The sequence below is a fragment of the Empedobacter sp. UBA1574 genome, from assembly GCF_002322895.1.
Taxonomy (GTDB): domain Bacteria; phylum Bacteroidota; class Bacteroidia; order Flavobacteriales; family Weeksellaceae; genus Empedobacter; species Empedobacter falsenii_B.
On sequence record NZ_DCOI01000035.1, the window covers coordinates 1 to 57,671 of the forward strand.

Here is a 57,671-nt window from a genome sequence, read left to right on the forward strand (position 1 = left end):
GAGGATATGACGTACCCACAGTAGCAGACGAAAAAGGAAATGGTGTTCTTCCTTACCCAACCGCTATAAAAAAAGCTGATGACGCCTGATTAAGTTAAGTGTTTAACATTTAATCAGGTAGTTTATGCAGACAAAACAAAAAAAATCATTCAGCAAAAAAATCAATTTACAACTTTGGTCGTTGTTTAGACGTTATCCAACTATTCCTTACATCCTCAAATGGACATTCATTTGCTTATTTATCGGACTTTGTGTTGGTAGTGCTTCCGCAGGTTTTCTTCAATCATTGGATTGGGTTACGAATTATCGGGAAAATCATTTATGGTTAATTGCATTGTTGCCTATTGGTGGTTTTTTCATTGGCTTACTTTATTATTATTTGGGCAAAGACATTAAACCAGGAAACAATTTACTTCTTGATACCATTCACGACCCTAAACAAATTATTCCCTTCCGTATGGCTCCGTTTGTTTATATCGGAACCGTGGTAACACATTTATTCGGTGGTTCGGCAGGGCGTGAGGGAACAGCTCTACAAATGGCGGGTGCAATTGCCGACCAATTCAGTAAACCTTTCCGACTTTCTGAAAGCGAGCGAAAAATTTTAATCATTTCAGCCATTTCCGCAGGTTTTGGGTCTGTATTTGGTACACCATTGGCAGGTGCAATTTTCGGTTTAGAAGTGTTTTTAATCGGACGATTAAAATACGATGCTATTTTTCCCGCATTTGCAGCCGCTATTTTCGCAGACTTAGTTACGAAACTTTGGCAAACACACCATACTCATTACTACATCAATTTTGTTCCCGACATCTCTTTTTTAAATATCATTTACGCAATCATTGCAGGAATTATTTTTGGATTATGCTCAGCAACATTTAGTAAAACAATACATAAGGCAAGTTCTATTTTCAAATCAAAAATTGAGTATCCACCTTTCCGACCTTTGATAGGCGGTGTTATTGTTGCTCTTGCAGTTTGGGCAATAGGCACAACAAAATACATTGGCTTAGGTATTCCTACAATTGTTCAGTCCTTTGAAGAACAATTACCTATGTATGATTTTGCCTTGAAAATGATTTTTACCATCATCACATTGGCAGCAAGTTTTAAAGGTGGAGAAGTTACTCCACTGTTTTTCATTGGGGCAACTTTAGGTAACGCATTAAGTTATTTCATTCCATTGCCAACAGCACTTTTAGCAGGAATGGGATTTGTTGCCGTTTTTGCAGGAGCAACGAATACGCCATTAGCTTGTAGCATTATGGCAATTGAACTTTTTGGTGCTGATTGCGGAGTGTATGTTGCAATTGCTTGTGTAGTTGCATATTTAGTTTCAGGACATAACAGCATTTACAACAAACAAATGGTTGGCGAACCAAAGCACAAAAGATTTTCGAACCACGAAGGAAAAAGATTAAATGAACTTTAAAATTGTGAATATGAATACAAACAATATAAACGTAATGAGAATTTATTTTGGCTACGGACAAACAGTCAAAGGACAATCTTTATGGCAACGACTTTGGAGCAACAATTTGGGACAATTACTTTTAAAGAAAGCGAAAGAAATGAATATTGAACAAGCCAATATTTTTATTGCAAAAGCTGGTTATTTAGACAACGATAAGATAAGTTTCAATATTTCAGAAATTCCATCTAAAAAAAATCCAGTTTGCCTTGAACTTGTGGACACTGCCGAAAAATTAAAAAATTTTATAGGGCAAAATAGAAAAGAGCTAAACGAAACAAATGTTATTCTACTAAATAATGAATGTTTTAAGATTGACCAATAAAAAAAGGACTTATAAAGCCTGTTGAACCCTTTGATAAACTCAGGATAGGCTGAAAAAAATTGTATCAAGAATAGAATTTTATCTTCAAAAACCTTTTTCTCGATACAAAATTCTTTCAGAATTCCACTCGAAATGACAGGTTTATTGATAAAATTAAAACGGGTTCATAAATTATAAAATAACATTATAACATGTAAACAAACATTATTTAATACCCATCGAGCATTATTCGACAAGATTAATTTTTAGCTTATTACTATTTCTATTTCTATTAAACATAAATTATTTAGATATTGAATAGTGGTTAAAGTTGTAATTTTGGCTAAAATTATGGTTTTAAAACCACCGAAAGTTTTGGCACAATTTCGGTCTAATCATAAACTGATCACAGAGCTGAGAGAATAAGGTTTCGATTCTTTTTCTATATTTTTTGAACGCATAAAATTGTGGTTTATACTCTTTTTGATTAGCTTTTTTAGGTGTTTCTTTACATTAACTTCTTTTTTGTCACTCCTCTACACAAACTTATATTGAATAATACTTAAACTACTCGATAATATCATGGAGAAAAAGTTACACTATTGAACAATTTTCTTATTTTTTTATAAAATTCTAAGCACGTGAACAACGAAGAAGAACAAACCAAAAATTTATAACTAACTTTGAGGTCTCAATTATGAGACCTTTTTATTTAAGAAAAATCAATGCAAAATATAAAATTAATCGTGACAGATATGGACGGAACTCTGTTACGTTCTAATCATTCGTTAAGTCCAGAATTCAATAAAATTTACGAAGAATTAAAAGAAAACAACATCACATTTGTACCTGCAAGTGGTCGTCAATATTATAGTATCATTTCTTATTTTGAAAATATAAAAGATGAATTGGCAATTATTGCTGAAAACGGAACCTATGTTACCTATAAAGGTGAAGAAATTTTTGTTGACGAATTGGATTGGTCTGTTGTAAAAGAAATCGTAGAAGAAGTGCGTAAAATAGAAGGCGCAAATATTGTTTTGGCTGGTAAAAATGCAGCTTATGTGGAATCGAAAGATGAAACTTTTTTAGAATATTTTAAAAATTATTATGACAAAAATATTTGGGTTGATGATTTAACTAAAATCGAAAATGAACAATTCATTAAAATTGCAGTAAATCACGCTGATGGAACAGAATTTAATGTATTTCCAAAATTAGTTGATTTTGAAAAATATGGATTAAAAGTTGTGGTTTCTGGAGAAGTATGGTTAGATGTAATGAACAAAAAATCGAACAAAGGAGTTGCATTACAAGCTTTGATGAATAAATTGGATATTTCTTCTGAAGAAATCATTGTTTTTGGGGATTTTATGAATGATTTGGAGATGTTACATTTGGCAAAATATAGTTTTGCAATGGAAAATGCGCATCCAAATGTAAAAGAAGTGGCAAATTTTAAAGCGCCTTCTAACGATGAAGATGGTGTAATTCAAGTTATTAAGCAATATTTACAACAATTAAAAACCGTAAACACTTAATAATCTGACAAATAACATCAATCATTTAACATTTCAAATCAGATTAAATTATTAATTTCGCACAAAACCTAAACAATCAATGTTAGCTATCAACAAACATCTAAAAAGCTTTCTTGCAATTGGAACTTTACTTTTTGTTTTTTCTTGTAAAAACGAAAATAATCCTATTCAAAATCAAACAACAACTTCTTCTGAACCAAAAGAAATTTTGCAGAATGATGTTGATTCTGTTTATACGGTAAAAGTTGACTCTTCAGTTTTGAAATTAGATACTATTGCAAAAGAAGAAAGGAAAAATCCTATTGATTCGACAAAACAATATGTTTACCTAACTTTTGACGATGGTCCATATAATGGAAGTAAAAATATCAATAAAATATTAACCGAAGAAAATGTAAAAGGAACGGTTTTCTTAGTTGGTTTTAATGCTTTTACGAAAGATTTGAAACAACATGTAGAAGATTATAAAGCCAATCCAAATGTAGAAATTGCTAACCATACTTTTTCGCATGCGCGTAACAAATACAAAGCTTTTTACAGTGTTCCAGAAAATGTTTATGAAGATATTCGCAAAAATGAGGTGGTATTAGACATACATTCTCGTTGGGTTCGTTTACCTGCACGTAATACATGGCGTTTGAACAAACGCAAAAAAGACGATCCAGTAAAAAATGCAATTCCAGCAGCTGATTTATTGGCTAAAAATCAATACTATATCTATGGTTGGGATTATGAATGGGAAAGAAGTGGAAAAAAATCTGTCAATCATCAGCTTTCTTCGCCTGAAAAAATTTACGAAGGAATTGTACATCGTTTGGATCAAAATAAAACATTCGAAAAAAATCATTTGGTAATTTTAATGCACGATGATATGTTTAATGAAGATTATAATGCAGAAAAATTAAGACAATTAATTGTTTTATTGAAACGTAATCCGAAAATTGTTATTAAAGGAATTTCTGGATATCCAACCAGGATTAGCTAAATAAAATATTAAGATAAAAAAAACCACTTCAGATGAAGTGGTTTTTTTTATTAAATAAACTCTATCGTTGTTTCTATTTCGTGACCTTTTTCTAACACTTTGTGTACAGGACAAGAATTTGCAACTTTCAATAATCTTGTTTGTTGTTTTTCATCGAAATCACCTTCTATAATAACATGACGCTGAAAAGTAATTGGCTCAGTTGTAATCATATCAAAATTGACATCTACCTCAACTTTTTTGTAAGCAAATTCTTTGTGATTCATATACATTTGCAATGTAATCGAAGTACAAGAAGCCAATGCAGCTCCCAATAATTCGCTTGGTTTTGCAGCTGTATCCAAACCTCCTTTATCTAAAGGTTCATCTACATTAAATTCGTGTTTCCCAGCTTTAATATTCGAAATATAATTTTTATCTGTCGAAGTTGATGTTACATTAATATCACTCATTATCAATTTATTTTTCGTTTTCTTTTATTTTAGATTTTTGTTGAGCTTGCGGAATCGGAACGTAATCGTCATCTCCAGGAACTTTAGGAAAACGATGATTAATCCAATTTTCCTTCGCCGTTTCAATCGTTTCTCTTGAAGAACTTACAAAATTCCAAAAGATAAAATGTTCTTCCGGTAATTCTTCTCCTCCAAAAATATAAACGGTAGAACCAGCCGTAATTTCGAACTCACACAAAGTAGCTTCTTTCGCAACTAATAATTGTTTTGTTCCGTATGTCTCTCCTCCATCTTTGATAGAACCTTCTAATACATACAAAGCAGATTCTCCATACAAATCTTTACCTAAAGAAACTTTGAAATCATTTTTCGCTTTAATCTCAATAAAATATAAAGGGGAATAAACAGGCACGCCAGAAGTATGTTCACCAAACTTACCAGCAATCAATCTATAATCAGCATTTTCGTCCGACCAATTTGGTAATTTATCTGCTTCAACATGAACAAAACTCGGCTCCATATTTTCTAATTCTTTTGGCAAAGCCACCCAAATTTGTAAACCATGTAATGTTTTTTCTGTTGTACGTAGATATTCCGGAGTTCGCTCAGAATGTACAACACCTTTACCAGCAGTCATCCAATTCACAGCTCCAGGCTGAATTTCTAATTCAGTTCCTAAACTATCGCGATGCATAATCGCTCCTTCAAATAAATAAGTCAAAGTTGATAAACCAATATGTGGGTGCGGTCCTACATCAAGATTTTGATAATCTTTCATTTTTGTTGGTCCCATATGATCGATAAATACAAATGGTCCGACATGTCTTTTTTGACGAAATGGTAATAATCTACCAACCAAAAAATTTCCTATATCAGCAGCTTTTTCTTCTAAAATTAATCCAACGTTAGACATAATTAGTTTAGTTTTTTAATTGATGTAAAATTAGTTTTAACTATTAATTTAAAACTTGATTTAAGTTAATAAATAAAAAAAGGCTAACCAAAAGGTTAGCCAATTATAACTTAATCTTAACGATTTCTAGTAATCGTAACTATTTTGTGTTTCTCCTCCAAAATTCCAAGCAATACCGAAACGTAATGTGTTTTCTAAAGCATTGTTTGTATCTGACATTGGAATTAAGTAAGAAGCATTAAAAGCAAACGCATTGTATTTTAGCCCTAAACCTAATGTCAAATGTTGACGATCACCTTTCATTGGACTTTCGTGAAAATAACCGGCACGGATAAACAAAGCATCATTATAAGAGTACTCTGCACCAACAGAATACATAATTTCTTTTAACTCCTCTTTTCCTCCCCCTGGAGCATCTCCAAATGAACTGAAAATTCCAGACATTACACCTTTATTAGGTATATAACGATTCGTTACATTCCCTTCTTCATCATATTCATATTGAGGTGTAGGAACTAACAATTTAGAAAATTCTGTTGTAATACCAACTTTATTGTAATCATCAAATTTGAAATCATATCCAACACCTAAACGTAATGTTGTTGGTAAATATGATGCATTATCTTCTGAGTTTGAATAATCTAATTTTGGACCAATATTAGAGATTTGGAAACCTCCACGTAATTTTCCTTCAAAATTATTTGTATTCATTGTTTCTGATTGATAATATCCAGCAATATCTACAGCAAAAGTGTTTGCTGGTTGAACTGTACCATCACTTACTCCATTGAATAAATCTGAACGAATGAAACGACCTGTCACCGCCATCGAGTAATTATCTGTTAAACGTAAACCATATGATAAATCGATTGAGAATTCATTTGGTTTGGCTACTCCGTCATTAATTATATCGCTTCCATCAATACCGCCTGCTCCAAGTCTATTTAACTGAATTTCGCCCATATTGAAATAATAGATACTTGCTCCTAATGTACTACGTTCATCTTGACCTAAAAACGTATAATAAGTAGCATTCAATAAAAATACATCATTCACCAAAGATCCCATATAAGGTGTATATGAAAAGGCTACACCTGAATAATCAGGAGCAAAAGAATACTTTGCCGCATTCCAAAATTGAGAATAATTATCCGCAGAAGTTGCAACTCCTTGATCTCCCAAACCACCTGCACGTGCATCTGGAGAAATTCTTAAAAATGGAGCTCCTGTCATTATCGGATTATTAACTTCATCTTTATTTTGAGCAAAAGTAAATCCTGATGCTAAAATCAATAAACTTGCTGTAATTTTTTTCATTCGTTATATTATTGATTATATTTTTTCTTTTTGTTTATTATTTTAATATGACAAGTTTTTCAACTGCGGTGGCTGATCCTTTACAAACCGTATCATCAACACCTTTCACATTGACCTTGTAAATATAAACACCTTTTCCTATTTTATCGCCAAAATCATCCAAACCATCCCATTCTATCGCATATTTACCTGTTCGATATCCTTCTCTAAAAGGTTCTGCTGAAACAGTTTTACGAATCGTTTTGACTAATTTTCCTGAAATTGTAAATATCTGAACCATTACATCTAACTCAGAATCACAATTATGTTCAAAATGGAAAAACGTATTCTTTGTAAATGGATTTGGCCAGTTTAACAATTTATCAATATGTAATTGTCCTGTTCCATTTTCCATTACTACAAAGTCTAACGTTACAGTATTCGAATTATTGTTGATATCCCAAAATTTTAAATTCACAGTATGTTGACCAAGTTCAAGATTTTTCAATTGATACATTACTTGTCCTTTCTGATAATCTTCAAAATTCTTATTGATACATGGGTTTGCATCACCTCCATCATAATATTCATTCAACACATAAGCATCTTGCACTTTTCCATCAAGCGTTGCAACAATATCGTGTCCAATACTCGATCCAGTTGCATTAATACCTGAATTATCAGTTAAACAACCAACCAAATAAGGCGAACGATCTGTAATTCCTCCATTCGCAAAATGAAGGTTATTCATATATAATTTTCCTTGCGGACGTTCATCATCATTCAATCCTTCTTCGTTAATTCCTTCAATCGTAATTGTTTTTAAAGTCGATGCGTCTTTACCATCTTTCTCATCCCAAGCATAAAATTTTATTTTACGATTTCCTAATTCATAATTAATATCTTTCGGAACATAAAATTGAATCGTAAATTCACCTTTTTCTACTTTTCCTATTCCTTTATAAATTGTTTTATTTTCTGTTTCGAAAGTTTTTCCAGCCCAATCAGACTCCGATAAAATGGTTTTCGTTTCAGGTTTTTCATACAAACTAATCGCAATTTTCCCATTGAAACTATTATCAATTGAAGTATTAGATAATTGATTTACTTTACCTGTAATCGTTATAAAATCTAATGCTTGCATTTTACCACCAGCAAGGGCATCTACATCTTTTTTATTTTTGATGCTTAATATTTCAATATCTTGTTGTGGACGATGAATTACTAACATCGGATCTCCAAGAATACTTACACTTTTGTTATTTTGATGTTTTGGAGAATAATTTAATTTTGCTTCATTAAGCGCTTTACCAATTGTTTGATTTTCTATTCCAACTTTCTTGAAAAACTGTTCGATCAAAAAATTATTCATCGAATCTCCGTAACCTGTTCCAATTGGACGATTGGTTGTTATCATAGACAAGGCTCCTCCATTTGCGTTTTTCAACATAGCTTCTCCGGCAGAATTATATTGCGGTAAATCCCAAATTGTAAAATCACAAGTCACAGTTGTTACGATAGGTAAACGTGAATAAGCTGCATTAAAATTGGATAAATTTGTTAATTCTTCTGCTGTAATAATTCGCTCTTGTGCCCAACTACGAGGACCTCCATGACCGTAATACATCAAGAAGTTTGAACCTAACTCGATTCCATTCAAAATTGCTTGATTTACGGTTGGATATCTAACTCCGGCAGAAGTACTTTCAGGTTGATGAGCTCCCGAATATATTTTATTAATCGTATAAATTTGATTCTCAGGTTTAGAAAATTCAGTATCAATTTTGGCATTTAAGCCTGGAGTATTTACATTATTATCATTATCAGTAACTGCAACAATTTTTGTTCGCCAATCGCCATAGGAAGTCCCTTTTCCTTGAACTTTATCGTAATATGAAACTATTTTATCAACCAAAATCTTTGCCTCAGTAGAATTAGAAGCAGAAATTCGTCCTACAGCTATTTCAAACCAATTGGCATCGTAACTATAAATTCCGTCTACGCTATTCGATAACATTTTTACATTATCATTTAACATTGCAAAATAATCATCCGTTGCAATCGCACCATCAATATCAAGAGAAGGTTCGTCTGTAAAAGTTGGAAGATAATTTGTAAAATCCTTTACTCTATTTTTTGGATCATAGGTTGTTGCTCCAAACAAAACACCATATTCTAAATTTGGACTTGATCTATCTTTTAAGAATTTAAAGAAATCACGAATCGCAATAGGATCTTGACTTCCAGAAGAAAAATCGTTGTAAACTTGTTCCGTTGTTACAACTGCAACATTTATCTTATCATGTTCTTTTCTAAAATTCGCCAAGCGAGTAGCTTGATCCAAATATTTTGGATGCGTGACAATTATATAATTAATATCGGTTAAACTACGAATATCTTGATTTGCTACTTTCCCTACATATTTTGCATCTGTAAAAGCATTTTCATCCTTGAATGCGACAAACTGATTCAGATGATTTGTGCTAAACTTATACAAATTACTTTGCGGAACAATTGAAGAAATTAAATGAATATCAGAAACATTCCAAACAGAAACATTTGCAGCATTATTCAATGAAAAAGCATTCACACTTCCATTATTAATATCTTCTAAAAACTGAAAAGTGAATTGCTCATTGCTATATGTTAAACCATCTTTGAAACGCAATTGTAAATAATCCAAATAAGCTAATCCAGAAGGATTGGTTCCGCTAGAAGAAACCGCAATATCGATAGAATTTGAACCTAATGAAACTGTTTTATCTTGAATATTTCTATCAAATAAAGAGTTTCCTAAAGAATGAGTAAAAGTTTGTCCATTTAAATTAACGCTATATGATGTATTGTTTGCATTTTTTCCAACCACCGCATAACGCAAATATGCTTCTCCACCATTTACAGCATTCGCTTTGAACGTTTTCTTGAAACCTCCATTTAAACCAATATTTTCTCCAACCCAAATTTGCCCAAGACCATTTAAGTTAATCGAATCTTTTTCATGAAATTGTAAATTATCAAAAGTAGAAAAAGTTTTTATAGGACTTGCTGTAAGCGCCTGTTCTCCTACTCTTTTGCCATCTTCTCCATTAAAACTGATAAAATAATAAGCAAAATCATCATACAAATTATAGCGAACTTTTGCATCTTTCAACGTTGTCGTATTATTTCTGTACCACTGATGCGGACCTTTCGCATAAAACAACGCGTAATCATTACTATCAAAACTTCCATCTTCACCTCCAACAAATTTTATTGGAATTTCATTCAAAGCTCCAGTTCTATCTTCCGTTAAATTCTCCATCAAACGCCCTTCTCCATTTCCATAGATTTTTAGCGATTTTGGGTTAAAATTGGTCGGAATTCCATTTTTAGTAAAGAAACTTTTATCTAATTTAAAAACTCCATCTTTCGAGACTTTTATTTTGTACCAATCTCCCGTTTTCAAAACACTTGTAGTCGAATTATCAATTAATTTTCGAGAAGATGTTTTTCGAGATTGAATTGATTTCGGTACAATTGAGAAAGATTCTATTTTTAAAATCTTATCATTTTGTTTGACAAATGGTACAACTTTAAAAATTAGTTTTTGCTGACCATTTTTATCAATAATATTATATGAAGAAAAATTAATTTTATCTGTAATCGAAGACGTATTCAAATCGGCCAATTCATCCTGTACTTCTCTAAATTGCACATTTGATAATTCAACTTCTTGATTTGTAGAATTTAACTCAACGACAAATTCTGGAAGAAAATATCCTCCAACAAAATAATTATCTTTATTCGAAAAAAACGGCACATTTACCTTATTTCCATTCGTTAAAGAAATTGTTTGATTATTCTCCCAATTTATTTTGTAATTTTGACTAAATAATTGAGGAAATTGAAGCAAAGTTGCAACTAAAATAAAATATTTCTTCATGTCTGAATAACGCTATTTTGACAAATATATTTTCAATCGTAAAATAAAAAAATAATTCTTACGTTTGATACAAGAAATAAAGCATTTTTTCGTTGTAAGATTAATGTCAAATGCTTTTATTTGCATTAAATTTAATTTTCGAAAACCAGAAATATTCTATGAAAATGAATAAAGGACGTATTTTTTCTCTTGCCCTTGCAGCTGTAACTATGAGTGTGTTCATGGGTTGTGCAAGCAGTTCAGGAAAGAAAAAAGGAGGTGGAACAAAAAATTTCACAAGCCGTACAGGATGGAAACCAAACGATAGTAAAGGTTGGTTTTTTTCAGGTAAAAAGAAAGAAAACATCAAAGCTTGGCCTGGAATGGTTTTCATCGAAGGTGGATCTTTTACGATGGGAATTACGAAAGACGACGTGTTACACGATTGGAATAATTCTCCTGTTCGTATGCAAGTAAAATCTTTCTTTATGGGTGAAACTGAGGTTACAAACTACGAATATAGAGAATATTTAACTTGGTTGAAAGTTGTTTTCCCACCAGAAGACACGCAATACAAGGATATTTATAATGGAGCATTACCAGATGAAACGGTTTTTAACAATCAATTATCTCGTGATGATTTCTCTACAGAAAATTATTTATTTTCTCCAGAATTCAGCTATTACCCAGTAGTTGGTATTTCTTGGTTACAAGCCGTTAACTATTGTGATTGGTTAACAGACCGTGCTCTTGAAAAATCTTTAATGAACAAAGGAATCTTATCAAAAGATTATTACAATAACGAGGAGTATAATTACGGAAATAAAACATTTAGTGCTGAACAATATAAGTTAGGCGATACAAATGTAAACGAAGCGATTGATTCGACTAAAATTATGAAAGCGAATCAAATTAAAACGCAAAATACACGTATCTTAAAAGCAAATCGTGCAACTGGTTCAGATGAAGTACAACCCTTCCGTTTACCTACAGAAGCTGAATGGGAATATGCAGCATTAGCTTTACCTGGAAATCGTGAATACAACGAATACAAAGGAAAAGATGTTGCTCAAAATAACTTGAGAGTTACAAAAGGAGCTCAAAGAGGACAATATTTAGACAACTTCAAACAAGGACGCGGAGATTACTCTGGTATTGGAGGATTTGGAAACGATGGTTCTGCAATTACAAGTGATGTGCGTAAATATCCATCAAATGATTTTGGTCTTTACGGAATGTTAGGAAACGTTGCTGAATGGGTTTCTGATGTTTATCGTCCAATTATTGATGAAGAAGCAAACGATTTCAACTACTACCGTGGAAATATTTTAAAAACAAAAATTGACAATGGCGCAGGTGGTTTTGAAAAATATGACGAAACAAATGTTGAATATGATACATTAGACAACGGACGTTTAGTTTATAGAGGATTACCAGGCGCTTACAAAAAACAAATAGAATACGATTTAACAAATTATCGTGATGGTGACCCTAATTCTTCTTTATCACCACGTACTGAGGAAGGTAAATCTGCTGATCAAGCAACAGAAGACATGTACAACGCTCCTCAACGTAAATTTAGAGTAGATGAAAAAGGTCGAGTAATCTTAGAAAAAGATTCTTCTAAACGTACTTCTGACATCTCTGATGAAACACGTGTTGTAAAAGGTGGTTCTTGGAAAGACCCTATTTACTGGATAGATCCAGGACAAAGACGTTACTTACACCAAGCAAGTGCAACAAACTGGATTGGTTTCCGTGTGGCACAAGAATACTCTGGTAGTTTCGAATCAAAACGTAAACGTAGAGGATAAAAATCTTTCTTAATAAAAAAAAACTCGGTACTATAGTATCGAGTTTTTATTTGTTAATTAAATTCTTTCTGTTCTCAAGATTGGATCAATGACCAATACACAAATTCTTTGTATTCAAAAATCTTTTCAAAACCAAGCTTTTTCAATAAATTAATCGATTTGACATTATCTGAAAAAGATTTGGCTGTTATTTCTTTTACTATTTCTTGAGAAAATGCCCATTTTATAAGACCTCTACACGCCTCTTCTGCAAATCCTTTTCTTCTTTCTTTACGGATGATTCCATAACCAATGTCTACACTTTGTTCCTCCGCATTATACCCTTTAAATCCTACATCACCTATTATTTCTTTCGTATCCTTTCTTATAATCATCCAGGATTCGAAGCCTGTCACGTAATTATGAATTAATAATTTCTGAATAATTTTAGGCACTGTATCCATCATATCTTTATCCGGCCAGTCTTTGCTTTTTACAAAACCTTTGTCATACAACATATTAAAATCATTATACAGCATATTTTCACAAATATCAATCGTAAAAGGAACAAGAATCAATCGTTCAGTTTCTAATTCGTTAATGGTAATTTCTTTTATTTTCATACTTTTATCAAAGTCCTAGAGATATTTTTTTAATATAATAAATAAAATAGAGAAACTTGTGCTACCAAGATTAATCTCATCTAATTTATTTGCAATTATCGTAAATTACTTCGTTAAATGTCAAAAATAGAATCATAAAATTTTATATTTGTACGAAATAAAAAGAATAATTTCTTTCTATTTTTTTTAAAACAGAATCTCATCTATTTTATTTAGATAACATGAATACAACAGAAATATTCGATCAATTTCTTAAATCGAAAATCGTTACGACTGATACACGCAACATCTCACAAAATTGTATCTTTTTTGCTTTAAAAGGAGCTAATTTTAATGGAAATACTTTCGCTCAAGAAGCGATCAATCAAGGAGCTGCAATGGCAATTGTTGACGAGAAAGAATTTGAAAATACATCTCAAAATATTTTTTTGGTTAATGATGCTTTAGAAACTTTACAAGATTTAGCGAGAACTTATCGTAATTATCTTAAAATACCATTTATTGGATTGACTGGTTCTAATGGGAAAACAACGACAAAAGAATTGATTTCAGCTGTTTTAAAAGAGAAATTCAAAACGCATTATACTTTCGGAAATCTGAATAATCACATTGGGGTTCCTTTAACTATACTATCTATTCCAGAAGATACAGAAATGGCTGTGATCGAAATGGGTGCGAATCATCAAAAAGAAATCGAGTTATTAGCTTCTATTTCTCAACCAGATTTTGGATATATCACTAATTTTGGTAAAGCTCATTTAGAAGGTTTCGGAGGAATTAAAGGTGTGATTAAAGGTAAATCTGAGTTATATGATTTTTTGAGAGCAAGTAACAGAACTGCTTTTGTTAATTTTAATGATCCAATTCAAGTTGAAAAAACTGAGGATATTAATCGAATTACATTTTCTGATCAACATAATGCTAATGTTCAAATCGAATTGATAGAAAATGAAACTGAATATTTGGCGGTTAAATACCAAGATTTAGAAATTCAATCACATTTAACAGGAAACTATAATTTTAGCAATATTTCGTGTGCAATTGCAATTGGACAACATTTCGGGATTGACGCTAAATCTATTCAAAATGGAATCGAAAATTATTTTCCATCAAATAATCGTTCACAAATTATCAATAAAGAAAATTACAAAATTGTGATGGATGCGTACAACGCAAACCCAAGTAGTATGGAAGCTTCGTTAAATAATTTTGCAAAATTTGAAGGTTCTAAAACAATTATTATTGGTGATATGTTTGAGCTTGGAGAAGAATCCAAAGCTGAGCATCAACGTATTTTAGATTTAGCTGAAAGTTTAGATTTTGATCAAATTTATATTCTAGGACATAATTTTGGTGAAACAATTACGAATAATCCGAAAGTACAAAAATTTGAAAACCGCGTTGCATTTGAAGAATGTTTAAAAGAAAATCCAATCAAAACTCGAAATATTTTGATAAAAGGTTCTCATGGCATGAGACTTGATTTGTTAGAAAATATTTAAAATCAACACCTTGATTATCTGATGAATAAATCAATATTTTTTTTTATTATAATTACTCTTTTCACTTCTCATTCTCTTCAGGCTCAATCTGTAATTGAATGGAAAAAAGATATGAAACTTAATTACGAAAACTTTAAAAAGAAACCTATTCAAACAAAGGTTCCTCAAGGATTTTTAGATTCAAAATTAGGTTGGCAAATTGCAGAATCTACTGGAGAACTTCCTGAACTTTGGGTTACCAATAAATTTGATGAAAGTAATTCGTGGCTATCTATGCAACATGCAGAAATTTTAAAAGAAATGCAGTTGCAATTTGACTTATCTGAATTATATGCACGAAAAATCAGAAAAGATTTTAAAGATTTACAAGCCAAAAAAGTCATGGATAAAGATTCTTATCGAGCAAAATTTTTGTCAGGTTCTAAGAATTTTCAGAAAAAATTGAAATCGATAGCTGGAGTTTCATTAAATCAACCAGATTTATATAAATTATTAAATAAACAAATTCAAGATTCATTGGTGATTTATCAAAATTACAGTAAGTAATTTAACAATTAGTAAACTTTAAATTTCATAAATTTATACAAAATAAAAGCTGTGAAAATCACAGCTTTTTTTAACTAAATTGTTTATGAAAAAAATCTTATACACTTTATCCATATTTACAGTAAGTATTTTAGCCTCAGCTCAAGCTCCAAGTAACTATTACGAAAATGCAACTGGTAGCAGCTTTACCTTAAAAACACAGCTATATGAAATAATAAAAAACCACACAGATTTAACGTATGGAGGATTATGGACGCTTTATAATAGAACAGATTCTGATAATGGTTTTTTAGATAAATATGATGAAAAAGATAATTCTATTTATGATATTTATTCAGAGATACCGAAAAAAATTGATCCTTATAATTTTATAAAATCTTCAGATCAATGTGGCAGTTCTGGTTATAAAAATGAAGGAGACTGCTACAACAGAGAGCATATTATTCCTCAAAGTGTTTTTAATAAAAACTCTCCTATGGTTGCAGATGCATTCCATATCTGGCCAACTGATGGTTATGTTAATAATAAAAGAGATAATTTTCCTTATGGAGTTGTTGAAAGTGCAACATACACTTCTTTAAATGGCTCTAAATTAGGAAGTAATAAAAACTCTGGATACTCTGCGGGATTTTCTGGAACAGTTTTCGAACCAATTGATGAGTTTAAAGGTGATATAGCTCGTGCTTATTTTTATTTTGCTACTCGTTATCAAGAAAATGGTATTCAGAGTTGGTCTTATGCTATGTTTAATAAAACAAAAGATAAAGTTTTTACAGATACTTTCTTGAAAATATTAATGACTTGGCATTTAAATGATCCTGTTTCTGATCGTGAAAAAGATATTAATAATTTAGTCTACAGATACCAAAAAAACAGAAACCCATTTATTGATCATCCTGAATATGCAGAAAAAATTTGGGGTTCGAATTTAGGAACTGGAGATTTCGAATATCAAAAGCGTGATGATGTTTCAATTTACAATGTAACAAATCGTTCGATTAAAGTTAAACTTGAAAATAATTCGAAATCAATTCAGAAAGTTTCTGTTTTTAATTTCAATGGACAATTAATTAATGAAGTTTCAAATTCGTCAAATCAAAAAGAAGTTGAAGTTAATTTCAAAAACCCAGGTATTTATATCATCAAAGTTGTTGGAAAACAAATGGAAATCAACAAAAGAGTTGTAATAAAATAATCATTAATCAAACCATCATAAAAAAATCCTTCGCTCATACAAGTGAAGGATTTTTTAATTTAGTAAATGGAAAAAATTATTAGTCATTATTGATATTTTTCTTAAAAAATGTGCTTCCATAAAGAAACATGATTAATACAAAAGGGATACCAAGCGTGACTGATAATAAAATAAATGTTTTTAACATACTAATAAAAAATATTTTAGTTTCTAATACTTTTATCAATTTACAATTAATAATTTTATATTATTCATAATAAAACATCTTTTTTTATTTATTAACACTATTTTTATCAACTTGATAATTAAAAGCTTTTCATTAATATAAATTCATAAAAAAAGTCGCTTAAAATTAAGCGACTCATATATAGAAAATTCTATTCAATTTATTGATTTCCTTTAGCGTAATCAGCTAAGAATTGTGCTAATCCAGAATCTGTTAATGGGTGTTTTAACAATCCTAAGATTGATGATAAAGGTCCTGTCATAACATCAGCACCAATTTTTGCACAATTAACAATATGCATTGTATTACGAACTGAAGCAGCTAAAATTTGAGTTTCGTACAAATAGTTATCATAAACCAAACGAATTTCTTCGATTAAGTTTAAACCATCTGTCGAAATATCGTCTAAACGTCCGATGAATGGAGAAACGTAAGTTGCACCAGCTTTTGCAGCTAATAATGCTTGTCCTACAGAGAAAACTAAAGTAACGTTAGTTCTGATTCCTTTTGTAGAAAAGTATTTACACGCTTTTACACCATCTTTCGTCATAGGAATTTTAACTACGATTTGAGGATTTAAAGCTGCTAAAGCTTCACCTTCTTTTACCATTCCTTCGAAATCAGTAGAAATTACCTCAGCAGAAACATCTCCGTCAACTAATTCGCAAATTGCTTTGTAGTGATTCAAAATATTTTCTTGACCTGTAATTCCTTCTTTTGCCATTAAAGATGGATTTGTTGTTACACCATCTAAAACTCCTAAATCTTGGGCTTCTTTAATGTCAGCTAAGTTAGCTGTATCGATAAAAAATTTCATTGTTTGTTTGTATTTCGTTCAGGCAAAATTAAGGATTAAATTATAGAAAACCATTTAATCTTAAAGATTCGATCAAAAATATTTTAAACCGCTGTATATCCTCCATCAACAAGGTAATAACCGCCTGTCATAAAGGATGCTTTGTCCGAACTTAAGAATAAAACCAACTCCGCAACTTCTTCTGGCTGCCCCAAACGACCCATTGGATGTTTTGTAACAAGCAACTCTAAATGATCTGCACTCAAATTATTCGACAACAAAGGCGTCATAATATAACCTGGTCCAACTGCATTACAACGAATATTTTTTGGTCCGTATTCCGCTCCAATGTTTTTCGTCAAACCTACAACTCCATGCTTTGCAGAAGTATAAGCCGAACTCATTGGCGCAGCGACAGTACCATGAATAGAAGCCATATTAACAATAGAACCTCCTCCATTCTTTTCCATTGCTTGTAATTGATATTTACATCCGTAAAAAACACCATTAAAATTGATATCTATTACTTTTTTCCAACCATCTAACGGATAATTTTCAGTCAGCTCGGCAGGACCACCAATTCCAGCATTGTTACAAGCTATATCAAGTTTTCCATAAACTTCAAGCGTTTTATTTACTAATGCTTCATTATCTTCTGGCGAAGAAGTATCAACTTTGAAAAATATCGCTTCTCCTCCATTCTTTTTGATAATTTCTACTACTTCATTTCCACCTTCTTCATTAATATCCGAAACCACAACTTTCGCACCCTCTTTGGCATATAATTCAGCAACAGCTTTCCCAATTCCAGAGCTAGCTCCAGTTACAATCGCAACTTTATCTTTTAAACTTGACATAATTTTATGATTTTAATTTAAATAAAGTTAATCATTTATAATCAGATCTATAAATCATTTCTTACAAATAATATTATTTTAAATGATTCAATTTTATTAACTATTTTGGAATGAAAAATTCAGCATAACAAATATATTTAGGTTAAAACAATTCTATTTTTTTATATTTGATACAAATAACTTTTTAAATGAAAAATTTAATAGCTGCTATACTTTTATGTAGTTTTTCTACGATAAATGCACAAGAAACAAGTGATTATAAGTACATCAATATTCCTGAAAAATTTTCTAGTTTTGATAAAGATGAATATCAATTAAATAATCGATTAAGATATATTTTGACGCAGAAAAAATATGAAGTTTTACCTTCTGATAAATCTTCTTGGCCACAAGAAGTTGTGCAAAATCCTTGTTTAGCTTTGAATGCGGATATTTTAAAAGTTAAAAGTTTTTTGAATAATAAATTAGAGGTAAGTTTTACAGATTGTTCTAATAAAAGTATTCAAAAATTTGAAGGAACTTCTAAGATTAAAGAATATGACAAAGGTTACCAAGAAGCTATAAAACTAGCTTTAAATCCTTTAAAATCTCAAAATGCGAAAGCTTCTGTTCCGATGGTAAAATTAGATAAATCCCAAACAGAAACAACAACTGCATATATACCAGAACCAAAAGGAACTCAGGTAACAGCTACTAATTTGCTGACAGATGGAACAACTACGTATCAAAAAATAGAACTGCAAAATGGTGGTTTTATGTTGATGTCCGAAAATGGAAATCAAGTTGTTGCAAAATTTGAACCGACCCTAAAAAATGGAATTTACAGAGTAATTGTTACTAAAGGAAATTCGAATTATTTTTCGGTAGGATACATCAGTGGAAATACGATTTCCTATGAGGTTTCTGAAAATAATAGTTGGAAAGAAGTTAAATTATCGGCTAAATAATCTTATAATGAAAACTATATTATCAAGTTTATTTCTTATTGCTTTATCGTCATTACAAGCACAAAATGTAGCTGATTATAAATATGTTATCGTTCCTCAACTCTTTAAAGATTTCGTAAAAGAAGATTATCAATTGAATACAGGATTGAAAACTGCTTTGAGAAAAAAAGAATATGAAATAGTAAATGAAAATTCTATTCCGTTAGATGTGCAAATCAATCCTTGTTTAGCTACAAAAGCAAATATTGAAAATACTTCTGTTGCTTTTAAAAATAAATTAAAAGTAACGTTTACAGACTGTAATAATAATGTGATTTCAACTTATGAAGGTTCGTCAAAGGAAAAAGATTTTACAAAAGGTTATCAAGAAGCCTTAACATTTGCTATGAATCAGGTTGGAAAACAAAATGCGAAAGATTTACCTGTAACTAAAACAGAAAATACAACAACTACAACCGTTAAAGAAACAACGAATAAAGTCGTTACGCAAGTGTCAAAAAAAACTGTAGAAAACAAAAACGTTTACAAATCGAACGGAAAAAATTACACAACAGCAAGTACAAATAACAACGTATTTGTATTAATCGACCAAGAAAATTCACAAGTTATTGCACAATTTTATCCAGCTGCTCAACAAAATATTTTCCATGTGACAGTGATTTCTCAAAACGGAAATTATCAAACAATTGGTTATTTAAACGAAAATAATATCATCATCGAATATAAAACAGGTGATAAATCTTGGTCAACTACAACTTATTCAAAGTAAGTTTTTATAGTACATTTGCACCTTAAATTTTAGAAAATGCAAGCACCTATTGCGAAAAAAATAGAACAAAAATTAGAAAAACACGGAGATATCCGCATCGATAATTATTATTGGTTGAATGATCGTGAAAACTCTGAAGTTATCAATTATTTGAACCAAGAAAACGAATACACAAAAGCTATTCTACAACCAACAGAAGCTTTACAAACCAAACTTTTTGAGGAAATGAAAGCGCGAATCAAAGAAGATGATTCGTCTGTTCCGTACAAATTGAATGGTTATTGGTATTTGACGGAATATCAAAAAGGAAAAGAATATCCGATTCACAAACGTCGTAAAGATAGTTTAGAGAATCCAGATGAAATTCTTTTTGATGTCAACACAATGGCTGAAGGTCATTCGTACTATCAATTGGGTGGAATTTCGATGGCACCAAATAATCAATTGGTTTCCTTTGGAGTTGATAATGTTTCGCGAAGAATTTATACGATTCAGATCAAAGATTTAACAACTGGAGAAATTCTTTCTGATAAAATAGAAAACACAACTGGAGGTTCTGTTTGGGCCGCTGATAATCAGACTTTGTTTTATACAAGAAAAGATGAAACATTGCGTGCTTATCAAATTTGGAAACACAAATTAGGTACAAAACAAGAAGATGATATTTTAGTTTTTGAAGAAGTAGATGATACGTTTAATGCGTTTGTTTACAAATCAAAATCTAGAGATTACATCATTATTGGATCTTCAAGTACTGTTTCTGACGAGTTTAGATATATTCCTTCTAATCAACCAGATGCTGAGTTTAAAATCTTTCAAAAAAGAGAACGTGATTTAGAATATTCAATCGAACATTTTGGTGATTCATTTTATATTCAAACCAATAAAGATGATGCATTTAACTTCAAATTAATGAAAACTTCTGTCGAAAAAACAGAACAAGAAAATTGGATTGATGTAATTCCTCATCGCGAAGAAACATTGATTGAAGGTTTCGAAATTTTCAAGAATTATTTGGTTATCGAAGAGCGTACAAATGGTTTATTGCAGATGAATATCAAAGCGTGGGACAATTCAACTGATTATTATTTGCCATTTAATGAAGAAACCTATACAGCAAATGTTGGAACAAATCCAGATTTTGATACTGACATATTGCGTTACGGATATACATCATTGACAACTCCTTCTTCTGTGATTGATTTTAACATGAATGATAAAACATTCGAAATCAAAAAAGAGCAAGTTGTTATAGGTGATTTTGATAAAGAAAATTATATTTCTGAACGTATTTGGGCAGAAGCTCGCGATGGCGAAATGGTTCCAATCTCATTAGTTCGTCGAAAAGATACGCCTCTTTCTGCCGAAACCCCTCTTCTACTTTACGCCTATGGTTCATATGGTTACACGATCGAGCCTTATTTTAGTTCGGTTCGATTAAGTCTTTTGGATAGAGGTTTTATCTATGCGATTGCGCATATTCGTGGTGGCCAATATCTTGGTCGCGAATGGTATGAAGATGGAAAAATGTTAGAAAAGAAAAATACATTTTTTGATTATATTGATGCAGCAAAATATTTGATTCAACAAAATTATACTTCATCAAAACACTTGTACGCGATGGGTGGTTCTGCTGGTGGATTGTTGATGGGAGCTGTGATTAATTACGAGCCAACATTATTCAATGGGGTAATTGCGCAAGTTCCTTTTGTGGATGTTGTGACAACAATGTTAGACGATTCTATTCCATTGACAACAGGGGAATATGATGAATGGGGAAATCCGAACGAAAAAGAATATTACGATTACATGAAATCGTATTCGCCATACGATAAGGTGGAAGCAAAAGCTTATCCAAACCTTTATGTTTCGACAGGTTTGCACGATTCTCAAGTACAATATTGGGAACCTGCAAAATGGGTAGCGAAATTAAGAGATTTAAAAACAGATAATAACATTCTACTTTTAGATACAAATATGGATACAGGACACGGTGGTGCTTCTGGCCGATTTGAATCGTTGAAAGAAGATGCAAAAGAAGATGCTTTCTTATTTATGTTAGAAGGGATTACAGAATAAATTTCAATACAAAAAGTCAACAAATTTGTTGGCTTTTTGTATTTTTTAATGAATGAAATTCCACTTTTTGTAAAATACAGAAAAGGTATAATCGACTAAGGTGAAATTACTTTTCCTGGTGCATAATATTTCTCTTTTTCAATAAATTCTCCATTTGGCGAATATTTATAAAGATATTTTTCGCCATCAATATTCTTAATTACTTCTTTTCTTATAAACTTATCATGATCATAAACAAGCGTTATCTCTTCCTTATCTTTCGTTTCATATTGTTTAGACGATAGTTTTCCTTTGTAATAATTCTCAATATAAAAAACACCTTCTTTCCTATATTGTTTTGTTTCTAAAGTTCCATCTTCATTATATTTCTCATAACTTTTACCATAAACTTCCATTTTCATAGTATCTCGTATTTATTCCTAAAATTGAATTCTCCACAGAAGCTAATACTCCACTTTTATAATACGATTTTGTAATTCCTTTTTTATAATGCGCTTGGCGATTCAAAGAAACAAAACCTTCATTGGTAAGTCTATTTTGATCATTATAACTCTTGAAATTTAATTTATCATTTGCTCTAAATGTATCAGTTTCTAACAAATCATTATGATATATTTTTAATGTTATAATTTTAGAATTCTGAATCGCATACTCTTTTCTATAACTTTCTCCTTCATACAAAACAATATCTCCATTAATTAATTCATTTTTTATTTCAAATTTTCCTTTCTGAAAAGAATTTTCAAGAATATAAAATCCATCTTTAAGCATTTTTCTTTGTTGAGATTCAAGGTCTTTTACATAAACATTCTCAAAAAAATCTTTTGAATTTCCAATAGAAAGTTCAATATTATTAATTTTTTCTTGTGCAAAAATCAATGATGAAACCATCAACAATATAAATAAAATTAGATTTTTTGACTTCATAGGTTTTAAATATATAATTTTTGAAGAATAACACTATTTTACTTAAATTTACAACAAAGCTTTGTAATTTGACACCAAAAGAAATTCTTTTTAAGTATTGGAATTATTCTTCTTTCAAAACGCCGCAAGAGGAAATCATCGCAAGTGTTTTGGAAGGGAAAGATACATTAGCAATTTTGCCGACTGGTGGCGGAAAATCTATCTGTTATCAAGTTCCTGCGATTATTTTTGATGGATTAACATTGGTCATTTCGCCGCTTATTGCGTTGATGAAAGATCAAGTTCAGAATTTACAATCCAAAGGAATTTCTACGGCATATATTACCAATGAAATTGACCAAAATACGATTGGAAAAATTTTGGACGATTGTCAAAACAATAAAATCAAATTATTATATGTTTCGCCAGAGCGTTTGCAAAGTAGAATTTTTGTCGAGCGATTGAAACAAATCAATATTAGTTTGCTAGCTGTTGACGAAGCACATTGCGTTTCTGAATGGGGACATGATTTTCGACCTGCATATCATCGAATTTCAAGATTAAAAACTATTCTTCCTAAAGTTCCAATCTTAGCTTTGACTGCAACAGCGACAGAGAAAATTCAGCAAGAAATTGTTGAAAAATTAGAGCTAAATAATCCTGAAGTTTTCAAATCTTCTTTAAAAAGAGAAAACCTTTCGTACAATGTTTTCCTTTCTGCTGACAAGAAAAATGATTTGATTTATTATTTAAAAAAATATCCTGGTTCGAGTATTATTTTTGTTCGAAATCGAAAATTAACCTACGAGATTGCAAGTTTTTTAAGTCAAAATGGATTTGATGCCGATTTTTTTCACGCCAAATTAACCAAAGACGAAAAAGAGCAAAAACAGCAAGATTGGATGTTAAGTAATTCGCGAATTATGGTTTCGACAAATGCGTTTGGAATGGGAATAGACAAACCAAATGTTCGTACCGTTTTTCATATCGATTTGCCACAAGGAATAGAAGCGTATTACCAAGAAGTTGGGCGCGCTGGACGTGATGAACAGGAATCGTATGGAATTTATTTGTACAATCCTGATGATCGAATTCAAGCAGAAAATATTTTCAAAGCGAATTTACCTTCGCAACAAGATTTTATCAAAATTGGGAATTGTTTGTTTAGTCAATTGCAATTAGCGGAAGGCGAATTAACGGAAATGAATTATCAATTGGATCTTCCAAAATTTGCCGAAAAATTTGGTTTAAATCTTAAAATGGTTCTTCAATTTTTAGAGTTTTTAAATACGAAAGAAATCATTCAGCAAAAAAATTATTCACAAAATAGTAGCATTCAAATTTTGGCGTCACCACATTCGATTAATTTGAATGAAAACCGAATTTTTGATTATTTACAACGTCATTACCCTGGAATTTACACTTATAATAGAGAAATTTCGGAAAGTAAAATGGCGTTTGAATTGCATATGAGTATTGGCGACATTAGGAATAGCTTACACGAATATGCAAAAAATGGTTCTATTGATTATTCGGATCGATTTTTAGCGCGATTTAGATTTCTTGTTCCGCGCGATTCTAATGCGTTTAAAAATAAATTGTGGAAAGATTTCGAAGCAATTCAAGTGAATAATTGGAAACGTTTGCAAGCTATGGCTTATTATGCCGAACAAAATACAATTTGTAGAGAACGTTTATTATTTGGATATTTTAATCAAAAATCTGATCAAAATTGTGGTAAATGCGATGTTTGTCAATCCAAAAAACAAAATGAAAACTTTAATTCAACCGATTTAATTGAATATTTGAAAGAAGGTACAAAAACGCAAGCCGAAATCCTTTCAAAATTCATAAATTCGCCAAAAGATAAAATCGTCGAAGAATTGCAATATTTGATAGACGAAATGCGAGTTCAACCAATTGGATTCGATTCTTATAAACTAATAGAATAAAAATGCGAGTAGTCTTTATGGGTACGCCCGAATTTGCGGCGACATCTTTGAATGAAATCAATACAAATAGTCATCACGAAATAGTTGGAGTTGTTACTGTTCCAGATAAACCGTCTGGTAGAGGACAAAAAATGAATATTTCTGATGTCAAAAAATATGCAGTTGAACATAATTTGCCTTTGGCTCAACCAGAAAAATTACGAGACGAAGCTTTTATCGAAACATTAAAAAGCTGGAATGCTGATGTTTTTGTTGTTGTAGCTTTTCGTATGTTGCCACAAGTTGTTTGGTCAATTCCGTCGAAAGGAACATTCAATTTACACGGTTCACTTCTTCCTCAGTATCGCGGAGCTGCACCAATTAATTGGGCTGTGATGAATGGTGATCAGGAAACTGGAGTAACAACTTTCTTAATTGATGAAAAAATTGATACCGGAAATATCTTAATTTCTGATAAAGTAGAAATTGGAGAAAATGATAATGTTGGTAAAATTCATGACGAATTGATGCATATCGGTGCGAAATTAGTCGTGAAAACGTTGGATGGTTTAGAAAATGATTCATTAAAACCTCATCCGCAAGATGAAACAACAGAATTAAAACATGCTCCAAAAATCTTTAAGGAAGATTGTAAAATAGATTGGAACGATTCAATCAATACTATTCACAATAAGATTAGAGGACTTTCTCCTTATCCATGTGCATGGACAACTTTTGGAAATGGCGAAAATTATAAATCGTTAAAAATATATGCAGGTCTAAAAACGGATATTGTTGTTGAAGGAGAAGATTATCAATTAATTTTACAAAAAAATAACCTTTATATCAATCTACCTCAAGGAGTTTACGAAATTTTAGAACTTCAACCGGAAGGAAAGCGTCGTATGACAGCCAAAGATTTCATCAATGGACATCAAAACGAGGATACCTTATTCGTAAAATAAGTACTTATTTACTGATTTTTGACACAGATTTCATAAAATTTTGCATTTTTCTTGAAATTTTTTGCGTTGAAACTTGCACAAATAAAGGGAAAGAGTATATTTGTGTATAAATTAATTTAAAAAGTTACAACTATGAACAAATCAGAACTTATCGATGCGATTGCAGCTGACGCTGGAATTTCTAAAGAAGCTGCTAAAAAAGCCTTAAACTCATTTACAGAAAATGTAACTAAAGCTTTAGCAAAAGGAGACAAAGTTGCTTTAGTAGGATTCGGTACTTTCTCAACTTCTGAGAGAGCTGCAAGAACAGGTATCAACCCACAAACTAAAAAAGAAATTAAAATTGCTGCTAAAACAGTAGCTAAATTTAAAGCTGGATCTGAATTATCAGGAGCAGTTGATACAAAAAAGAAAAAATAATATTTCTGATACAATAAAAAAATCCATTCGTTTGAGTGGATTTTTTTTGCATTGAAATTTAATTCCTCTAAAAAAATCCTTCAAGAATTACTTGAAGGATTTTTACATTTTGTCTATTATTGATTTTAATTATCTTCTGTTAAATCTGTTTTGTATGTTTCTGGAATTGTAAAATAATTCACTAAAATCGCAATAAAGATTAATATCAATGGATAAGCTAATCCAATATAAGGCGACATAGCAGCCGAAACGATAATCGTACTTTTGATTAATTCCGTTACAAAAGTTGTTGCTCCACCAATAAATCCATTTCCCATATTTTGTGCAAATCCCATACTAGTGTATCGAATCTTTGTTGGGAAAATTTCTAACATAAAAGCTCCAAGCGGACCATATGTTGCTGCTCCTGCAATTGAAGTAATTAAACTTACAACTACAATTCCTAAAACTGCTAAATTCGAAATATCATGAACTTCTTTCAATCCTTCAGGATTTCCTAATTTCATGTACAAAAAAAATGATAATGGAATTAAGATAAAACTACAAATCATTCCACCTAACATAACAGGTTTACGACCAATTTTATCACTTAATGCACCAAACCATTGATAGAAAAATGAACTAAATAATGTAGAACATAAAACAACAATTAAAACTGTTTCGTAAGGTAAGTTAACTGCGCGTTGTAAGAAGAAAAGCGTAACGAATAACGTTGTTTGCATAATTGTACTTTGCGCCGCATTTCCTCCAAAAATAGCCTTTAACATTAACTTTACGTTTCCTGGAGTTGTAAAAGCATCTTTAATTGGAGTTTTAGATGTTTTTCCTTCTTTTTTTAATTGTTCAAAAATTGGACTTTCATGTAAGCGTTGACGAATAAAGTAACTCAAAATCACTAATATTCCACTAAATAAGAATGGAATCCTCCATCCGAAACTTGCAAAAGCCTCTTCTGATAAAAATGATTGTGTTAAGAAAACAACTGTTAAACATAATAATAATCCAATTGGAACAGTTGCTTGAATAAACCCTGTGTAAAATCCTCGCTTCTCTGCTGGCGCATGTTCTGCTACATAAATTACAGCACCTGCATATTCTCCACTAATTGCAAGTCCTTGCATAATGCGGCAAAACAATAATAAAACAGGAGCAAACCAACCTACACTATCAAAAGTTGGAATACAACCAATCAAGAATGTAGCTGCTCCCATCATAATTAAAGAAACTAAGAATGAATATTTTCTACCAATACGATCTCCAATACTTCCAAAAATTAATGATCCAATCGGACGGAACATAAATGATGAAACCACTACTGCAAGTGTTTCTAAGAAATGCGACGAACCATCGTTAGGAAATAATTGTGTTGATAATACACTAGCTAAGATGATTGCCAAGAACATATCGTACCATTCGATTAAGGTTCCGACAGATGATGCTAAAATAATTTGGAAAATATTATCCTTCTTCGCTACTGTTTGCGAAGTATCTAAAGTATTTGTACTCATGTTTTTTGTGTAATATTAGAAGTTAAATAATGTTGTCAGTTGAAATCTATTGTTATTTGCTAAATATTTATTTTCGGTTCCCGTACCTTTTATCGTCGCATCTGCCCATTGCGCTGTGCTTCGATCATATTCTAATCTAAATTTTAAGGCTTTGCTTAAGGTAAGATCTAAACGAGGAACTACTTTGTACAAATAATTTACAGTGCGTGTACCTGGAGTTGCCGAAATTGCGCCCCAATTTGTCGTTACACCATAAGATATTGATGCAATTGCTCCTTCTACTGGATTTTTCACACCATTATTTCTAACATAACCTGCAAATAGTCCGAACGAAAATTTACCTGTTGAGTTTTGTTGCAAATCAATCCACATACTATGCGTATTCATTGGTTTATATGTTTCAACAGCCGTCGGACTTGTTTGATATCCTACAATTCCACCAAGTTGTACAAAAGACGACGCATCTTGCATCAAATATCCAGCGAAAGTTACTTGTAAAGGTTTTGTATTTAACTTAGAATAAGCCATAAACGAAACATTTTCAACTCGTTCATTAGACTTAACAGGAGGATTTCCTGAAGATAATTTTGGCTTCAAATTTTCATATTGCGCACCAATTCCGGCAGTAAAAACTTGTGATTTATATTGAAATTGAAGATGAGCCGCTGGCATTCCACTATTTCGAAAGGGCTCTGTATTTGGAGTAAAATCTCGTTGAGAATGTAAAGCAGCAATAACTTTAAATTTGTCTGTGAATTTATGCGTTAAACGAACTTGAGGATTACGATTTAAAGCATAAACAGGCGCACCAGTTCCATAATTTGCAACATTTGGCAAAGCTTCTAACACAACGAAAGGATGCCAATATTGTCCAATCCCTAATTGCGTTTTCTCCCAATCCAACATCACATATGCGTGACGCAAACGAAACTCGTTGATTCCTCCTTCTGTTGCTCCAAAAAATTCTCCCTCTAAAATACCAGAAGTTTTAGCTCCAAGTAATTCTGGACCTTTCAAATTAACACCAGCTCTCGAAACAATCGATAACATGTGAAATTTAGAAGCTGCATTGATATCAGCACCGTTTACATCCGATAAACGATCTTTTGGATAAAGCGGAACCAAAGCCTCTCCTGCTCCAATCATTTGACGCGTATCCATAAAAATATCATTCCTGATAAATCCATAAAACTGCACATCAACTTTGTCTTTGTTTTCTCTTGGTTGTATTAATTCTACTTTTTCTACAACCACACTATCTGTCGTTTTCTGTTGAGCAGAGACATAGCTATAGCTGCAAAATATAGCTAGACAAGCCAATTTTGTTAAATTTTTACTCATTTTTTTTGTGATAATTTGAACGACTAAAATAATCAAAAGAAAAAAACTAACAAATGTTCGTTAATCATTTTTTAATAATTTTTCAAAGCTTTATTAAATTCATCATATGTTTAAATATTTTTTGAGAAATAGATATTTTGAAATAAGTTTTGGAAAGAAATTTTGAGAATTTGGTATTTTAATTAGTGTAACAAATACACTTTACTTGAATTCTTCGAGGAGTATTTTTCAAAAAAAATCGAGAGAAGAATAATTGTTTCAACAAATGAGGAGAAAGTTAGACTTCTCTCGTAGTTTTAGTTTTAAAAATGTATGCAAATTTATTGATTACAGAATTTTCTTCAGCATAATCAATAATAAGCTTATGTTAAATCATAAAAAAAAGAAGTTTTCTTAATTCTATTTACCATCCTCTACACTATTTTTAAAATTTATGTATAATTATTCAGTCAATATTATTAAATAAATTATATTTTTATCAAATTCGGATTACATAGTTCAAATAAAATTCAATCTTTACTAATTTTTTAAGATTTTTTTTAGAAAAAACTTAAATGTTGGGGCTATTTTTGCTTTGCAAATTACAGCTATGCAAACAAACATTGAAATACACTCATTAAATCATGTTGATTTGGAAGAATTATCAGCCTTATATAATCTTTCTTATCAAAATTATTACGTTTCTATCAATCTTTCAACTGAACAATTTCAGGGAAAATTAAAAATGGAAGATATCAATCTAGATTATTCTGTAGGTGCTAGTATTGATGGAAAATTAGTTGGCTTTTTACTTTATGGAATTAGAAATTATAACGAAGTAAAAACAGCTTATATTGGTGGAACGGGCGTTTGTCCTGAACATCGTGGAAAAAAAATCACACAACAAATGTTAGATTTTAGTTTTCCAAAATTGAAAGAACAACAAGTAAAAAACATATTTTTAGAAGTAAATATTAAAAATGATTTTGCTATTAACGCTTATGAAGCTTGTGGTTTCGAAAAAACAAGAACTTTAAACAGTTATAAAGGAATTCCTATTTTGGTCGTAAATCCATTACATGAAATTATAGAATTTAGTGATTTAGATTTGATTACAAGTGAAAACTTTTGGGATATAAAACCTACTTGGAAAAATGATATTCAAAGTGTAAAAAATATCATCGAAGATTGTCAAATAAATGGAATTTATGAAGATGGAATTTTAGTTGCTTACAAAATTATCAACAAAAATAATACACGTATTTATCAATTTGGTGTTCATCACGATTATAGAAATCGTTATTTAGCTTCCATCCTTTTCAGCGATTTGAAAAATAAAGAGATTAAAATGATTAATGTTGACGAAAGAGAAATCTCTACAAATGATTTTATTCAATCGATGGGATTAGAATTGTACGACAAACAATACGAAATGAAAAAAGAATTATAATGAAAAGCCTCTATTTAAGAGGCTTTTTTTGTATATTATATTCAAATATTTCTACTCAATTCTCAACTTATTCAAATTACTTCGATAACTTTCTAATAATAAACTTTCGGTTACATAACCTTCAAATTTACCTTTTTTAGTGAGTAAAATATAATCTATTTTTTTTGCTTCCATCATTTTCATCACGTTAGCAGCATTCGTAAAAATAGATGTCGAAGTTGCTTCTGTTATACATTCTAAGTAACTTTTATCAATATTATCATTAAAAATAAATGATCGAATATTATCTAAAACTATAATTCCATGAATCGATTTATCTTCATTGAGGACTGGAATAAAATCTTGTGTTGTAGTAGAAAAAATTTCTTTTATATCTTCAATTGAATTGTAAACCGTCAATGTTTTGATATTCTTGATATAAATCGAAAACAAATCAATTTTATTAAACAAATTTCGGTCTTTATCAGATGTAAAAACAATTCCTTTTTCTGCTATTGCGTATATATCCATCGAATATTTGTCGTATCGTTTTGAAATTGCAAAACTTATCGAAGAAACAATCATTAAGGGAATAATTAATCCATAACCTCCCGTAATTTCGGCAATTAGGAAAATTGCTGTTAATGGCGCATGAAATAACCCACTTAAAACAGCTGCCATTCCAACAACAGTAAAATTACCGACTGGAACTTCTTTGAAACCGATTAAATTAAAGAATTTTGCAACGAAAAAACCAAGATATGACCCAACAAATAACGAAGGCGCGAAGTTTCCTCCGTTTCCTCCACTTCCTAAAGTTAAACCTGTTGCAATAGATTTGATTAAAATTGTGACAAAAACAAATCCTAAAACTATCCATTGATTCGTTCTAAAACTCTCTAACAATGAATTATTTAAAATAAAACCAGCTTCATCATTTGCTAAATATTTTATACTCTCATAACCTTCACCAAATAATGTTGGGAAAAAGAAAATCAATATTGCTAAACTTCCCGCTCCAACAATCGCTCGCCAATATACATTATCCGAATAATTCCCTATCAAATGTTCAACTTTACGAAATAATCGAGCATGGTAAACTGAAACAAACCCCGCTAAAACACCCAAAATCACATAGAAAATAACATTATGATAATCAAATCCTAACGCATAACGAAAGGATAATAACATATTGCTTTTTAATGTTAAATTGGCAATTAAAGCTCCTGTTGCAGAAGATAACAATAAAGGAATAAAAGCAGTAACACTCATATCCGCTAATACAATCTCTATCGCGAACAAAACACCTGCAATTGGTGCATTGAATGCAGTCGCAATACCAGCTGCAACACCACAAGCCAACAAAAGTGTTCTTTCTTTGTATTTGAATCTGTAATATTGTGCATAATTAGAACCAAAAGCTGCACCAGTAATTGTAATTGGAGATTCTAAACCAGCCGAACCACCCATACCAACTGTTAAGGAACTCGTTAAAATCTGAGCATACATCTGTTTTTTAGGCATTATTCCAGACTTTTTAGCTACAGCAATCATAATTTGAGAAGTTCCCTTTTCTATCGAACCATCCAAAAATTTCTGCACAACAAAAACCGTCAACAAAATACCTATAATTGGCAATATACTATTGATATAAGGTAGTTTGACTAAATTATTAATATAAATAGTAAATTGAAAAACATTGTGCGCAAAAGTTTTTAGCACAATCACTGCAAAAGCAGATGAAATAGCTACTAAAATACACGATAAATACAAAAATTGTCGCTCTGATAAAACCAATTTTAACAGGTTCAACAAGTTTTGAAAAAAATTAAATGATTTTTTAATGTATTGAAAAAACTTTTGTTTTGTAGAAAGTCGCATACTTCAAAAATAGTGTACCTTTTGTTTATTGCCTAATTTAACTGCCACGAATTACACAAAAAGTAAACCAATAATACATAAAAGAATAAAATTTTTGAGAAAAAATCATTTCTATCATTTTAACTATTTCAAATTGATTATTTTTACTATTAAGCACACTAATATGAAACTATTTACTTTTCTTCTTTTATTTATTTTTTTGTTGAATTCTTGCGAATCAACTAAAACTTCTGCTGATAAACCAAGTTTTGATTTTTTGGTTGGAGAATGGATTAGAACAAATGAAAAATCGGATCGAAAAACGTATGAAAACTGGAAAAAAGTTGATAAAAACACTTTTTTAGGTTGCGGGTTTACAATCAAAAATAATGATACAATTTCGCAGGAACATCTTACTATCACAAAGATTGATGATAAATGGATATTGAAAGTTAATTTGGACAAAACTAAAAAAGAGACAACTGATTTTGAGTTAATCAATTCTGATAGAAATTCGTTTACATTAGAAAATCAAGAGAATGATTTTCCTAAACTTATCAAATATTGGAAAATTGGTCATCAGTTAAAAGCTGAAATTAGCAATGATGAATCAAGTAAAATTGCTTTTACTTTTGAAAAAGTAAAAAAATAATTAAGCAACATTTGTGATCATCGCGTAAGCAAACGTTAGAACAGATAAAATAGTTCCAATCATAAAAATTGTGTAGGTTATGCTTAACAAACGATATTTTCGTTCCAAAACTTTTCCTAAATAATACAAATCCCTTGTCAAAGAAGTATATACATAATCTCTGTCTTTCATCAACTCTTGCATAGCATCATCGTAGGCTTCAAGTGACATTTGATAAAAATTACCAAAGAAAAGCAAATTCACTTTTTTGTTTTTGACATCTTCTTCGTTAAAACTTTCGTATGTTACATTTGGTTTAGTTGCTAAAATTGCAAAAATAATTGAAACAACACTTGATAAAAGCATTACAATTGAAGGTAAAAGTAAATACTCATTCTTTGGACTTCCTAACTTTGGAACCAAAGTAGAAAGTGCAATCGAAATCACGATCGCGTTTACAGACAATAAAATATTGGCTTTACTATCAGCAATATCACTTAAACGAGTATGATTGTTCAACGTTACACGAAAAAGTGTATCAACACCACGATCTGGTTGTTGAATCTTATCGTTTTTCTTTTTCTTGATTTCATACTTATTGGGAATATCACCAATCAACTCTATCTCTTTGATTTTATTTTGGGTAAAGATCAAATTTTCTTCTTTTCCTTTCTGCCAAAGCTTTTTTGCGGCATCCGTATAAAAATGATGTATGTTTAGAAAAAAATTTCTATTCTCTACATGCCATTCATAATCAGAAAATTCTTTGTGACATATTTTAGCTATTTCATCACGTAATAACTCAGAAATTTTAGGATATTCAGTTTGTCCTAAATGATAGTTATCTGCATCTTTTACAATTGCTTCACCTATATTTTTTGGAACATTATTTAGCGCTGTGATTAAAATATAATCTTGGACTTCTTTGATGTAATTTTCGTCAAAATTATGCTCAATCAAATACTCTTTTGCAATGTTTGCACTCTCACTTTCATGCCCTTGCACGATTTTTGTGTAACCCGTATCATGAAACCAACCCGCTATTAATAATTTTTCTCGTAAATCTGTAGATATTTGCTCATCAGTAGACAACGTTTTTATTGCTTCTACAACTTTTACGGTATGCATAAAATTATGATACGTAAAATCTAAAGAAAGATTATCTTTGAACAGATTGAAAACATAGTTTTCTATATTTAATAACAATTGGTTCATCACAAGTTTTTAACGCTTAAATGTATGAAATTATTACCAACACTAAACAACAAAAAATTGAATTATCCTTTTTTGGCTTTAGTAGGTTCTTGCCTTTATATGACATCTTGCGCTACGCAACATCCTCAATATGGGAAAAACATTAAGACAGAAAAAGTACAAAATGTAGAAGGAAATAAAATTCAATCTATCTATTTAATAGGCGATGCAGGAGATCTTGATCAACCAAAAAATAAACAAAATTTAGAAATTTTAAAGAATCAATTAGCGAAAGCTGACTCTTCTTCTTATCTTTTCTTTTTAGGTGATAATGTTTACGAAAATGGAATTGTAACGGATTCTACAAAAGCTGAATATACAACAAGTAGAGAGAAACTTCAATTTCAGATTGATTTAGCGAAAGAATTTAAAGGAAAAACCCTTTTTATTCCAGGAAATCATGATTGGCGAAATGGTGTAAAAGGATTAAAAGAACAAGAAAAATTAGTCAAAAAACAATTGGGTAATAAAAAATCATTTTTACCAAAAGATGCGTGTCCAATTGATAAAATAAATGTAAATGATAGTATCGGAATTATTGCGATAGATTCTGAATGGTATTTGCAAGATTGGGACAAACATCCTGGTCTAAATGAAAAATGTGATATCAAATCGCGAGAAGCTTTCTTCGAAGAATTAGAATCGCAGTTGAACAAATATCAAAACAGAACAACTGTTATCACAATGCATCATCCGCTATATTCGAACGGAACACATGGTGGACAATTTGATTTCAAAAAACAGTTTTATCCATTAGGAGATAATTTCAAAGTTCCATTACCGGTAATCGGATCTTTTATTAATTTATTAAGAAGTACAACAGGTCTTAGTCCTCAAGATGTTAATAATTTCAAATACAGAGAAATGGCTTCTCGTATTGCAACACTTATCGAAAATAGAAATAATGTAATTGTTGTTTCTGGACACGATCACAACTTGCAATATATTCAACAAAACAATGTCAAACAAATTATCAGCGGTTCTGGTTCTAAAAAAGAATCTGCAAAAGCGGTTGGTAAAAACGATTTTTCTTACGGAGATAATGGTTTTGTTGTACTAGATTTATATGATAATGGCGCTTCTAAAGCTAATTTCTATGGTTTTAAAGACGATGGAATCGAATTATTATTAACAAAACAAATTACAGAAAAGAAAAAGGAATATTTGGCACAAGTTTATGATGATAAAAAAATGCCAAAAACGAAAGAAACAAGTGTATATCCATTAGACGTTACACGTAAATCTGATCCGTATAAATTCTTTTTTGGTCGTCATTATCGTCGAACATATGGACAAACAATTACTGCTAATACTGTTAATTTAAGTCAACTAAATGGAGGTTTAACCCCTGTTAGAATGGGTGGTGGACATCAAACGCAAAGTTTACGATTGGCAAATGCAAAAGGTGAAGAATACAATATGCGCTCGGTGAAGAAAAGTGCCACGCAATTCATTCAGCAAGTAGCATTTAAAAATAAATATGTTGCAGATGAATTTGAAGATTCTTTCACAGAGAAATTTTTGATGGATTTCTATACAACCAATCATCCATATTATCCATTAACAGTTGCTAATTTGATGAAACCAATCAATATTATGCATTCTACGCCAAAATTATATTACGTTCCAAAACAAGAAGCCTTGAAAGCATATAATGAGAATTTTGGTGATGAATTATACATGATAGAAGAACGACCAATGTCCGGATATCAAGACGGTGTTTTCGGAAAACCAAAAGATATTGTTAGCACAGATGATATGTTGGCTGCGATTCACAAAAACAAAGATGTTGTCGTGGATAAGCAAGCCTACATTCGTGCACGACTTTTTGATATGTTAGTTGGAGATTGGGATCGACATTCTGACCAATGGCGTTGGGGCGTTTACAAAGAGAATAAACAAACTGTTTATAAACCAATTCCACGCGATAGAGATCAAGCATTTCCACGTTATGATGGACTTTTCTTTCATTTAATTATGAAAATTCCTCCTTTGAGACATATGCAAGATTATAAAGATGACATCAAAAATGTAAAATGGTTCAATAGAGAACCTTATCCATTGGATTTAGCCATTTTAGAATCATCCGATCTTGAATTATGGATAAAAGAAGCAAAATATATTCAAGATAATTTGAGTGATGATTATATCAAACAATCATTTGAATTAATTCCTGAAGAAACAAAACAAGAATACGATCAAGAAGTAATCAATAATCTTATTGCCCGAAAATCTAAATTAGAAAAATTTGCAGAAGAATATAATAAAGTTCTTCGCAAATTAATCATTCTGAAAGGAACAAACGAAGATGAAGATTTTGTGATCACTCGTTTACCAAAGGGAAAAACAAATGTAAAAATCTATTCAGGACAAGATCGAACTTTAATTCTTGATGAAGATTTTGATAAAAAAGAAACGAAAGAAATTCGTTTATATGGATTAAACGGAAAAGATAAATTCAAGGTTGAAGGAAAGCCAAATAACGCTATTTTAGTTCGTATTATTGGTGGAATAGATGACGATATATACGAAGTAAAGCGTTCTGCAAAAGTAAAAGTATATGATTACGCAAACGGAAGTGATGCATCAGAATCTACCTTTTTAACATCGAAAAATTTTGTCAACGATTACGAGGTTAATACATACGATTACAAACAACCGATGTATAATTTCTTTACTATGTTACCTAATATTGGCTACAATCCTGATGACGGAATAAAAATTGGTTTATCGCCAACCTACACTGTCAACGGTTTTGATCGTAAACCATATTCGCAACGTCACAATTTGCAATTAAGTTATTATTTTGCGACAGGCGGTTGGGATGCCAAATATAAAGGAACGTTTACAAAAGCGTTGGGTAAGTGGAATTTAGATCTTAATGCAGCTTACACGAGCCCGACTTATAGTACAAATTTCTTTGGTTTAGGAAACGAGACCGTGAATAATCAAGAAGAAATTGGAATGGATTATAACCGTGTTCGATTAGAAAGTTATAGCATTGGACCGTCTATTTTCAAGATTATGAATAACAATGGTCGTTTAGATTTTTCTGCAATTTATAGTTACAAAAAGATTGAAGAGAATAAAGATCGTATCGTCGAAGATTTCCCATCAATTAATAGAGACGTTTTCAAAGGACAACATTTCGGAGAAATTGGAGCTAAATATTTGTTCAAAAATTACGATAACGAATCATTGCCAAAATTAGGCATGACATTTTTAGCAAATGCAAAGTGGATTTCTAATTTGACAGATTTTGAACGTAATCATTTTTATACCGAACTTAATTTAGGTTTCACACATAAAATTTCTGCAAATGGAAGATTAACAGTTGCTTCTATGCTAAAAGGTAAAGCAGTTTGGGGTAATTTTATGGAATTCTATCAAATGGCTAATTTAGGTGGAGATCAGGATTTACGTGGTTATCGATTAGGTCGTTTTGCAGGAGACAAAGTTTTCTTACAAACATCTGATTTACGATTTGATGCTTTACGTTTCAAAGCTGTTGTTCCACTTCGATTAGGTCTTTTTGTTGGAGCTGATTATGGACGAGTTTGGTTAAACGGAGAAGACTCAAATAAATGGCATTCATCTATGGGTGGTGGACTTTGGATAAACGGAGCACAATCTATTACCGCAACAGTTTCATACTTTAAAGGTGAAGATCCAGGGCGAATCGTTTTTGGTTTGAATTTCGGATTTTAACATATAAAAAAATAACCTTCAAAAATTTGAAGGTTATTTTTTTTGTACATATTTCTTGATTGCTTGCATCATATTTATCCACGCATTCTCTGAATGTGAGCGTTCAAAATCATCCGCAAAATCTTTTCCTTCAATTGATAGATAAGTAAAATTACCTGAAGATTTTAGATTAAAAATTACTTCAATCTCATGGTCTGTATTTTGTTTTTTATAATTATATCGCAAACGTTCATTCTCCATAATAGATGTAATCAAGGCTTCATCTACCAACGTTTCATTATTTTTTTGCGTTACAAACTTTATCCTCTCTCCTACTTTCCATTCGTTACAAGTCATTTTTATGTTTTCAAAACATTCATTAAACGCTTGTTCATCTGTCAAAACTTTCCAAATATTTTCGGCAGTACTATCTATCGAAATATTAAGCAATACATCATCTTTTTCCATTCTTTATTCTTCTATTTTAGTATATTTTTCGAGTTTATTTTTATAATTAATCGAAACTCTAATTGCTTGCAAACCGCTTATACCCTGCAAATCATCAATTTCCAAATATTCAACATCTTTTTTCAAAAATTTCTTATCAATTAATAAATTGATATAATTTGAGTATTCTTCTTTTAGGATATCTTCGGTATAAATAATACAAATTTTGTGTGGCAAATTGATTCGTTCATTTGTTCCTTTCACAAAAGCTTTACTCAATCTTTTCTTAATTATTTCATATTTTGCATTGTTGTATCCATTAACATCAAAACGTTTCTCATCTAATTTGAACAAAATATCTATAGTGGTATTCGTTGCAAAAATCAACGAAGCAACCTCTACTTTTAGCGGTGTTTTTTTCTGAATTTCTTTATACGATTGCTCCATCGAAATCATCGCCTGTAATTGCCAATATCTAATTTCACGAATATTTTGATAGGAGAATTTTTTGAACGGCGCAATACTTCGTCCAACATACAAATTATAATCAATTCCATCTGTCTTGAAACGTTCGTAATAATGCGGAAATACACCTTGAGCATCTTTCTGAAAAGTATCTAATTTGTTCGACAAAAGTGAATTTGTCATTACAATTGTTTGGTCAAATTTTTTGCGATCTACATAAAATAATCCCGTTGTAGAATCTAATTTTTTTAGATATTCTTCAATAATTGATTTCTCATTGTCCTTTACATATTTGGGAATTTCAGGATGAATATGCAACGTAATGTAATCAAATAATTCGCTTTCGAAATAGATTTTATCTACATTATCTATTCGTTGCAAAAAATCAGTCAAATCGTCAATATAATCCAAAAATTTATTCTTTTTTGTACGATTATATAACTCGTTACAAATCAAAATCAAGTAATTAATCTGATTAGTATAATCCATTTTTAAACATTGATTTCGAATCACTGACGAATTTCTCACATCCAATTCACCATAAATTGGATATACATTTTGAAAAGAGATCTGCAATTTTTGTTTTGTATTTCCCGGATGCAATATATGTTCGCGAGCTTTTTCTCTAAATTTCCAATCTACACTTGGATGCAACGACGTATATTCGGTTTGTATATAAGCATTGATTTGATTCTCAAACTCTACCGTATAGCGATAAATAGATTCTTCTAAAAGAGGCGTGATTTCGCGCAAAAGGTTTGCATTAATTCGATTGAAAACTCCAGCTTCTTTCGAGCCTATTTCTAAAATACCTAAATGAGATTTTCCGTTTTTCAATGGATAAAGAATCAAACTTTTCAGACCAGATTCATTTGCCATTCTCAACATTTTATCTTGCGGAAACTTCTCCAAAGCTGCGTCAATATTAGAAACAACATAATAATCTGATTTCGATATTTTGTTCTCTAAATCAGCACAAAAAATTTCATTCAGTTTTATTTTTTTATGATTATCAATCAATAAACTATCATTCAATTGTAATAAATGACTAATTTCCAATTGATTTTTATCCGAATTATAAGCCGAAAAACCAACTTCTAAATTATTGATTCTAAAAATAGATTTTAATGCAGAAATAATATCATTTCGAACAATATTAAAAGGTTCTCCATAAGATAATAATTTAGATTTTAAGTTAGAAAGTGCAATTTCAGTCGTATTATCAAAAAATGAAACAAGATTAAACCCTTTTGCAATCCAAGATCCAATTGGAATTTTTCTCATCCACAAAGCTGTATCTTCATAATTATTCAACAACTCTTCAATTTCATCTTCAGTCAATTTAAATTTATCTTCGGATGGATAAATACGAAAATAATCATGGTTTATATCAGTCCCAAGATAAATTCTGTAGCCATTTTGATTGTCTATCACCAACTGATTTGATAGATTAAAATCTAAATATTTATGATAATATTTCGATAAGATGAAGCAACAACAAAACTTATATAATGTATCATAATCTAAATCTTCAAAATTGAATTTTAGTCGTGATTCATTATTATCAATCAACTCTTTAAGTCGATCTGTTGCAAAAATAAATTTGTCAGAAAAAGGAAAAGTTATCGCTTTTAAATTATATTTTACAAATGGTTTAGGAATAATTTTCTCAATAATTGGCTCAACATCTTTAATAATTTTCTGAAAATCTTCAAATGTTTCAACACCATCAATCAACTCTGGTCGAGTAGCTTTCAGATATTCTAAAAAAGCTTTAAACTCTCCAAAGTTGTATTCAGATCGTTCTAATTCTTCAATCAGCGATTGGAACGAGTAAATAATTTTGATGGGTAATTTATCGATAAAATTTTCTTTCATATATGATTTAAAAATAACAAAAGACTACTAATAAAGCAGTCTTCAAGTTATTATTTTTTTTAGTCATTATCTTGTAAATACCAAAGTTTCTTCGGTAGAAAGGTTCTCATCAAAACGATAACCATCCACGTCAAATGCTTTCACTTGATCCAAAGTTTCAACTTTATTTTCTGCACAATAACGCGCCATTGCACCACGAGCATGTTTAAAATACATCATGATTTTTTTCAATTCACCGTTTTTGTAATCTTGAAACTCTACATCAATCATCGGAACTTTTAACGATTTTTTATCCAAAACTTTAGCATATTCATTACTTGCTAAATTTAAGATAAATTCTCCTTTTTTTAGTTTCGAATTTAGAAAAGGTGTCAAAATTTCTTTCCAAAAACCATACAAATTTTTCGAACCATGAACATCTAATTTCGAACCCATTTCCAAGCGATACAACATTACTTTATCCGAAGGACGCAACATTCCATAAAGCCCAGATAACAAAAATGCATGTTTATTGAAATAATCAAGTGCTTCGTCGTTTAACGTCTCAGCATTCAAACCTCTATACACTTCACCTTTGAAAGCTAAAGCTGCTGGAATAGCTTGTTTCGCAGTAGGTTTAACATTCCAAACCTGATTACGCTCCACATTCATTTCTGCAATATCTTTCGAAATTTTCATTAATTTTTCAAGATCAGTTGTACTCATCTCTTTCATAACATCCATAATTTTTTGCGAATGTTCTAAAAATTGAGGTGTTGTTGCTCTCCATTTAGCATTCGTTTCCAAATTCATCATCTTCGCTGGCGAAAGTAATATTTTCATGTATCAAAAAATCTTAATTAATAAAAAAAGTATTCTGTTAGAATAAAATCTAATTCAACTCTTCTTTAACAAAGATAAGAATTGTTTGCTTTAGAAAAAGTGTAATTATATTGATTAAAAATATTCACAGATTATAAATAACTATTAATTAATATCAAAAAGGATTTAATTAAATTTTCGGTTTTCTTCGTCAATCATTTTTTCGAAATCTGACTGACTTATCTGTTTTCCTTTGGTTGATTTATTTATTGTTCTCTATACTATAAACTTAATCTTTATCTACTCCTTGGCTATTCATTTCTTGTTGTTTCTTAAAAAAAGCATCCATTTCTGCTTTATACGTTTTGAAATCAACAATTTTCCCTTTCTTTGGTTGATTTATTGTTACATTTTTCTTAGCTTCTTTTACAGATGTTGCATTATAAGTAATAACCATATCAGCATCGTCGTTCGTTTTTCTTTCTAATTCTAAAATCAAACCAGGTAATCCCATATACTTATCAGGTCCCGAAGGAAAAGACAAAGAAGTAGCAAACCAAGCTGTAAACTCTTCTTTATTGATTTTTGCAGTTGCTTTACGAACATCAAAGCCTAAGACTTTTCTCTTGTCGCGCGTTATAGTCCAATTAATTTTAGGAATAGAATCTTTGATAATTCGATCCATCCCAAAGCCAACCGATTCGTGCATATAAAAGTTTTCAAGTAAGTTTTTGTAATATAATCCATTTCCTTGATTACTACTGTAGCTTACTGAATTTCCACTATTTAGTGTTGGTTTTTGATTATAATTAGAAGCCGTTTTATTTGTTATTAAAATATAAGGTTTAGGAATTTTCATTTGTTCAGTAAAGTATCTAATCGTTTCATCTCTACTTAATTTTCGGTTGTCAATTGTAACTGAACCTTGAGTTTTACTTGCGTCATATACTGTATATACATCATATTCTACCTCTAAAACATCTTGCGCATTTGCAAAATAACATAAGCTGCTTAATACAATCAATAATAATTTTTTCATAATTTTTATTTAGGTTAATCTTTATCTACACCTTGGTGTTCATTCGAACTTTGTTGGTTATAATCAGCTTTCAGCTTTTCAAATTCGGCTTTAGAAATTTCCTTAGCCTTGAATAATTTCTTAAATTCTAAATGATCTTTTGTTGTAACAGAAGTTGCTTTCAAAGAATAAGATGGATCAATAATTCCATTTCGAATAGATTCTATTTTTAATACCAGACCTGGAAGATTAATAAATTCTTTTGGACCAAAACGTTTGGGTAAACTTGGTGCGTACCAAATGATTGATTTATTATTGTCATTATATTTTACAACTGCTTGTTTAACATCAAAACCCAAATAAGTCGATTTTTCTTGCGTTAATTCGTATTTATAATGTGTCGAAATGGTATCAGTTACAAGGTATTTTTTATTCTCTATCATCCATTCTTGTTTCATTTTATTTTGATTGAAATCTTGTTCAAAATTATACGAAAAAATACCATACATCGTAACTAACGCATTCCCTTGAGAATTATTAATTTTCTCAATCTTAGAAAAAACACTTTTTCCTTTTTCTATTTGTAGTACATAATTTTTTGGAACAGAAAGTGCTTTTATAAAATCATCACCCAATTTTTCTTCCTTTCCATCCTTCCCAAAAAGACGAGGAATAGAAACCTCCTCGTATTCAATTTCTAATGCATCTTGTGCTTGTAACACAATAGAAAAAAGGCTTATAAAAATTACTAAATATTTCATTCAAAATTATTTTTTATCCACTCCTATTGAAAAAGATTCTCTCATTTTTTGACGAGATTCATCTTGCAATTTTTTAAAATCTTCTTGTGTTATTTCTTCACCTTTCATAGGTTTAGTTTTAGACATTTTCTTAGGATTTAAGGTAATTTTATCCGCTTCATAAGTCATAATCGAACCAAATTTACCACCCGTTTCGCTCACCGTTTTCAGAATCAAACCTGGCAATCCATTCACTTGATTTGGTCCTGCATCAACCTTAATATCTGGTGCAAACCAAGCTGCTATTTGCTTGCCTTTATCATTACCAATAGCTTTTTTTACTTTGTGACCCAAAATCGTATCTTCAATATCTGTAATTTTCCATTCATAGTCTTTATATGGCGTAACCACAATAAAATTCTGTTTATCTAAAACGACTTCTTGACGAAACTCTTTCTTACTTGTTTCATTAATCAAAGCTTTATATTCTCCTCCAATATTAATTGAAAAAGCCCCCATAGAGCTACCATTTTGATCATTATTAATGGTTTCTATTTTTTTGTAAACGGACTGATGATCACTATATTCTAATTGATAATAAATATTTGGAGACCCTCCAATTTTTATTGTACCTCCTCCTTTTTGTGCTTGCTCTCTTTCAAACTCCTTTATTTTTTCTTCATCATGCTTTATATCATATTTATAATCGACAATAAGCTTTTCTTGCCCAAAACCAAAATTCGAAAAAAGTAAAAATCCAGCTAGTAATAATTGTTTCATTATATTGTAGTTTTTAATTAATACTCTAAAATAATTTTTATTTTTTAATTCTACAACAATAGAATGCGTAATTAACACAACATTGTGAAAAGAAAAAAAATCCAACTTAGGCTGGATTTTTTTTCTAAAAATTAAAATAAGTTTCTAAATTACCTCAAAATGTTTCAGTGCATTCCATATTCCGTGATTATCTGCAGAAGTTGTATAATAATCAGCCGCTTCACGAACATTCTCTTTCGCATCGCCCATTGCTACGCCTATTTTACAACCTTTCAACATACTAATATCGTTACCACCATCACCAAAAGCCATTGTTTTAGTTAAATCTAAATTATCGCGTTCAGCCATTCGCTCTATTCCACGCATTTTACTAATATTTTTCGGATTTATATCAGCAAAATATTCTATCCAACGTGTTCCTACACTGTTTGTCAACACATTTTTCATCAAATAATCTTCTTGTTCTTCGTTCACAAAAAAATTCATTTGCATAATATTATCTTTCGGCAAAGTTCGAGGATCAACCACTTCTGGAAGTTCCATTCCAAAATAAGCAAACGATTTTTCTACATTCTCATTCACACGATTGATACTAAACGCTTCTTTCGTCATATACGAAAATGAGAAAGGATTTTCATCATCATATTGTAACAAAGCCTCTATATCATTAGGGTTGATGTAATCTACAAAAAATGATTGACGGTTTTCGTCGGAGCACATTCCTCCATTATTATTGATGTAACCATCAAAACCATAATCAAAAATATGCTCAGGCATATCCACCATATTTCGTCCTGTTGCGATGTATATTTTTTTGTTTTTTTGTTTCAATAATTTCAACGCTTCGATTGTCGAATCACTGATTTCATGGTTTTCAAAACCTTGTAATGTTCCGTCAAAATCGAAGAAAAAAGAATCTATCATACTTTAGTTTTATCTTTTACAAAATTAAAAAAGCAACCTTTGTTTGGTTGCTTTTGCTGTTTATTTTAATGCTAATTTAATAATTTCTATTGCTTTATTGGTATCTTCTTCGGAAATATTGAGATGAGGACGCATTCGCACCGAGTTTTCACCACAAGGAAGAATAATCATATGATTTTCGAAACATGTTTTGATGAATTCTGAACGATCCAAATCTGATGAAAAATCAAACGCAATGAACAATCCTAATCCACGAATCGAATGAATTTTCTTCGTTTCTTTTGCGATTTCATTCAATTTTGATAAAATATATTTTCCTTTCTCTTCCGCATTTTCAACTAATTTTTCTTGTTCAATCACTTCTAAAATTAATTTGAAACGCAACATATCGATATAATTTCCACCAAAAGTCGAATTAATACGGCTTGATTCCTTGAAAACATTATTCGGAATTTGATCTAACTTTTCTTTATTCGCTAAAATTCCACAAACTTGTGTTTTCTTTCCAAACGAAATCACATCAGGAATCACATCATAATGCTGAAAAGCCCACATTTTACCAGTCATTCCCATTCCTGTTTGTACCTCATCAAAAATCAATAAAATCTCTTCTCTATCACAAATTTCTCTCAATTTCTGAAAGAATTCTTTTCGAAAATAATTATCTCCTCCTTCACCTTGAATCGGCTCAATAATAATACAAGCAACTTTATTTTTGCGTGTTTCTAAAGCATTTTCAATTTGTTCAATCGCACGTTTTTCAGCCTCAACAACCTTGCATAAATTATCTTCTGTAACAGGATAAATTCGTTTTGGATTTTCAATTCTTGGCCAATCAAACTTTGGAAAATATTCGTATTTACGAGGATCTTTCGTATTCGTTAGCGATAATGTATAACCAGAACGCCCATGAAAAGCTTGTTTAAAATGAATAACATCACTTGCTTCTTTCTCAATTCCTCTCGAAAAGTTTAATCTTGTTTTCCAATCAAAAGCCGTTTTCAATGCATTTTCTACTGCCAATGTTCCACCAGAAATAAAGAATAAATATTGCAATTCTTTCGGCATCGCAACACGCTCAAATGTATCAATTAAATCGGCATAATCTTTTGTATAAATGTCTGACATTGCAGGTTTATTGACAGCATTTCGACCTAAAAAATCTATTTTCGACATCAAATGTGGATGATTATAACCAATCGCCGTCGAAGCAAACATTGAAAATAAATCCAAATATTCAATGCCATTTTCGTCTACAACATAGGATCCATGCGACTTATCCATATCCATTACAATCGGATATCCATCTGTCAATATATGTTTTGCTAATCTTTCGTGTACTGTACTCATCTCTGTAAATTTTTAAAAATCAAACTTAATTCCTTGCGCCAATGGCACTTCTGTCGAATAATTAATTGTATTCGTTTGTCGTCGCATATACGCTTTCCAAGCATCAGAACCTGACTCGCGTCCACCTCCAGTTTCCTTTTCTCCACCGAAAGCGCCGCCAATTTCTGCTCCAGAAGTTCCAATATTTACATTTGCAATTCCACAATCAGAACCTTGCTGACTCAAGAATAATTCAGCTTCACGAAGATTATTTGTCATGATAGAAGACGATAAACCTTGTGCCACATTATTCTGAATTTCAATTGCATTTAACACATCTCCAGAATATTTGATTAAATATAAAATTGGAGCAAAAGTTTCATGTTGAACAATTTCGAAATGGTTCTCAACCTCAGCAATTACAGGCTTTACATAGCAACCGCTTTCAAAACCATTTCCTTCTAAAATTCCTTCTTCAACGATAATTTTTCCTCCTTCTTCATTAATTTTTTCTAATGCTTTTGAATACATTTCAACCGCATGTTTATCAATCAACGGACCAACATGATTTGTTGTATCCAACGGATTACCTATTTTTATTTGTTTGTAAGCATTTATCAACGATTCTTTTACCTTATCATAAATAGATTCGTGCACAATCAATCTTCTTGTTGTTGTACAACGCTGTCCAGCCGTACCAACTGCACCAAAAACAGCCGAAGTCAACATAATTTTTAAATCTGCATTTGGCGTAACAATAATCGCATTATTTCCACCTAATTCTAAAATTGTTTTACCCAAACGAGCCGCAACCACTTTATTCACTTCAATTCCCATTCGCGTAGAACCTGTTGCAGAAACCAAAGCCACACGAGCATCTTGTGCAATTAATTCACCAATTGTTTTATCGCCCATTATCAAAGAAGAAACGCCTTCTGAAATATTATTTGCTTTTAAAACTTCTGCTAAAATATGTTGACATGCAACCGCACACAAAGGTGTTTTTTCACTTGGTTTCCAAACTACAACATCACCACAAACCATCGCTAAACACGTATTCCAAGACCAAACAGCAACTGGAAAATTGAACGCAGAAATCACCCCTACAATTCCAAGCGGATGATATTGATCGTACATGCGATGCAAAGGTCTCTCCGAATGAATTGTCGAACCATATAATTGACGCGATAATCCAACTGCAAAATCACACATATCAATCATTTCTTGCACTTCGCCCAAACCTTCTTGATAGGATTTTCCCATTTCATACGAAACTAATTTTCCTAAAGAAGCTTTTTTCTCACGAAGTTTATCTCCAAATTGACGCACAATTTCTCCACGTTTCGGTGCTGGAATCATTCGCCATTCTTTGAAACCAACTTGTGCCTCTTTTATCACTACTTCATAATCATCTTTTGTTGATGACTTAACTTTTCCAATCAATTTTCCATCTACTGGCGAGTAAGAAGAAAGCTCTTCACCTTTTCCAAACCAAGTATTTCCTGTTGATGTTCCAAGATTTTCGGAAGAAATACCTAATTCTTTTAATTCGTTTTCTATCATTTTTTTGTGTTATTTTGTGTTTTTAACTTTTACCTAAATTAGTCAAAAGTTTCATAAATTAAAATTTTTAATAAATATTATTCAGAATAATTTTTAATTTAATGAATAATCGTTAGATTTAATAAAATAAAACCGCATAAAATGAATTCAACTACAGATTATTTTAAGATTGATGATTTATTAACCGAAGAACATAAATTAATTCGTCAATCTGTTCGAGATTTTGTGGATAACGAAATAAAACCTGTGATAGATGATGCCGCGCAACATCATAAAGATATTCCAGATTTAATGAAAAAATTAGGTGCAATTGGTGCTTTAGGACCTTATATTCCTGAAGAATATGGAGGTGCAGGCTTGGATCAAATGTCGTACGGATTAATCATGCAAGAATTAGAACGCGGCGATTCGGCTGTTCGTTCTGCTGCATCAGTACAATCTTCGTTAGTGATGTATCCAATTTTTTCTTTTGGATCAGAAGAACAAAAACGCAAATATTTACCAAAATTAGCTTCAGGAGAATTCGTTGGAAGTTTTGGATTAACTGAACCAAATCATGGTTCAAATCCAGGCGGAATGGAAACTCGTTTAACAAAAAATGGTGATCATTATATCTTAAATGGAGCAAAAATGTGGATTACAAATTCACCAATTTGTGATATTGCAGTTGTTTGGGCAAGAGATGAAGAAGGAAAAATTCGTGGTGTAATTGTAGAACGCGGTATGCAAGGTTTTACAACACCAGAAACTTTGAATAAATGGTCATTAAGAGCTTCAAAAACAGGTGAATTAGTTTTCGAAAATGTGAAGATTGAAGAATCTCAAATTTTACCAGAAGTGAGTAGTTTACGCGGACCATTATCTTGTTTAAATTCTGCTAGATACGGAATTTCTTGGGGTGTAATTGGTGCTGCAATTGATTGTTACGAATCAGCTTTAAAATATTCATTAGAACGAACACAATTTGGAAAACCGATTGCTTCTTATCAATTACAGCAGAAAAAATTAGCTGAATTTATTACAGAAATAACGAAAGCTCAGTTGTTATGTTGGCGATTAGGAACACTGAAAAACGAAAATAAAGCAACGCCTGAACAAATATCAATGGCAAAACGAAATAATGTAAAAATGGCTATCGATATTGCGAGAGAGTCACGACAAATCATTGGTGCAATGGGAATTGTAGGCGATTTCCCTATGATGCGACATGCTGCAAATCTTGAGTCTGTAATCACTTACGAAGGAACACATGATGTCCATTTACTAATAACTGGCGCAGATGTGACAGGAATTAATGCTTTTGTGTAAGATATTTTTCCATACAATCAGATAATTTTATAGGTTTACAATTCGTTTGTAAACCTTTTTTATTTTATCACACATGAAATTGAAATCAATTCTACTTATTATTTTTTGTATTCAGGCTATTATTCTTGATGCGCAGGAAACCTACAAAATTACGTATGAACGCTTTTCGAATGGAAAAAAAGTCGAAGAAAATAACCCCATACAAGTTATTGCTAATACAAAAGAAACAGTTATTGGAAAGCAACAAAGTTTTAGTTATTCATCAAATTATCCTGATGAAATGTTTTATTATACCAAAACAAATCCATCAATTATTTCCTTGATTACACAATTTGATCCGACTAATTCTATCATTACAAATGATTCGGTTGCGTTTAATAAATCTGTTTTCACAATTTCTAAAGAAACGAAACGAATTTTAGGTTTACGTTGTAAAAAGGCGACGACAAATATCAATTCGAATACAATAGACGTTTGGTTTGTGGACAATATGGAATTGAATGCCTCTCCAACAATGGTTGGAATGAATTTAGGTTTTGTGTTAGAACTTACACGAAATAATAATTCAACGATTCGAGCTTCGAAAATAGAACGCGAAAAAGATTTGATTCCAAGTCAATTTATCCAAAAAGAATTGCATCAAAATCGAGTTGATTTGTTGACATATAAAGACATTATTTGGAAAAGTAAATTCGTTGATATTCCACTTTTATCACATCAACAAGTTAACTTTAGTAAAGATTTTTCGTCAAATGATTCAATTTATCGTTTTGCAAATGGAACTGTTGTAGTTCGAAAAATTAAAATTCCTCAAATTAAAGAAGGAAGCCAAGTTTTCTTAAATGTTTCGCAACAATCAAATGGTGATGCTTACGACAGAACAGGTTCTGTATTTTTGATCCCGCGTGATTCTAAAATTACATTTATGGATGGTTTGCAAAAAGGAATCAATGAATTACCAATTTATACATCAGCAAATAACAAGAAATATCAAGGTTATTTTTTGACAGAAAATTATTCACCAACGATAGAATTAATGCGCTTTTTCACACCTTTTGGAATTAATAAATTCAATCATATTCAATTAAAAAATCAAACTTGGGAAACCGAAGCAAAATATCGTCAAGAAATCACAGAATTTCAAGGTTTATTATCTGATCAAGAAGTTTTGATTGGTTTCTTCATTGGAAATTATGATCAAGGCGGACATATTATTTCTGCCAATATTTCTGTTCATCCATCAGGTTCTACAACAATGCCAATTAAAAAGGCTTTACCAATTTTCAATACTGCAAATGTGATGGAAATGGCTGGACAAGAATACTCTACTTTGTTCGAAAATCCGAATGGTTTTACAGTAGAATTCACGTTGAAAGAAGATTACAATAATGCTAAATTACGTTTTACAACAACTGGACATGGCGGTTGGGAAAATGGTGATGAATTTGTTCCGAAAGAAAATAGTATTTTTCTTGATGGACAAAAAGTATTTAATATAGTTCCTTGGAGACAAGATTGTGGTTCTTATCGCGCTTACAATCCAGCTTCTGGTAATTTTGACAATGGTTTATCATCATCTGATTATAGTCGTTCTAATTGGTGTCCAGGAACAATTACAAATCCTTATTTTATAGATTTGGGCAATTTAAAAGCCGGAAAACATAGTATACAAATAAAAATTCCGCAAGGAAAACCTGAAGGAAATAGTTTCAGTTATTGGAATGTTTCTGGTGTTCTTTTAGGAGAATAATTTTTTTTGGAGCAAAAAGATTTATTAAACGTCTTTTTGCTCTATTTTTTTATGATTTATCAAAACCGTTAACCAATCTACAATATCTTGATATACTTCATCTTTGATAGATTCATTCAATATTTCATGTCTCAAGTTTGGATATAGTTTCATTGTTACATATTGAAATCCATTTTGCTTTAAATCTTTATACGATTGCAAAACTCCTTTACCAAAATCACCAATTGGATCATCTGCTCCACTCACAAAATAAATAGGTAAAGATTGCGGTATATCTTTTGCCCAATTCTTTTTTGTTGCTTGTATATTTAAATTAATCAAAGTATAAAAACCGTTAACAGTGAAAGGTATTCCGCAAAGAGGATCTTTCAGAAAATTTAAACGATTTAACTCATCTAAACTAAGCCAATTAGTCTCATAAAAATTTTCTTCATTTTTAAAATATTTATTATTTGATTTTAAAAAAATAATATTAAGTAATTTACTTCTTTTATGAGGAATCAATTTATTTAGAAGACTTAAAAAACTACTCAATAATTTAATTCCAGGAATTCTACCTCCTGTTCCCATAATTATAGCACCATCAAAATGATTTCCATATTCTTGAAGTAGGCAACGTGTTATAAACGATCCCATTGAATGCCCCAAAATAAAATGTGGTAATAAAGGATATTGATCTTCTAACCATTTTACCATAATTTTAGTATTTTCAATCAGTTTTTCTGTTGGACTATCTAAACTAAAAAAACTATAATCTTCTTCTATTTTCGCTGTTTTTCCATGTCCTAAATGATCATATAACAAAACTAGAATTCCTTTGTCCGTCAAATACTTTGCAAAATTCTCATATCGCCCACTATGTTCTTGCATACCATGGACAATTATCAGTGTTGCTTTAATCTCATCTTCTGGAAGAATTACTCTATAATAAATATTTTCTAGTATTGACATTTTTATTAAGATTTAATTATTAATTTACAGTTTTACTCATTCAAAATCAATATTTTTTATAAATAAACCATTGACTTTTTCAACAAATTTCAAGCTAATAAATAAGATCTAAAATTTCTAATTTTTACAACTAAAAAAACGAGGTAAAATAAAAATTAACCTCGTTTTTTTTATGATGTACGATAATTTTACTTTTTAGTTTTAATTGTATTCTTATAGATCTGTCCATCTTTAATAATCACTAAAAAATTTTTATCAGGATTAGCAATTAATGATAAATCTTTCAACGGATTTCCATCAACCAAAATCAAATCGGCTAAAGCTTGTTCTTCAACAACGCCTAATTTCCCTGGATATGGACTTCTTAAACCAGATAATTGCAACAATGGTACATGCCTATACGCCGAGAGCTGTGCAACGTGCTGTGGAAGCAGGAGTGAAGTCAATTGAGCATGGTCAAATGTTAGATGAAGAAACATTAAAAATTCTTGCCAAAAAAGGAGTTTGGTTAAGCCTTCAAAATTTGATGGATAATAATGAAAACATGGACGAGCAGCGAAAAGAAAAACGTAAACCAGTTTTGGATGGTCAAGATAAAGTTTGGCCTTTAGCAAAAAAACTTGGTGTGAAGCTTGCATGGGGAACGGATTTCTTGTTTGAACCTGAGTTGAATGATGATCAAAATAGTTACATATTACGTCTTCAAAAATGGTTTACAAATGCCGAAATTTTAAAGATGGTTACGCAAGATAATGGAGAATTACATACGTTCCCCAATCTTCAGCAGCATCAACTGCAGCTTTCATTTCGTCAAAAGTATATTGTGTAACATCAATCGGATCATAAGCAGAAGACGTTCCTCCACCTGCCATTAATTTGATTTGACTCGCACCAAAACGTAAATTCTCTCTTGTTGCAGTCAAAACTTCATCTCTTCCATCAGCAATAAAAGTAGCTCCTAATTCCTCTGCACGAGATGCTTTACCAAAAAAACGACGCGAACGTTCATCAGGAGTTCTAAAATCTCCGTGACCAGCTGTTTGACTAATCGTTGCACCCGAAGGCCAAATTCTAGGCCCTGCAACTTTACCTTTATCGATGGCTAATTTCAAGGGAAAAATTGGCCCACCAGCATCACGAACACTCGTAAAACCACGCATCAACATTTTGTGGGAAGCTTCGCCAACCTTATTCATTAACATTTCTTCGGACATATCTGGCGACATCATTTGCGCCATCGTCAATGAACCAAATACCATGTGTACATGAACATCTATCAAACCTGGCATCAACGTTTTTCCTCCTCCATTAATTTTTACAACGTCTTGATTAGGTGAAGAAATTTTTGCAGAACTAATTTTTTCAATTTTTTGCCCAGAAACCAAAACATTCATCGGCGATGTTAATGCTTGAGTTTGATGATCTAAAATTCTAACATTTTCAATTAAAATCTGTTTTGTTTGAGCAAAAGTAAAAGTGGTAGCGAGAAAAAAAAGTGCTATTATCGACTTTATTTTCATAATTTATTGTTTAATTGCCCTAAAGATACGTTGAATGCGTGTAATTTGAGGATAAAGTTTAAATTAAAAATATATTCATTTAAATCATTCAAACAAAAACCCAAATTTACTTTTTATTAAAAGAAAATACTATATTTGTTGACAACCAAAAGGTTTTAACTTAATTTTCCTTGGTGATAAAGATTTTTAACTGTTTTGAATTAAATAGACAAAATCTTGTTTTACGGCTTATCTTCTTCCGACTATAATCGTTTTTTAAGGAATAAAATTTAATAAAAAATTAGCAATCAATACACCTTTTCTACCCAAATAATCGGATAGAATTTTGTAAATTTGTAACCAATACATTAGAAAATTTAATGGAATATAATACACTTCGTTCGCAATTGATTATTCCAGAATATGGTCGTCATATTCAAGAAATGGTAAATCATTGTAAAACAATAACAGACGAAACAGAACGCAACGGATTTGCCGAAATTATAATTGAAGTAATGGGAGAATTAAATCCTCACTTGCGCGATGTACCAGATTTTCAACATAAACTTTGGGATCAACTTTTTATCATGGCAGAATTTGATTTGGATGTAAAATCTCCTTATCCAATTCCGACAAAAAAAGATACGGTAAATAGTAAACCAAATAAAGTAGAATATCCAAAAAGCATCTATAAATACAGATATTACGGAAACAATATTCGTAAAATGATTGATGTTGCTGTAACGTGGGAAGAAGGCGAAAAACGCGAAGGTTTGTACTTTGCGATTGCCAATCACATGAAAAAATGTTATTTACTTTGGAATAAAGATACTGTTGATGATCAAGTTATTTTTAATCATTTGTACGAATTATCTGATGGTAAAATTGATTTGAGAAAAGTTGATGATCATTTGGTTTCTCCTGATCGTTTAAATTCGAATAATAATCATTCAAACAACAATCAAAACAATAGAAGTTACCAAAACAATAATCGTAATCATCAAAATAACAACAATCGAAATAATAACCAAAATTCGAATAATCGTCAAAACAACAATAACCGAAATAATCAAAATAACAACAATCGAAACCAAAACGTTCGAAACAATAAAGGTTAAATCAAAACTATTTAATACAACTAAATGGCTACATTTCAAATAAAGGGAGGGAAACCTTTGAAAGGAGAAATTACTCCGCAAGGTGCTAAAAATGAAGTACTACAAATTTTATGTGCGGTTTTATTAACCAATGAACAAGTTCGTGTTAAAAATATTCCAGACATCCGAGATGTCAATCGTTTGATTGAAATTTTGGGTGATTTAGGCGTAAAAACACAAAAAAATGGAAAAGGAGATTTTACTTTCCAAGCCGACGAATTACGATTAGATTATTTAAAAGGAAAACAATTTCGTAAAGATGGTGCTGCATTACGTGGATCAATCATGTTAATGGGACCACTTTTAGCTCGTTTCGGAGAAGCTTTTATGCCGAAACCTGGAGGAGATAAAATTGGGCGTCGTCGTTTAGATACGCACTTCGAAGGTTTCTTTGCGTTAGGAGCAAAATATCGCTTCAATCCAGACGAAGATTTCTACGGTGTAGAAGTAGACGAAAACGGATTGCAAGGTTCTTATATGTTATTGGAAGAAGCTTCTGTAACAGGAACTGCAAATATTATTATGGCTGCAGTTTTAGCAAAAGGAACAACAACTATTTACAACGCTGCATGTGAGCCTTACATTCAACAATTGTGTAAAATGTTGAACCGAATGGGTGCTAAAATTTCTGGAATATCTTCGAATCTTTTAACGATTGAAGGAGTTGAGAAGTTAGGCGGAACTGAACATACATGTTTACCAGATATGATTGAAATTGGATCATGGATTGGTTTAGCTGCCATGACAAAATCTGAATTAACAATCAAAAATGTTTCGTGGGAGAATTTAGGTGTTATTCCAGATGTGTTCAAAAAATTAGGAATCAAATTAGAGCGTCGTGATGACGACATCTATATTCCAGCACAAGAACATTACGAAATCGAGCGTTTTATTGACGGTTCTATCTTAACAATTTCTGATGCGCCTTGGCCAGGATTTACACCAGATTTATTATCAATTATCTTGGTAATTGCCACTCAAGCAAAAGGAAGCGTTTTGATCCACCAAAAAATGTTCGAGTCTCGTTTATTCTTCGTGGATAAATTAATTGATATGGGAGCGCAAATTATTTTATGTGATCCACATCGCGCAACTGTTATTGGTCTTAATCACGAAACTCCTTTAAAAGGAGCCGAATTAACTTCTCCAGATATTCGTGCTGGTATGTCTTTATTGATAGCTGCCCTTTCTGCAAAAGGAAAAACTGTTATTCATAATATCGATCAAATTGACCGTGGTTATGAAGATATCGATGTACGTTTACGTGCTATTGGAGCTGATATAATTAGAGCTTAAAAAATAAAAAATGCAATCTATTATTGAGTTTATCACTAATTTTGTTCAACGCCCAGACAAGGTATTAATGGACATTATCAATAATTACGGTTATTGGATATATGCTATTTTATTCTTGATAATTTTTGCTGAAACAGGCTTAATTATCATGTCATTTTTAATGCCTTTTTTACCTGGAGATGCACTAATCTTTTCGATTGGAATGATTGCAGCAAGCGATGATCAAAACCATTTGCATATCGAATATATTATTCCATTACTGATGGTTGCAGCAATTCTTGGTGATAACGTAAATTATTATGTTGGACGAAAATTTGGTGGCTGGATTTTAGGACGAAAAGACTCGTGGTTTCTTAAAAAGAAACATATCGAAAAAGCAACAGAATTTTTTAACGAAAATGGTAAAAAAGCAATTATTATCGCTCGTTTTATGCCTGTTGTTCGTACAATAATTCCATTTATTTGCGGTATTACAAACCTTAATTATCGCACATTTATTACCTATAGTTTTATAGGCGCGGTACTTTGGGTTGGTGTTATTTCTCTTTTGGGACACACATTAGGTCAGTTTGACATTGTAAAAAATAATTTAGAGAAATTCATTTTCGGAATTATATTATTGGCGAATATGCCGTTGATTATCCGAATTGTGAAAGCTCAATTCAATAAAAATAAAACAGAAGAATGAGACAATTTGGATTAATCGGAAGAAATATTTCCTATTCATTTTCTAAATCTTATTTTGCTGAAAAATTTAAAAACGAAAACATTGTAGACGCTGTCTACAATGTTTTTGATTTACAGCAAATCGATGAAGTAGAAAAAGTATTCGAAACCGAAGGTTTAGTGGGCTTTAATGTTACAATTCCTTACAAACAAGAAATCATTCCATTTTTGGACGAATTATCACCAGAAGCTAAAGCAATTGGTGCGGTTAATACAGTTTTGATACAAGATGGAAAACGAATCGGGCATAATACAGATTGTTATGGTTTTCATCATTCGATAGAACCTATTTTAGAACCTCATCATAAAAAAGCATTGGTGTTAGGAAATGGAGGTGCTGCAAAAGCGGTTTTTTATATTCTTGATTTATTGAAAATTGAATATAAAATAGTTTCAAGAACAAAAACTGAAAATCATTATTCATATGATGAATTAAATAAAGAAATCATTCATAATCATCAAATTATTGTGAATTGTTCGCCAGCTGGTACTTTTCCAAATACTGAAATCGCTCCACTTCTACCCTACCAATTTATCAACGAAAATCATTTATTGTACGACTTGATTTACAATCCACCATTGACAAAATTTTTAGAAAATGGTCAACAAAATGGAGCCAAAATAAAAAATGGTCACGAAATGTTGGTTCTACAAGCCGAAAAAGCTTGGGAAATTTGGAATAATCGTACAAAATAGACTTGATATTGTCCTCAAATTTTATTAGATTTGAGAAACAAAACTTAATTTCTTATGAATACTGAAATGGATAACCTGCAAAATGCAGACGGAGAACAATTACCTAAACCTGCAAATACAAACGACTCTAACACGGAATCTTACAAAACGGTAGAGTTAACGAACCAAGAAAAAATAAGCGATATTTCGTTCAAAGATTACGAAAAATTTAGTTTTGATGTTTTGATTAACGAAGC

General features: G+C 31.1%; 50 protein-coding genes, 1 pseudogene and 1 riboswitch (1 of these 52 running past the window's edge). Of the genes and pseudogenes, 25 read left to right on the forward strand and 26 right to left on the reverse strand.

The features are described from left to right. Window positions 1-26 precede the first annotated feature (26 nt). A riboswitch (Fluoride riboswitch) is annotated at window positions 27-95 on the forward strand. A gap of 29 nt (window positions 96-124) precedes the next feature. Further along, entirely contained in the window at window positions 125-1,432 is a 1,308-nt protein-coding gene (locus tag B3578_RS11675; RefSeq protein WP_219034981.1) for a voltage-gated chloride channel family protein, read from the forward strand. 10 nt (window positions 1,433-1,442) lie between these two features. Beyond that, the gene (locus tag B3578_RS11680; RefSeq protein WP_291048897.1) at window positions 1,443-1,796 is read left to right on the forward strand and encodes a DUF190 domain-containing protein; all 354 of its coding nucleotides are present in this window, start codon (window positions 1,443-1,445) and stop codon (window positions 1,794-1,796) included. A 225-nt stretch (window positions 1,797-2,021) separates the two neighbouring features. Here the strand turns inward: B3578_RS11680 and B3578_RS11685 are convergent. Next, window positions 2,022-2,282: pseudogene (locus tag B3578_RS11685) on the reverse strand (transposase); the annotation flags it as partial. 218 nt (window positions 2,283-2,500) lie between these two features. Here B3578_RS11685 and B3578_RS11690 point away from each other — a divergent pair. Both B3578_RS11690 and B3578_RS11695 read left to right on the forward strand, forming a co-directional pair. Beyond that, window positions 2,501-3,316 carry an HAD family hydrolase gene (locus B3578_RS11690; protein WP_286495788.1) on the forward strand — a complete coding sequence of 272 codons (816 nt, stop codon included), beginning with the start codon at window positions 2,501-2,503 and terminating at the stop codon, window positions 3,314-3,316. A gap of 79 nt (window positions 3,317-3,395) precedes the next feature. Beyond that, a complete protein-coding gene (locus tag B3578_RS11695) occupies window positions 3,396-4,301 on the forward strand; it encodes a polysaccharide deacetylase family protein (protein WP_221855957.1) in 906 nt (301 codons plus the stop codon). Window positions 4,302-4,351: 50 nt separating this feature from the next. On the opposite strand, the gene B3578_RS11700 is transcribed toward B3578_RS11695, so the two are convergent. The 4 genes from B3578_RS11700 to porU all read right to left on the reverse strand — a co-directional run bounded on the left by B3578_RS11700 (window position 4,352) and on the right by porU (window position 10,884). Beyond that, window positions 4,352-4,753 carry an OsmC family protein gene (locus tag B3578_RS11700; protein ID WP_221855955.1) on the reverse strand — a complete coding sequence of 134 codons (402 nt, stop codon included), beginning with the start codon at window positions 4,751-4,753 and terminating at the stop codon, window positions 4,352-4,354. Window positions 4,754-4,760: 7 nt separating this feature from the next. After that, entirely contained in the window at window positions 4,761-5,666 is a 906-nt protein-coding gene (locus B3578_RS11705; protein ID WP_291048904.1) for a pirin family protein, read from the reverse strand. Window positions 5,667-5,792: 126 nt separating this feature from the next. Beyond that, a complete protein-coding gene (gene porV, locus B3578_RS11710) occupies window positions 5,793-6,983 on the reverse strand; it encodes a type IX secretion system outer membrane channel protein PorV (RefSeq protein WP_286495786.1) in 1,191 nt (396 codons plus the stop codon). Between the two features lie 37 nt (window positions 6,984-7,020). Beyond that, complete coding sequence (gene porU, locus B3578_RS11715; protein WP_291048908.1) at window positions 7,021-10,884, reverse strand: type IX secretion system sortase PorU; 3,864 nt, start codon at window positions 10,882-10,884, stop codon at window positions 7,021-7,023. Window positions 10,885-11,048: 164 nt separating this feature from the next. Between porU and gldJ the strand changes: the two genes are divergently transcribed. Then, complete coding sequence (gldJ, locus tag B3578_RS11720; RefSeq protein WP_291048993.1) at window positions 11,049-12,677, forward strand: gliding motility lipoprotein GldJ; 1,629 nt, start codon at window positions 11,049-11,051, stop codon at window positions 12,675-12,677. Window positions 12,678-12,751: 74 nt separating this feature from the next. Here gldJ and B3578_RS11725 read toward each other — a convergent pair whose 3' ends face one another. Further along, entirely contained in the window at window positions 12,752-13,279 is a 528-nt protein-coding gene (locus tag B3578_RS11725) for a GNAT family N-acetyltransferase (RefSeq protein ID WP_286495783.1), read from the reverse strand. Between the two features lie 221 nt (window positions 13,280-13,500). Here B3578_RS11725 and B3578_RS11730 point away from each other — a divergent pair, with 221 nt between their 5' ends. The 3 genes from B3578_RS11730 to B3578_RS11740 all read left to right on the forward strand — a co-directional run bounded on the left by B3578_RS11730 (window position 13,501) and on the right by B3578_RS11740 (window position 16,522). Then, entirely contained in the window at window positions 13,501-14,781 is a 1,281-nt protein-coding gene (locus B3578_RS11730; RefSeq protein ID WP_291048912.1) for a UDP-N-acetylmuramoyl-tripeptide--D-alanyl-D-alanine ligase, read from the forward strand. A gap of 111 nt (window positions 14,782-14,892) precedes the next feature. Continuing rightward, window positions 14,893-15,327: a hypothetical protein gene (locus tag B3578_RS11735; protein ID WP_291048915.1), complete on the forward strand. Its 435-nt coding sequence runs from the start codon at window positions 14,893-14,895 to the stop codon at window positions 15,325-15,327. An 85-nt stretch (window positions 15,328-15,412) separates the two neighbouring features. Continuing rightward, window positions 15,413-16,522 carry an endonuclease gene (locus B3578_RS11740; protein ID WP_291048918.1) on the forward strand — a complete coding sequence of 370 codons (1,110 nt, stop codon included), beginning with the start codon at window positions 15,413-15,415 and terminating at the stop codon, window positions 16,520-16,522. A gap of 386 nt (window positions 16,523-16,908) precedes the next feature. Here the strand turns inward: B3578_RS11740 and fsa are convergent, their stop codons facing one another. Together fsa and B3578_RS11750 are read right to left on the reverse strand one after the other, a co-directional pair. Further along, window positions 16,909-17,565 (reverse strand): fructose-6-phosphate aldolase, encoded by a 657-nt coding sequence (fsa, locus tag B3578_RS11745; protein WP_125349844.1) that lies wholly within the window; start codon window positions 17,563-17,565, stop codon window positions 16,909-16,911. Window positions 17,566-17,648: 83 nt separating this feature from the next. Then, the gene (locus B3578_RS11750; RefSeq protein WP_291048923.1) at window positions 17,649-18,401 is read right to left on the reverse strand and encodes an SDR family NAD(P)-dependent oxidoreductase; all 753 of its coding nucleotides are present in this window, start codon (window positions 18,399-18,401) and stop codon (window positions 17,649-17,651) included. A 188-nt stretch (window positions 18,402-18,589) separates the two neighbouring features. On the opposite strand from B3578_RS11750, the gene B3578_RS11755 reads away from it, so the two are divergent. Genes B3578_RS11755 through B3578_RS11765 form a run of 3 tightly spaced genes read left to right on the forward strand, consistent with a single transcriptional unit; the run spans window position 18,590 to window position 22,196 of the window. Continuing rightward, window positions 18,590-19,348, forward strand: a complete 759-nt coding sequence (locus tag B3578_RS11755; RefSeq protein WP_291048926.1) for a hypothetical protein — start codon at window positions 18,590-18,592, stop codon at window positions 19,346-19,348. Between the two features lie 7 nt (window positions 19,349-19,355). Next, complete coding sequence (locus B3578_RS11760; protein WP_291048929.1) at window positions 19,356-20,117, forward strand: hypothetical protein; 762 nt, start codon at window positions 19,356-19,358, stop codon at window positions 20,115-20,117. A 36-nt stretch (window positions 20,118-20,153) separates the two neighbouring features. After that, the gene (locus B3578_RS11765) at window positions 20,154-22,196 is read left to right on the forward strand and encodes a S9 family peptidase (protein ID WP_291048932.1); all 2,043 of its coding nucleotides are present in this window, start codon (window positions 20,154-20,156) and stop codon (window positions 22,194-22,196) included. A 95-nt stretch (window positions 22,197-22,291) separates the two neighbouring features. Here B3578_RS11765 and B3578_RS11770 read toward each other — a convergent pair whose 3' ends face one another. Both B3578_RS11770 and B3578_RS11775 read right to left on the reverse strand, forming a co-directional pair. Further along, window positions 22,292-22,597, reverse strand: coding sequence for a hypothetical protein (locus tag B3578_RS11770; RefSeq protein ID WP_291048935.1), 306 nt, complete (start codon window positions 22,595-22,597; stop codon window positions 22,292-22,294). Continuing rightward, window positions 22,575-23,123, reverse strand: coding sequence for a hypothetical protein (locus B3578_RS11775; RefSeq protein ID WP_291048938.1), 549 nt, complete (start codon window positions 23,121-23,123; stop codon window positions 22,575-22,577). Before B3578_RS11775 ends, B3578_RS11770 begins: the two co-directional genes overlap by 23 nt. Before the next feature lie 20 nt (window positions 23,124-23,143). Here B3578_RS11775 and B3578_RS11780 point away from each other — a divergent pair, with 20 nt between their 5' ends. The 3 genes from B3578_RS11780 (at window position 23,144) to B3578_RS11790 (ending at window position 26,418) form a co-directional block, all read left to right on the forward strand. Next, window positions 23,144-25,054: a RecQ family ATP-dependent DNA helicase gene (locus B3578_RS11780; protein ID WP_291048941.1), complete on the forward strand. Its 1,911-nt coding sequence runs from the start codon at window positions 23,144-23,146 to the stop codon at window positions 25,052-25,054. Between the two features lie 2 nt (window positions 25,055-25,056). Next, window positions 25,057-25,998: a methionyl-tRNA formyltransferase gene (fmt, locus tag B3578_RS11785; protein WP_257468211.1), complete on the forward strand. Its 942-nt coding sequence runs from the start codon at window positions 25,057-25,059 to the stop codon at window positions 25,996-25,998. Between the two features lie 132 nt (window positions 25,999-26,130). Further along, a complete protein-coding gene (locus B3578_RS11790; protein WP_019975917.1) occupies window positions 26,131-26,418 on the forward strand; it encodes an HU family DNA-binding protein in 288 nt (95 codons plus the stop codon). Between the two features lie 125 nt (window positions 26,419-26,543). Here the strand turns inward: B3578_RS11790 and B3578_RS11795 are convergent, their stop codons facing one another. Together B3578_RS11795 and B3578_RS11800 are read right to left on the reverse strand one after the other, a co-directional pair. Continuing rightward, window positions 26,544-27,926, reverse strand: coding sequence for an MFS transporter (locus B3578_RS11795; protein WP_125349838.1), 1,383 nt, complete (start codon window positions 27,924-27,926; stop codon window positions 26,544-26,546). Window positions 27,927-27,941: 15 nt separating this feature from the next. Continuing rightward, on the reverse strand, window positions 27,942-29,267 hold the full coding sequence (locus B3578_RS11800; protein WP_125349837.1) for a DcaP family trimeric outer membrane transporter: 1,326 nt from the start codon (window positions 29,265-29,267) through the stop codon (window positions 27,942-27,944). A 589-nt stretch (window positions 29,268-29,856) separates the two neighbouring features. Here B3578_RS11800 and B3578_RS11805 point away from each other — a divergent pair. Further along, window positions 29,857-30,696, forward strand: a complete 840-nt coding sequence (locus tag B3578_RS11805) for a GNAT family N-acetyltransferase (RefSeq protein WP_221855927.1) — start codon at window positions 29,857-29,859, stop codon at window positions 30,694-30,696. A gap of 51 nt (window positions 30,697-30,747) precedes the next feature. Here B3578_RS11805 and B3578_RS11810 read toward each other — a convergent pair whose 3' ends face one another. Next, window positions 30,748-32,556 (reverse strand): chloride channel protein, encoded by a 1,809-nt coding sequence (locus tag B3578_RS11810; protein ID WP_125349835.1) that lies wholly within the window; start codon window positions 32,554-32,556, stop codon window positions 30,748-30,750. Between the two features lie 163 nt (window positions 32,557-32,719). Here B3578_RS11810 and B3578_RS11815 point away from each other — a divergent pair, with 163 nt between their 5' ends. Further along, complete coding sequence (locus B3578_RS11815) at window positions 32,720-33,187, forward strand: DUF6265 family protein (protein WP_219034918.1); 468 nt, start codon at window positions 32,720-32,722, stop codon at window positions 33,185-33,187. Here B3578_RS11815 and B3578_RS11820 read toward each other — a convergent pair whose 3' ends face one another. Next, window positions 33,188-34,381, reverse strand: coding sequence for a Pycsar system effector family protein (locus tag B3578_RS11820; protein ID WP_219034917.1), 1,194 nt, complete (start codon window positions 34,379-34,381; stop codon window positions 33,188-33,190). A 24-nt stretch (window positions 34,382-34,405) separates the two neighbouring features. On the opposite strand from B3578_RS11820, the gene B3578_RS11825 reads away from it, so the two are divergent. Continuing rightward, window positions 34,406-38,128 carry a metallophosphoesterase gene (locus tag B3578_RS11825; RefSeq protein ID WP_286495775.1) on the forward strand — a complete coding sequence of 1,241 codons (3,723 nt, stop codon included), beginning with the start codon at window positions 34,406-34,408 and terminating at the stop codon, window positions 38,126-38,128. 33 nt (window positions 38,129-38,161) lie between these two features. On the opposite strand, the gene B3578_RS11830 is transcribed toward B3578_RS11825, so the two are convergent. The 9 genes from B3578_RS11830 to B3578_RS11870 form a co-directional block, all read right to left on the reverse strand. Then, on the reverse strand, window positions 38,162-38,575 hold the full coding sequence (locus tag B3578_RS11830; RefSeq protein ID WP_286495774.1) for an SRPBCC family protein: 414 nt from the start codon (window positions 38,573-38,575) through the stop codon (window positions 38,162-38,164). A gap of 3 nt (window positions 38,576-38,578) precedes the next feature. Next, a complete protein-coding gene (locus B3578_RS11835; protein ID WP_291048954.1) occupies window positions 38,579-40,897 on the reverse strand; it encodes a hypothetical protein in 2,319 nt (772 codons plus the stop codon). A gap of 66 nt (window positions 40,898-40,963) precedes the next feature. Further along, a complete protein-coding gene (yaaA, locus tag B3578_RS11840) occupies window positions 40,964-41,719 on the reverse strand; it encodes a peroxide stress protein YaaA (RefSeq protein ID WP_038336050.1) in 756 nt (251 codons plus the stop codon). Window positions 41,720-41,987: 268 nt separating this feature from the next. Next, on the reverse strand, window positions 41,988-42,737 hold the full coding sequence (locus B3578_RS11845) for a GLPGLI family protein (RefSeq protein WP_291048958.1): 750 nt from the start codon (window positions 42,735-42,737) through the stop codon (window positions 41,988-41,990). 14 nt (window positions 42,738-42,751) lie between these two features. Further along, window positions 42,752-43,477 carry a GLPGLI family protein gene (locus B3578_RS11850; protein WP_291048960.1) on the reverse strand — a complete coding sequence of 242 codons (726 nt, stop codon included), beginning with the start codon at window positions 43,475-43,477 and terminating at the stop codon, window positions 42,752-42,754. A 6-nt stretch (window positions 43,478-43,483) separates the two neighbouring features. Beyond that, window positions 43,484-44,236: a GLPGLI family protein gene (locus B3578_RS11855; protein ID WP_291048962.1), complete on the reverse strand. Its 753-nt coding sequence runs from the start codon at window positions 44,234-44,236 to the stop codon at window positions 43,484-43,486. Between the two features lie 144 nt (window positions 44,237-44,380). Further along, the gene (locus tag B3578_RS11860) at window positions 44,381-45,160 is read right to left on the reverse strand and encodes an HAD family hydrolase (protein WP_291048964.1); all 780 of its coding nucleotides are present in this window, start codon (window positions 45,158-45,160) and stop codon (window positions 44,381-44,383) included. Between the two features lie 60 nt (window positions 45,161-45,220). Continuing rightward, window positions 45,221-46,510 (reverse strand): L-lysine 6-transaminase, encoded by a 1,290-nt coding sequence (gene lat / locus B3578_RS11865; protein ID WP_291048967.1) that lies wholly within the window; start codon window positions 46,508-46,510, stop codon window positions 45,221-45,223. 12 nt (window positions 46,511-46,522) lie between these two features. Next, on the reverse strand, window positions 46,523-48,052 hold the full coding sequence (locus B3578_RS11870) for an aldehyde dehydrogenase family protein (protein ID WP_291048970.1): 1,530 nt from the start codon (window positions 48,050-48,052) through the stop codon (window positions 46,523-46,525). 141 nt (window positions 48,053-48,193) lie between these two features. Here B3578_RS11870 and B3578_RS11875 point away from each other — a divergent pair, with 141 nt between their 5' ends. Together B3578_RS11875 and B3578_RS11880 are read left to right on the forward strand one after the other, a co-directional pair. After that, on the forward strand, window positions 48,194-49,360 hold the full coding sequence (locus tag B3578_RS11875; protein WP_115000948.1) for an acyl-CoA dehydrogenase family protein: 1,167 nt from the start codon (window positions 48,194-48,196) through the stop codon (window positions 49,358-49,360). 73 nt (window positions 49,361-49,433) lie between these two features. Then, window positions 49,434-51,110 carry a PNGase F N-terminal domain-containing protein gene (locus B3578_RS11880; RefSeq protein ID WP_291048974.1) on the forward strand — a complete coding sequence of 559 codons (1,677 nt, stop codon included), beginning with the start codon at window positions 49,434-49,436 and terminating at the stop codon, window positions 51,108-51,110. 24 nt (window positions 51,111-51,134) lie between these two features. On the opposite strand, the gene B3578_RS11885 is transcribed toward B3578_RS11880, so the two are convergent. Then, window positions 51,135-52,061, reverse strand: a complete 927-nt coding sequence (locus tag B3578_RS11885; protein WP_291048977.1) for an alpha/beta hydrolase — start codon at window positions 52,059-52,061, stop codon at window positions 51,135-51,137. A gap of 188 nt (window positions 52,062-52,249) precedes the next feature. Beyond that, window positions 52,250-52,447, reverse strand: a complete 198-nt coding sequence (locus tag B3578_RS11890; protein WP_286495762.1) for a hypothetical protein — start codon at window positions 52,445-52,447, stop codon at window positions 52,250-52,252. Between the two features lie 26 nt (window positions 52,448-52,473). Here B3578_RS11890 and B3578_RS11895 point away from each other — a divergent pair, with 26 nt between their 5' ends. Next, window positions 52,474-52,890: a hypothetical protein gene (locus B3578_RS11895; protein WP_291048981.1), complete on the forward strand. Its 417-nt coding sequence runs from the start codon at window positions 52,474-52,476 to the stop codon at window positions 52,888-52,890. On the opposite strand, the gene B3578_RS11900 is transcribed toward B3578_RS11895, so the two are convergent. After that, window positions 52,802-53,581 carry an amidohydrolase family protein gene (locus tag B3578_RS11900; RefSeq protein ID WP_286495760.1) on the reverse strand — a complete coding sequence of 260 codons (780 nt, stop codon included), beginning with the start codon at window positions 53,579-53,581 and terminating at the stop codon, window positions 52,802-52,804. The genes B3578_RS11895 and B3578_RS11900 overlap by 89 nt on opposite strands. A gap of 359 nt (window positions 53,582-53,940) precedes the next feature. Here B3578_RS11900 and B3578_RS11905 point away from each other — a divergent pair, with 359 nt between their 5' ends. The 5 genes in view from B3578_RS11905 to B3578_RS11925 are tightly spaced (at most 54 nt apart) and all read left to right on the forward strand, a layout consistent with a single transcriptional unit that may run on beyond the window. Continuing rightward, window positions 53,941-54,678, forward strand: coding sequence for a DUF4290 domain-containing protein (locus B3578_RS11905; protein ID WP_038336666.1), 738 nt, complete (start codon window positions 53,941-53,943; stop codon window positions 54,676-54,678). 24 nt (window positions 54,679-54,702) lie between these two features. Then, window positions 54,703-56,013, forward strand: coding sequence for a UDP-N-acetylglucosamine 1-carboxyvinyltransferase (murA, locus tag B3578_RS11910; RefSeq protein ID WP_115000020.1), 1,311 nt, complete (start codon window positions 54,703-54,705; stop codon window positions 56,011-56,013). 10 nt (window positions 56,014-56,023) lie between these two features. Next, the gene (locus B3578_RS11915) at window positions 56,024-56,701 is read left to right on the forward strand and encodes a VTT domain-containing protein (RefSeq protein ID WP_291048985.1); all 678 of its coding nucleotides are present in this window, start codon (window positions 56,024-56,026) and stop codon (window positions 56,699-56,701) included. Continuing rightward, on the forward strand, window positions 56,698-57,435 hold the full coding sequence (locus tag B3578_RS11920; RefSeq protein WP_219034901.1) for a shikimate dehydrogenase family protein: 738 nt from the start codon (window positions 56,698-56,700) through the stop codon (window positions 57,433-57,435). The genes B3578_RS11915 and B3578_RS11920 overlap by 4 nt, the downstream gene beginning before the upstream one ends. A 54-nt stretch (window positions 57,436-57,489) precedes the next feature. Continuing rightward, window positions 57,490-57,671: the 5' portion of a DUF349 domain-containing protein gene (locus B3578_RS11925; protein WP_286495758.1), read on the forward strand. It continues 1,681 nt past the right edge of the window; only the first 182 of its 1,863 coding nucleotides appear in the window; the start codon lies at window positions 57,490-57,492; the stop codon falls past the right edge of the window.

Coding starts and splice junctions, on each gene's coding strand:
- B3578_RS11765 (WP_291048932.1), top strand. CDS start 20,154: ATGCAAGCACCTATTGCGAAAAAAATAGAACAAAAATTAGAAAAACAC.
- porU (WP_291048908.1), bottom strand. CDS start 10,884: ATGAAGAAATATTTTATTTTAGTTGCAACTTTGCTTCAATTTCCTCAA.
- B3578_RS11845 (WP_291048958.1), bottom strand. CDS start 42,737: ATGAAAAAATTATTATTGATTGTATTAAGCAGCTTATGTTATTTTGCA.
- B3578_RS11850 (WP_291048960.1), bottom strand. CDS start 43,477: ATGAAATATTTAGTAATTTTTATAAGCCTTTTTTCTATTGTGTTACAA.
- B3578_RS11770 (WP_291048935.1), bottom strand. CDS start 22,597: ATGAAAATGGAAGTTTATGGTAAAAGTTATGAGAAATATAATGAAGAT.
- B3578_RS11825 (WP_286495775.1), top strand. CDS start 34,406: ATGAAATTATTACCAACACTAAACAACAAAAAATTGAATTATCCTTTT.
- B3578_RS11730 (WP_291048912.1), top strand. CDS start 13,501: ATGAATACAACAGAAATATTCGATCAATTTCTTAAATCGAAAATCGTT.
- B3578_RS11690 (WP_286495788.1), top strand. CDS start 2,501: ATGCAAAATATAAAATTAATCGTGACAGATATGGACGGAACTCTGTTA.
- B3578_RS11705 (WP_291048904.1), bottom strand. CDS start 5,666: ATGTCTAACGTTGGATTAATTTTAGAAGAAAAAGCTGCTGATATAGGA.
- B3578_RS11905 (WP_038336666.1), top strand. CDS start 53,941: ATGGAATATAATACACTTCGTTCGCAATTGATTATTCCAGAATATGGT.
- B3578_RS11805 (WP_221855927.1), top strand. CDS start 29,857: ATGCAAACAAACATTGAAATACACTCATTAAATCATGTTGATTTGGAA.
- B3578_RS11820 (WP_219034917.1), bottom strand. CDS start 34,381: ATGAACCAATTGTTATTAAATATAGAAAACTATGTTTTCAATCTGTTC.
- B3578_RS11835 (WP_291048954.1), bottom strand. CDS start 40,897: ATGAAAGAAAATTTTATCGATAAATTACCCATCAAAATTATTTACTCG.
- B3578_RS11740 (WP_291048918.1), top strand. CDS start 15,413: ATGAAAAAAATCTTATACACTTTATCCATATTTACAGTAAGTATTTTA.
- fmt (WP_257468211.1), top strand. CDS start 25,057: ATGCGAGTAGTCTTTATGGGTACGCCCGAATTTGCGGCGACATCTTTG.
- B3578_RS11795 (WP_125349838.1), bottom strand. CDS start 27,926: ATGAGTACAAATACTTTAGATACTTCGCAAACAGTAGCGAAGAAGGAT.
- B3578_RS11920 (WP_219034901.1), top strand. CDS start 56,698: ATGAGACAATTTGGATTAATCGGAAGAAATATTTCCTATTCATTTTCT.
- B3578_RS11750 (WP_291048923.1), bottom strand. CDS start 18,401: ATGTCAAGTTTAAAAGATAAAGTTGCGATTGTAACTGGAGCTAGCTCT.
- B3578_RS11695 (WP_221855957.1), top strand. CDS start 3,396: ATGTTAGCTATCAACAAACATCTAAAAAGCTTTCTTGCAATTGGAACT.
- B3578_RS11880 (WP_291048974.1), top strand. CDS start 49,434: ATGAAATTGAAATCAATTCTACTTATTATTTTTTGTATTCAGGCTATT.
- B3578_RS11800 (WP_125349837.1), bottom strand. CDS start 29,267: ATGAGTAAAAATTTAACAAAATTGGCTTGTCTAGCTATATTTTGCAGC.
- B3578_RS11860 (WP_291048964.1), bottom strand. CDS start 45,160: ATGATAGATTCTTTTTTCTTCGATTTTGACGGAACATTACAAGGTTTT.
- B3578_RS11755 (WP_291048926.1), top strand. CDS start 18,590: ATGAAAAATTTAATAGCTGCTATACTTTTATGTAGTTTTTCTACGATA.
- B3578_RS11810 (WP_125349835.1), bottom strand. CDS start 32,556: ATGCGACTTTCTACAAAACAAAAGTTTTTTCAATACATTAAAAAATCA.
- B3578_RS11675 (WP_219034981.1), top strand. CDS start 125: ATGCAGACAAAACAAAAAAAATCATTCAGCAAAAAAATCAATTTACAA.
- lat (WP_291048967.1), bottom strand. CDS start 46,510: ATGAGTACAGTACACGAAAGATTAGCAAAACATATATTGACAGATGGA.
- porV (WP_286495786.1), bottom strand. CDS start 6,983: ATGAAAAAAATTACAGCAAGTTTATTGATTTTAGCATCAGGATTTACT.
- B3578_RS11855 (WP_291048962.1), bottom strand. CDS start 44,236: ATGAAACAATTATTACTAGCTGGATTTTTACTTTTTTCGAATTTTGGT.
- B3578_RS11915 (WP_291048985.1), top strand. CDS start 56,024: ATGCAATCTATTATTGAGTTTATCACTAATTTTGTTCAACGCCCAGAC.
- gldJ (WP_291048993.1), top strand. CDS start 11,049: ATGAATAAAGGACGTATTTTTTCTCTTGCCCTTGCAGCTGTAACTATG.
- B3578_RS11760 (WP_291048929.1), top strand. CDS start 19,356: ATGAAAACTATATTATCAAGTTTATTTCTTATTGCTTTATCGTCATTA.
- B3578_RS11900 (WP_286495760.1), bottom strand. CDS start 53,581: ATGAAAATAAAGTCGATAATAGCACTTTTTTTTCTCGCTACCACTTTT.
- B3578_RS11700 (WP_221855955.1), bottom strand. CDS start 4,753: ATGAGTGATATTAATGTAACATCAACTTCGACAGATAAAAATTATATT.
- B3578_RS11885 (WP_291048977.1), bottom strand. CDS start 52,061: ATGTCAATACTAGAAAATATTTATTATAGAGTAATTCTTCCAGAAGAT.
- B3578_RS11680 (WP_291048897.1), top strand. CDS start 1,443: ATGAATACAAACAATATAAACGTAATGAGAATTTATTTTGGCTACGGA.
- B3578_RS11790 (WP_019975917.1), top strand. CDS start 26,131: ATGAACAAATCAGAACTTATCGATGCGATTGCAGCTGACGCTGGAATT.
- murA (WP_115000020.1), top strand. CDS start 54,703: ATGGCTACATTTCAAATAAAGGGAGGGAAACCTTTGAAAGGAGAAATT.
- B3578_RS11875 (WP_115000948.1), top strand. CDS start 48,194: ATGAATTCAACTACAGATTATTTTAAGATTGATGATTTATTAACCGAA.
- B3578_RS11735 (WP_291048915.1), top strand. CDS start 14,893: ATGAAACTTAATTACGAAAACTTTAAAAAGAAACCTATTCAAACAAAG.
- B3578_RS11775 (WP_291048938.1), bottom strand. CDS start 23,123: ATGAAGTCAAAAAATCTAATTTTATTTATATTGTTGATGGTTTCATCA.
- B3578_RS11725 (WP_286495783.1), bottom strand. CDS start 13,279: ATGAAAATAAAAGAAATTACCATTAACGAATTAGAAACTGAACGATTG.
- yaaA (WP_038336050.1), bottom strand. CDS start 41,719: ATGAAAATATTACTTTCGCCAGCGAAGATGATGAATTTGGAAACGAAT.
- B3578_RS11870 (WP_291048970.1), bottom strand. CDS start 48,052: ATGATAGAAAACGAATTAAAAGAATTAGGTATTTCTTCCGAAAATCTT.
- B3578_RS11830 (WP_286495774.1), bottom strand. CDS start 38,575: ATGGAAAAAGATGATGTATTGCTTAATATTTCGATAGATAGTACTGCC.
- fsa (WP_125349844.1), bottom strand. CDS start 17,565: ATGAAATTTTTTATCGATACAGCTAACTTAGCTGACATTAAAGAAGCC.
- B3578_RS11815 (WP_219034918.1), top strand. CDS start 32,720: ATGAAACTATTTACTTTTCTTCTTTTATTTATTTTTTTGTTGAATTCT.